The 52,636-nt window shown below is 28.0% G+C and carries 43 protein-coding genes, 1 tRNA gene and 1 riboswitch (1 of these 45 only partly in view); of the genes, 5 read left to right on the top strand and 39 right to left on the bottom strand.

Features of this window, described 5'->3' with window-relative positions:
* Positions 1 to 70 precede the first annotated feature (70 nt).
* The 4 genes from ACYUCG_RS12930 to rph form a co-directional block, all read right to left on the bottom strand.
* Positions 71 to 146, bottom strand: a tRNA-Pro gene (locus tag ACYUCG_RS12930).
* A gap of 209 nt (positions 147 to 355) precedes the next feature.
* On the bottom strand, positions 356 to 826 hold the full coding sequence (locus ACYUCG_RS12925; protein ID WP_003454314.1) for a metallophosphoesterase: 471 nt from the start codon (positions 824 to 826) through the stop codon (positions 356 to 358).
* An 11-nt stretch (positions 827 to 837) separates the two neighbouring features.
* Positions 838 to 1,452 carry an XTP/dITP diphosphatase gene (locus ACYUCG_RS12920; protein WP_003459440.1) on the bottom strand — a complete coding sequence of 205 codons (615 nt, stop codon included), beginning with the start codon at positions 1,450 to 1,452 and terminating at the stop codon, positions 838 to 840.
* A gap of 1 nt (position 1,453) precedes the next feature.
* Positions 1,454 to 2,200 carry a ribonuclease PH gene (rph, locus tag ACYUCG_RS12915; protein WP_110021121.1) on the bottom strand — a complete coding sequence of 249 codons (747 nt, stop codon included), beginning with the start codon at positions 2,198 to 2,200 and terminating at the stop codon, positions 1,454 to 1,456.
* A 221-nt stretch (positions 2,201 to 2,421) separates the two neighbouring features.
* Here rph and ACYUCG_RS12910 point away from each other — a divergent pair, with 221 nt between their 5' ends.
* Positions 2,422 to 4,125, top strand: a complete 1,704-nt coding sequence (locus tag ACYUCG_RS12910; RefSeq protein WP_347178442.1) for a hypothetical protein — start codon at positions 2,422 to 2,424, stop codon at positions 4,123 to 4,125.
* A gap of 267 nt (positions 4,126 to 4,392) precedes the next feature.
* Here the strand turns inward: ACYUCG_RS12910 and ACYUCG_RS12905 are convergent, their stop codons facing one another.
* Both ACYUCG_RS12905 and ACYUCG_RS12900 read right to left on the bottom strand, forming a co-directional pair.
* The gene (locus ACYUCG_RS12905; RefSeq protein ID WP_460268738.1) at positions 4,393 to 5,913 is read right to left on the bottom strand and encodes an ABC transporter substrate-binding protein; all 1,521 of its coding nucleotides are present in this window, start codon (positions 5,911 to 5,913) and stop codon (positions 4,393 to 4,395) included.
* A gap of 131 nt (positions 5,914 to 6,044) precedes the next feature.
* Positions 6,045 to 6,509: a hypothetical protein gene (locus ACYUCG_RS12900; RefSeq protein WP_460268737.1), complete on the bottom strand. Its 465-nt coding sequence runs from the start codon at positions 6,507 to 6,509 to the stop codon at positions 6,045 to 6,047.
* Positions 6,510 to 6,632: 123 nt separating this feature from the next.
* Here ACYUCG_RS12900 and ACYUCG_RS12895 point away from each other — a divergent pair, with 123 nt between their 5' ends.
* Positions 6,633 to 6,956, top strand: a complete 324-nt coding sequence (locus ACYUCG_RS12895; RefSeq protein ID WP_003459451.1) for a hypothetical protein — start codon at positions 6,633 to 6,635, stop codon at positions 6,954 to 6,956.
* Positions 6,957 to 6,991: 35 nt separating this feature from the next.
* On the opposite strand, the gene ligA is transcribed toward ACYUCG_RS12895, so the two are convergent.
* The 15 genes from ligA to ACYUCG_RS12820 all read right to left on the bottom strand — a co-directional run bounded on the left by ligA (position 6,992) and on the right by ACYUCG_RS12820 (position 25,522).
* Positions 6,992 to 8,980 carry an NAD-dependent DNA ligase LigA gene (ligA, locus tag ACYUCG_RS12890; protein ID WP_460268736.1) on the bottom strand — a complete coding sequence of 663 codons (1,989 nt, stop codon included), beginning with the start codon at positions 8,978 to 8,980 and terminating at the stop codon, positions 6,992 to 6,994.
* 37 nt (positions 8,981 to 9,017) lie between these two features.
* The gene (pcrA, locus tag ACYUCG_RS12885) at positions 9,018 to 11,273 is read right to left on the bottom strand and encodes a DNA helicase PcrA (RefSeq protein ID WP_460268735.1); all 2,256 of its coding nucleotides are present in this window, start codon (positions 11,271 to 11,273) and stop codon (positions 9,018 to 9,020) included.
* A 211-nt stretch (positions 11,274 to 11,484) separates the two neighbouring features.
* Positions 11,485 to 12,273 carry a hypothetical protein gene (locus tag ACYUCG_RS12880; protein WP_460268734.1) on the bottom strand — a complete coding sequence of 263 codons (789 nt, stop codon included), beginning with the start codon at positions 12,271 to 12,273 and terminating at the stop codon, positions 11,485 to 11,487.
* A gap of 16 nt (positions 12,274 to 12,289) precedes the next feature.
* Positions 12,290 to 12,838: a TasA family protein gene (locus tag ACYUCG_RS12875; protein ID WP_415342210.1), complete on the bottom strand. Its 549-nt coding sequence runs from the start codon at positions 12,836 to 12,838 to the stop codon at positions 12,290 to 12,292.
* A gap of 1 nt (position 12,839) precedes the next feature.
* Positions 12,840 to 13,511 (bottom strand): LPXTG cell wall anchor domain-containing protein, encoded by a 672-nt coding sequence (locus tag ACYUCG_RS12870; RefSeq protein ID WP_460268733.1) that lies wholly within the window; start codon positions 13,509 to 13,511, stop codon positions 12,840 to 12,842.
* 553 nt (positions 13,512 to 14,064) lie between these two features.
* A complete protein-coding gene (locus tag ACYUCG_RS12865) occupies positions 14,065 to 14,784 on the bottom strand; it encodes a pseudouridine synthase (protein ID WP_003462288.1) in 720 nt (239 codons plus the stop codon).
* Between the two features lie 227 nt (positions 14,785 to 15,011).
* Complete coding sequence (locus ACYUCG_RS12860; RefSeq protein WP_460268732.1) at positions 15,012 to 17,057, bottom strand: triple tyrosine motif-containing protein; 2,046 nt, start codon at positions 17,055 to 17,057, stop codon at positions 15,012 to 15,014.
* A gap of 356 nt (positions 17,058 to 17,413) precedes the next feature.
* Positions 17,414 to 17,863: a YaiI/YqxD family protein gene (locus ACYUCG_RS12855; protein WP_460268731.1), complete on the bottom strand. Its 450-nt coding sequence runs from the start codon at positions 17,861 to 17,863 to the stop codon at positions 17,414 to 17,416.
* 197 nt (positions 17,864 to 18,060) lie between these two features.
* On the bottom strand, positions 18,061 to 19,413 hold the full coding sequence (locus ACYUCG_RS12850; RefSeq protein ID WP_460268730.1) for a glucose-6-phosphate isomerase: 1,353 nt from the start codon (positions 19,411 to 19,413) through the stop codon (positions 18,061 to 18,063).
* A 29-nt stretch (positions 19,414 to 19,442) separates the two neighbouring features.
* A complete protein-coding gene (locus ACYUCG_RS12845; RefSeq protein ID WP_003454512.1) occupies positions 19,443 to 19,652 on the bottom strand; it encodes a hypothetical protein in 210 nt (69 codons plus the stop codon).
* Between the two features lie 201 nt (positions 19,653 to 19,853).
* On the bottom strand, positions 19,854 to 20,822 hold the full coding sequence (locus ACYUCG_RS12840; RefSeq protein WP_460268729.1) for an ABC transporter ATP-binding protein: 969 nt from the start codon (positions 20,820 to 20,822) through the stop codon (positions 19,854 to 19,856).
* Positions 20,823 to 21,800, bottom strand: coding sequence for an ABC transporter ATP-binding protein (locus tag ACYUCG_RS12835; RefSeq protein ID WP_060794855.1), 978 nt, complete (start codon positions 21,798 to 21,800; stop codon positions 20,823 to 20,825).
* A 13-nt stretch (positions 21,801 to 21,813) separates the two neighbouring features.
* Positions 21,814 to 22,728, bottom strand: coding sequence for an oligopeptide ABC transporter permease (opp4C, locus tag ACYUCG_RS12830; RefSeq protein ID WP_124045853.1), 915 nt, complete (start codon positions 22,726 to 22,728; stop codon positions 21,814 to 21,816).
* A gap of 14 nt (positions 22,729 to 22,742) precedes the next feature.
* Positions 22,743 to 23,708 (bottom strand): ABC transporter permease, encoded by a 966-nt coding sequence (locus ACYUCG_RS12825; protein WP_003454494.1) that lies wholly within the window; start codon positions 23,706 to 23,708, stop codon positions 22,743 to 22,745.
* A gap of 74 nt (positions 23,709 to 23,782) precedes the next feature.
* The gene (locus ACYUCG_RS12820) at positions 23,783 to 25,522 is read right to left on the bottom strand and encodes an ABC transporter substrate-binding protein (protein WP_460268728.1); all 1,740 of its coding nucleotides are present in this window, start codon (positions 25,520 to 25,522) and stop codon (positions 23,783 to 23,785) included.
* 629 nt (positions 25,523 to 26,151) lie between these two features.
* Between ACYUCG_RS12820 and ACYUCG_RS12815 the strand changes: the two genes are divergently transcribed.
* Positions 26,152 to 27,444: an MFS transporter gene (locus ACYUCG_RS12815; RefSeq protein ID WP_139934089.1), complete on the top strand. Its 1,293-nt coding sequence runs from the start codon at positions 26,152 to 26,154 to the stop codon at positions 27,442 to 27,444.
* 360 nt (positions 27,445 to 27,804) lie between these two features.
* On the opposite strand, the gene guaA is transcribed toward ACYUCG_RS12815, so the two are convergent.
* The 17 genes from guaA to groES all read right to left on the bottom strand — a co-directional run bounded on the left by guaA (position 27,805) and on the right by groES (position 50,934).
* The gene (guaA, locus tag ACYUCG_RS12810) at positions 27,805 to 29,334 is read right to left on the bottom strand and encodes a glutamine-hydrolyzing GMP synthase (RefSeq protein ID WP_003460104.1); all 1,530 of its coding nucleotides are present in this window, start codon (positions 29,332 to 29,334) and stop codon (positions 27,805 to 27,807) included.
* A 107-nt stretch (positions 29,335 to 29,441) separates the two neighbouring features.
* Positions 29,442 to 30,896 carry an IMP dehydrogenase gene (gene guaB, locus ACYUCG_RS12805; protein WP_003454518.1) on the bottom strand — a complete coding sequence of 485 codons (1,455 nt, stop codon included), beginning with the start codon at positions 30,894 to 30,896 and terminating at the stop codon, positions 29,442 to 29,444.
* Positions 30,897 to 31,083: 187 nt separating this feature from the next.
* Positions 31,084 to 31,181: riboswitch (purine riboswitch) on the bottom strand.
* Positions 31,182 to 31,607: 426 nt separating this feature from the next.
* On the bottom strand, positions 31,608 to 35,759 hold the full coding sequence (locus ACYUCG_RS12800) for a VWA domain-containing protein (protein WP_460268727.1): 4,152 nt from the start codon (positions 35,757 to 35,759) through the stop codon (positions 31,608 to 31,610).
* A gap of 21 nt (positions 35,760 to 35,780) precedes the next feature.
* On the bottom strand, positions 35,781 to 36,371 hold the full coding sequence (locus ACYUCG_RS12795) for a PilW family protein (RefSeq protein ID WP_460268726.1): 591 nt from the start codon (positions 36,369 to 36,371) through the stop codon (positions 35,781 to 35,783).
* Positions 36,372 to 36,397: 26 nt separating this feature from the next.
* The gene (locus ACYUCG_RS12790; RefSeq protein ID WP_460268725.1) at positions 36,398 to 38,659 is read right to left on the bottom strand and encodes a hypothetical protein; all 2,262 of its coding nucleotides are present in this window, start codon (positions 38,657 to 38,659) and stop codon (positions 36,398 to 36,400) included.
* Between the two features lie 4 nt (positions 38,660 to 38,663).
* Positions 38,664 to 39,695 (bottom strand): type IV pilus modification PilV family protein, encoded by a 1,032-nt coding sequence (locus ACYUCG_RS12785; RefSeq protein WP_460268724.1) that lies wholly within the window; start codon positions 39,693 to 39,695, stop codon positions 38,664 to 38,666.
* Between the two features lie 20 nt (positions 39,696 to 39,715).
* The gene (locus ACYUCG_RS12780; RefSeq protein WP_057232087.1) at positions 39,716 to 40,933 is read right to left on the bottom strand and encodes a hypothetical protein; all 1,218 of its coding nucleotides are present in this window, start codon (positions 40,931 to 40,933) and stop codon (positions 39,716 to 39,718) included.
* Positions 40,923 to 41,489 carry a PilN domain-containing protein gene (locus tag ACYUCG_RS12775; protein ID WP_460268723.1) on the bottom strand — a complete coding sequence of 189 codons (567 nt, stop codon included), beginning with the start codon at positions 41,487 to 41,489 and terminating at the stop codon, positions 40,923 to 40,925. Before ACYUCG_RS12775 ends, ACYUCG_RS12780 begins: the two co-directional genes overlap by 11 nt.
* 14 nt (positions 41,490 to 41,503) lie before the next feature.
* Complete coding sequence (gene pilM, locus ACYUCG_RS12770) at positions 41,504 to 42,658, bottom strand: type IV pilus assembly protein PilM (RefSeq protein WP_460268722.1); 1,155 nt, start codon at positions 42,656 to 42,658, stop codon at positions 41,504 to 41,506.
* Positions 42,659 to 42,775: 117 nt separating this feature from the next.
* Positions 42,776 to 43,321: a prepilin-type N-terminal cleavage/methylation domain-containing protein gene (locus ACYUCG_RS12765; protein ID WP_460268721.1), complete on the bottom strand. Its 546-nt coding sequence runs from the start codon at positions 43,319 to 43,321 to the stop codon at positions 42,776 to 42,778.
* A gap of 15 nt (positions 43,322 to 43,336) precedes the next feature.
* Positions 43,337 to 43,798 carry a prepilin-type N-terminal cleavage/methylation domain-containing protein gene (locus tag ACYUCG_RS12760; RefSeq protein WP_460268720.1) on the bottom strand — a complete coding sequence of 154 codons (462 nt, stop codon included), beginning with the start codon at positions 43,796 to 43,798 and terminating at the stop codon, positions 43,337 to 43,339.
* A 71-nt stretch (positions 43,799 to 43,869) separates the two neighbouring features.
* On the bottom strand, positions 43,870 to 45,075 hold the full coding sequence (locus tag ACYUCG_RS12755; protein ID WP_460268719.1) for a type II secretion system F family protein: 1,206 nt from the start codon (positions 45,073 to 45,075) through the stop codon (positions 43,870 to 43,872).
* Positions 45,076 to 45,101: 26 nt separating this feature from the next.
* On the bottom strand, positions 45,102 to 46,793 hold the full coding sequence (locus ACYUCG_RS12750) for a GspE/PulE family protein (protein ID WP_460268718.1): 1,692 nt from the start codon (positions 46,791 to 46,793) through the stop codon (positions 45,102 to 45,104).
* Positions 46,794 to 46,865: 72 nt separating this feature from the next.
* Complete coding sequence (locus tag ACYUCG_RS12745; RefSeq protein WP_057232101.1) at positions 46,866 to 47,609, bottom strand: prepilin peptidase; 744 nt, start codon at positions 47,607 to 47,609, stop codon at positions 46,866 to 46,868.
* 276 nt (positions 47,610 to 47,885) lie between these two features.
* Positions 47,886 to 48,305 (bottom strand): type II secretion system protein, encoded by a 420-nt coding sequence (locus ACYUCG_RS12740; protein WP_139934100.1) that lies wholly within the window; start codon positions 48,303 to 48,305, stop codon positions 47,886 to 47,888.
* A 670-nt stretch (positions 48,306 to 48,975) separates the two neighbouring features.
* Entirely contained in the window at positions 48,976 to 50,595 is a 1,620-nt protein-coding gene (gene groL, locus ACYUCG_RS12735; protein WP_060796827.1) for a chaperonin GroEL, read from the bottom strand.
* Positions 50,596 to 50,649: 54 nt separating this feature from the next.
* A complete protein-coding gene (gene groES / locus ACYUCG_RS12730) occupies positions 50,650 to 50,934 on the bottom strand; it encodes a co-chaperone GroES (protein ID WP_003454296.1) in 285 nt (94 codons plus the stop codon).
* A gap of 372 nt (positions 50,935 to 51,306) precedes the next feature.
* On the opposite strand from groES, the gene ACYUCG_RS12725 reads away from it, so the two are divergent.
* Complete coding sequence (locus ACYUCG_RS12725; protein WP_060796828.1) at positions 51,307 to 51,957, top strand: TIGR01906 family membrane protein; 651 nt, start codon at positions 51,307 to 51,309, stop codon at positions 51,955 to 51,957.
* Between the two features lie 148 nt (positions 51,958 to 52,105).
* Positions 52,106 to 52,411: an HNH endonuclease gene (locus ACYUCG_RS12720; RefSeq protein ID WP_060796829.1), complete on the top strand. Its 306-nt coding sequence runs from the start codon at positions 52,106 to 52,108 to the stop codon at positions 52,409 to 52,411.
* 122 nt (positions 52,412 to 52,533) lie between these two features.
* Here ACYUCG_RS12720 and ACYUCG_RS12715 read toward each other — a convergent pair whose 3' ends face one another.
* Positions 52,534 to 52,636: the final stretch of a DNA-3-methyladenine glycosylase family protein gene (locus ACYUCG_RS12715; RefSeq protein ID WP_415319527.1), read on the bottom strand. 836 nt of this gene lie beyond the right edge of the window; the window shows 103 of its 939 coding nt (coding positions 837-939); its start codon lies off the right edge, out of view; its stop codon occupies positions 52,534 to 52,536.

The raw sequence follows: 52,636 nt of genomic DNA, 5'->3' as shown, positions 1-52,636 counted from the left end.
GTACCGGGAATCGAACCCGGGTATCCAGCTTGGAAGGCTGGTGTTCTACCATTGAACTACACCCGCATAATGGTCGGGGTGACAGGGATCGAACCTGCGACCTCATGGTCCCAAACCACGCGCGCTCCCATCTGCGCCACACCCCGAAGGCTTTGTTTCACCGCCGCTCTCTCGCGACGACAATAGTTATTCTACAGTATAGTTATTATTATGTCAACACTTTTTTTAAAGTTTTTTTAGAAAAATTTATCGAATCCTCTGAAACCCTGATAAAATCTATGTTTTCTTTTTAAAAAAAGTGCTAATACATAGGCTTTTTTTATGTATTAGCACTTATTTTTTAATTTAATTCTAATTAAATAGAAAAAAATCTTACTTCTATATTTTCAGAATCTACATTCATAAAAGCTATACTTGCTTCTCCATCTTTAGGTATTGATGGACTACCAGGATTTATTATCCACATATTTCCCTCTTTTAAGGCTACTTTTCTATGAGTATGACCAAAAATCACTCCATCTACCCCTAATTCAAGTCCTCTATAGTAAATTTTATCTAATCCATATTTAACTGTATATTTATGACCATGAGTTATTAGAAATTTTTTACCTTCAATTTCAATAACTTGCTCAACTTGCCCATTTCTTTCATAGTCACAGTTTCCTACAACAGAATATACCTTTCCCTTAAAACCTTCACTTAATAACTTAACATCATTTATATTATCTCCTAAATGTATAAGAACATCTGAATCATTTAGTAAAGTTTTTATATATTCAATAACATGAGTAACTCCATGTGTATCACTGACTATAGCTACTTTCATTTCTTCTCCTCCTATTTAAGTATCCCTTTTAAATTATCCTTTAGTTTTTCTAAAGCTCTTCCCCTATGGCTAATAGCATTCTTTTCATCTGAAGTCATTTCTGCGAAAGTTTTTTTGTATTCTGGTACGAAAAATAAAGGATCATATCCAAAGCCTTCATTTCCACTTAAAGCTTCTAAAATTACTCCATAACTTTTTCCCTCTGCTACTATTTTTTCTCCTTTATCTGTAACTGCAACTATTACACATATAAAATTAGCTTTTCTTTCATCATCTTTAACATTTTTTAATTCCTCTAATAACTTTTCATTATTTTTAGAATCATTTCCATGTTCCCCTGCATATCTAGCAGAATATATACCTGGCGCTCCATTTAAATAATCTACTTCTAATCCTGAATCGTCAGCCATTACAATAAAATCACTTTCACCTTTACTAAGTAAATACTTTCTTATTTCATTAGCTTTCTTAAAAGAATTTTCTTCAAATGTTTTTCCGTCCTCTTCAACATCTATGTCTATTCCTGCTTCATTTAAAGATAATATGTTTAAATTAAAATCTTTTAATATTTCTTTTATTTCTTTTACCTTATGTGCATTATTACTTGCTAGTATAAATTTTTTCATTTTACTCTCTCCCTGTTCCAATCCATAAAGAATCTGTCTTTAAAGCATCTTTTTGTGCTTGTATCATTTGTTTTGCTCCTTTTTCAGCAAGATTTAATAATTCATCTAATTCTTTTCTTGAAAAAGGTCCAGCCTCTCCAGTTCCTTGAATTTCTATAAACTCTCCCTCTTCTGTCATTACAACATTCATATCTACTTTAGCTACATGGTCTTCTTCATAGCATAAGTCTAATACTTTCTCTTCCCCTACTATTCCAACACTTACTGCGCTGACAAAATGTCTTATAGGATAAACATTGAAAGGTTTCTTTTGATGAAGTTTATTTACAGCATCAACTAATGCCACAAATGAACCTGTAATAGAAGTCGTTCTAGTTCCCCCATCAGCTTGAAGAACATCACAGTCTATCCAAATAGTTTTTTCTCCTAAAGCTTTCATATCTACAGCTGACCTAAGAGCTCTTCCTATAAGTCTTTGTATTTCCATTGTTCTTCCATCTATTTTAAGTTTATTTATATCTCTTTGTTTTCTACTTTGAGTACTTCTTGGAAGCATGTTATATTCAGCAGTTATCCATCCTTCTCCAGAACCCTTTAAAAAAGGTGGAACTTTCTCTTCTATTGAAGCAGTACATAATACTTTAGTATCCCCAACTTCTATTAATACAGAGCCTTCTGCATATTTAGTAAAGTTTCTTGTTATTTTAACTGGTCTTATCTGTTCTTTTTTTCTTCCACTACTTCTCATTCAATATCTCCTTACCTTAATTTATTTTCAAAACACTAATTATAAGAATAGTATATTGGTTATTTTATCCTTTATCAACATGGATTATATATAAAAATTATACCTATAAAAAGCCCTCTAAACCTTTATTTCACCTAAAAGTATTATGTACTCACTAGGTAATATTTATAATAAAAATTCATATTAATATATATAAGAAATAATATCATGAGGTGAATTATTTGAAGTATATAGGTTCATTCTTCAAAGCTAATTCTCTTTCTAAAGAAGAGATAGCATCACAATTACTTTTTCTTTCAAAAGAATCAGTAAATCATATAGTACTTGAATCTAGGTGTGGAATATCTACAAATTACAAAAATCTTAAAGAAAATTTCAAAAAAGATGAGATATCATTCTTTAAAAATAATACTCCATTAATTTGTATATATAAAAAAGCAAAGCCTAATATTTATTCTTCTAAGTATTCAAAAACTTGGGATGATACCACCTTTAAAAAAGATATTCCAGTTTCATCTAATGCATTAATGACCCTTTCTCTTTTAAGACTTTGTTCTTACTATGAAAAATTTAAAAATATTAATAGTGCACTTTATAAAAGAGCTGCCTTTTATAAAAATTTAAGTAAGCTTCAACTGGAATTTTATTATACCTATTTAAGAAATCCAGAAGGTTTTTTTGTAAACAAAAAAAATGATGAGTCTTCTTCTAAGTCTGGCTTAAATATAAGTGAAAAAGAAGATGAAATGTCTTATTCAGATCAAGCTTTAATGATGTTAGCTTACTATATGTATAGTAAAGTAGCTCCTGAAGATTCTGATAGCAAAACCTATGAAGATTTTGCACTTCAAATATTAAACATGTTTGTTAATTTTAAAGAAGAATTATACTTACTTTCCTTAGATGAATGTTGCAAAATAGACTATTGCTTAAATAACATGCTTCTATATTCAAATAATGAAGATTGTAAATTATTAGTTTTAGATTTATCTGATTTCATATTAAACAAATATTATGAATCAAATAGCACATTTTCTAATCTTGAAACAACTTCTCTACTAGCCTTAAATATGTATTTAAGCTATAAGAATACAAACATACTTATATTTAAAGATGCTTACTTAGACTTAATTGAGCTTTTCTGTAATATGTTTAATGATGAAAAGGGAATAATCCTAAAAGGAACAGATAAAAAAGAGTATAAATATTCTAACATGGAAATATGCTTATATTTAACTAACCTTTTAATGTCCTTTGATTTAGATGAGGATTCCTCAGATAAAAGAGAAAATATAATATCTAAGGTCTATAAAAATTATATAGTTAACTCAGGAATAGTAACCAGTTTCCCTGATGCACCAAATTTAGATTCTCATGAAAGATATAAAAAATTCTCTTTAAAGCCTGATGATTTAATTGATGAATCAATGTTTAGAATGACTAATGCTAATAGCCCTGAACTTACAGGATTAGCACCTATATTTACAAAAAATCTAAAGTACTCTACAAAAAAATCAATTTTCACTTCAGATAAAACTACCTTTGATAGTACAAAAAATATGTTTATATTCTTTGTATTTATAAATAGCTTTATTGATAAATATATAGATTTTATTACTGATACTCCTCAAGAGAAAAAAAATGCTATGTTAATAGAACAAATAGGCTCTTTAAAGGATGTACAAAAAACAAATAAACTTCCTAAATTAAATAATTCTAATTCCAATACTCTTATAGTTCCACCTGATGCTGGAGAATCAGACTATAATTCTATAATTAATCAAGATCAAGTGCATGAAATTTCTCCACCACCAAAAAATCCAAACTTAACTAGAGAAATATCTGAATATATTGATTCTTCAATAGATAAAAAAGAGGATTTAGATGATAAAATGAAAAATATTCTTGATTCTACTGATTTATAATAATTTACACTCCATAAAACAATTAAAAACTTATAAATAGCTTTCTAGGAACTTATATACTCTTTACTTTCCTAATATGCTATTTATAAGTTTTTTTAGTAAATATGATTAAAACTTAGATCTACATGATAGAAGATATTTTTTAGTAGCTTAGATTTTGCTATTAAATACAATATATAATTTAGGGGAATTTATGTAAAAATAAATTCTCCTAAAGTTTTTAATACTTAGAGTTCAAATTTGCTTTAATATAAACTTATAAGTATTTTAACTGCTATATTTTAATATTAAATTTCCATTTCCATCAATAAATAAATAATTAACCTTTGGCGACTTACACCAAACATCATTTTTAAAATATAAACTAACTAGACTTAAATTAGGCTTTTCTGAAATAGTAGTCTCTTTTTCACTTTTTTCATTCTTATCCTCTGATTCATTCTCTTCTTTATCTATCTTTTCTTTTTTTAAGCTTTCTGAGTTTTTTTCATTGAAGTTAAATTCACCAAAAGCTATATTAAATTCTCCACTTTTTATTACTTCCTCTATACCCTCATCATGAATTTTTACTATACTCTTTATGGCTAGCTCCTTGTCTAAAAATTTTTTCAGTTCATTTGCTAAAGCTTTATCTTCCTCATTATCTCCTACAACTATTTTTAGTACCTCATTATTACCAAAAACCTTTTTCAAAGTATTTTTACCTGCTTCTTTAAGATTATTTTTTTCTGATTCACTAATCTTATAATCTCCTTTAACTCCATCCTCTTTAATTGAATGAATTTCTTCTTTGTTATTTATTACTTTTATATATGGTTCTCCTAAATTATTTTTTAATATATTACTATCACTAATTAAAACTTGCATAATATTAGATATTCCCTGAATCATCTCAGCTTTATCACTATTTACAACCATTAACTTTAAAGTATCATTATTATATTTACTCAAATCTTTATATAATCCTATATCTTCTGAATATATTATAGGAGGATTCTTTAAAATATCTACCTTTTCTAGATTAAAAGCTGCTAACTCAATTTCATCAGAGTCTTTCTCCTTAAAAGCTATATCTTTTATTTCTAATTCGCTACTATTATAAGGGTTGTCTTTTAATCTTATAAATCCATCCTCAGTTACATCATATATTGTATATGGCCCAGTATATGATATTTCATTAAAATCCTTCTTATAATTATCTAATGGTTCATTTAAATCTCTTAGTCTATATATAGGTTTAGCTAAATTTTTAAGTAAATCATCATCTTTATTGTTCATTCTTAAAACCAATGTATAATCATCAGGACTACTTATTGCTACTTCACTAAAATCAATTTTCCCTTCTCTATAATCCTTAACTCCGTAAATACTATATAACTCATTACTTGTATAATCTTCATTATCTGGACTTAATAAATCTCTAAAGAACATTTGAAAATCCTTTGCTGTTACCTCTTTACCATTACTCCACTTATTTTTTTCATTAATCTTAAATGTATATTCTAAGCCATCATCACTAACCTTCCATCCCATAGCAAGATCTGGAATTGGTTCTCCCTTTTCATTTACCTCAACTAATCCTGAAAATATATTACTTACTAAATCTTCTTCTCCTGTACTTAAAGATTCACTAGGACTTATGGTATCTGGTAAACTTTCAAGAGAATATATAAGTCCTTCATTATATTCAAAGTTCATATTAGAAACAGGGGTTACATCCACATAACTCCTTCCTACTCCAACTACTAATAAAATCATTAAACATATAAATAAAATTACTTTCTTCATGTAAATATCTCCTTCAATAATCTTTTCCCTTTAAATTATTGACAACTATATTAAAAGAAATACTCATACTTATCTAATTCAAGAAAGTAATTTAAGTTCATTAAAATTTATATAAAAACAATATTTTACCCTTAAAATAAGGATTTAAAACTTAACTTGTCGTATGAAATATGATGATGTTTCTTTCTCTTTATCCACCTTTGCTTAACAACAAAGTCTTTTCCATTTAGAAGTTTTATTCTATTTATAAATCTATCTGTTTCTGCCATGTTATAAACATCTTGTTGAAAAACTCCTGTGGTAATATATACGCCCTTGTCTATCTCTCTATCTTGTATTAAACGTATAAATTTATAGTAATCATAAATTGTTACAGCTAATACTTTATGAAATACTATTAAAGTCTTTTTTCGACTAGAACTTATTTCTACTATAAATTCATTATTATTTTTTTCTATGATTTCATAATTTAATTTTTCTTTAATACACTCTTTAATTACTATTTGACTTACTTTTTTTATTGATATCTTCCTAAATTTCATTAATGACTTTTCTATATTCTTTGAATTCATAAGAACATAAAAAGATTTCAGCATATACTTATCTCCTTATTTATCACTTACTAAAATTATATGTTTTAATGTAATAATTATTTAATACTATTTATAACTATTCTTATGGTATAATTTATTTATTATTTTATATGGAGGTAAAATTAAATGACCTTAGCAGTTCAAGTTGTTGCTATACTTTTCATGTTAATAATGATATTTTTAGGAATCTGGAGTTTTGTAATTGCAAATAAAGCTTACAGACAGATAAAGTATAAGAATTATTTACTTGAAAAAATAGCACACAATATATCTCTAATAAGAAATAAGGAAAAAATATTTGATAACTTAAATGCTATGGATGATTCAGTTTCATATTCTGAAATAAAAGAAAACCTTTTAGATAAAGATATTAAAACTGATACAGAATCAGAAGAGGATACAAATATATCAGAGGAAATAAAAGAAAACTCAAATATAGAGGAAAAATAAAAGCCATGTGAAATTACTCACATAGCTTTTACTTTTTATATCATATTTTCAAATTCTTCTTCACTTAATATAGTAACACCTAAAGATTTAGCTTTATCATATTTTGAACCAGCTGCTTCTCCTGCTATTACAAAATCAGTCTTTTTACTTACACTTCCTGAAACCTTTGCTCCTAAAGATTCTAATTTTTCTTTTATTGATGTTCTAGAATAGTTTTCTAAAGTACCAGTTACTACTACTGTTTTTCCCATAAATGGACTTTCTAACACTTCTTTTTTCTCATAATGAGGATTTACTCCAAGGGATAATAATTCATTTATTACTTTTAAAGTTCTTTCCTCTTTAAAGAATTCTATTATACTTCTAGCAACTATATCTCCAACATCTTGAACAGATACTAATTCCTCAAAAGTAGCATTCTCTAGGTTTTCTAAAGACTCAAATCTCTTTACTAAATCCTTAGCAGTTTTAACTCCTACATTAGGAATTCCTAAGGAATATAAAAATGCTTCTAAAGTACAATCTTTACTTTTTTCTATGGCATCTAAAAGATTTTGTGCTTTCTTTGGACCAAACTTATCTAAATCTAATAATTTTTCATATTCTAATTTATAAAGATCTGATATATCTCTTATATCAAGCTTTTCAAATAATTGCTCTGCTGTTCTTTCTGAAAAACCAGCTATGTTCATAGCTTCTCTACCCGCAAAGTGAACTATAGTTTTAACCATTTGAGGCTTACATCCTAAAGTATTTTCACAATAGATATGAACTCCTTCATGAACTAAATGTGCTCCACAAGCTGGACATACCTTTGGTTCTTCAATTTCCTTTGTACCTTCTAAACTTTCAGGAACTACTCCCATTATTTCTGGAATAACATCATTGCTTCTTCTTACAAATACTTCAGCTCCTAATCTTACTCCCTTTCTAGCTATATCATCCATATTGTTTAATGTAGCCCTCTTAACAGTAACTCCTGCTAACTCTACTGGCTCTAAGATAGCTGTGGGAGATACTCTTCCACTTCTACCTACATTCCATTCAACATCTAAAAGCTTAGTTGTAGCCTCCTGTGCTTCAAATTTATATGCAATAGCCCACTTAGGAAATTTAACTGTGTATCCTAAAAGTTCTCTAGTTCTTATATCATCTATAGCTATAACTAATCCATCTATATCATAATTTAAATCAAATCTTATATCTCTTATATAATCAATTTCTTTTTGAATTTCATCTAAAGTTGTGCATTCCCTAATATAATCATCCATTGGAAATCCCTTAATTTTTATGAAATTTAACATTTCCATATAAGTTTTAAAAGGAGCTCCTTCCTTATATCCAACATCATAGAAGAAAGCTGATAAATTTCTTTTAGCTGTCTCTGCTACATTTAAATTTCTTAAAGCTCCCGCTGCTCCATTTCTTAAATTCTTAAGAGGAGTGTCTGCTTCACTATTATATTTTTCAAAGGCTTCTGTAGTCATAATAGCCTCTCCATGAATTTCTAAGAAATCATGACAATCAATTTTTAATGGAATTGATTTTATAGTTTTAACCTGAGCTGTCACATCTTCACCAATAGCCCCAGTTCCTCTAGTTGCTCCAGTAACTAATACTCCATTTTCATCATAGGAAAGATTAATTGTTAATCCATCAAACTTTTTAGTTAAAATATATTTTAATGGTGGTAATTCTTCATCTGAAGTTCTATTATATTCTTCAACAAATTTAACATTTCTATTATGCCACTCTCCAATTTCCTCTAAAGTTTGAGCTTTGTCTAAACTCCAAAGTCTAGCTTTATGAGTGTATTTTTTAAACTCAGGAAGAATTACATCACCAACTCTTTGAGTAGGTGAATATGGTAATTTATATCCTGTTTCCTTTTCTAAATCTACTAATTCATAGTATTTTTTATCATAATCTTTATCTGTTACTGAAGAATTTCCTAAAACATAATATTCATAAGCATATTTATTTAACTCTTCAACTAACTCTTCTATTAATTTTTTCTTATCCATCTTACTCATCTACTCCTTATTAAAGTAAATTTCTATATTAAAGAAGTTCTAGTGGTGCAAAGCTAAACATTAAATGTTTAACTCCTTGACTATCAAAGGCAATTGTAAGCTTATAGTCATCTCCAACTTTACTCTTTGTTATTAATGTTCCCACACCAAACTTAGGATGCTTAACTTTTCTTCCCATAGTTAATTCATCTATTCCTGCATTACCTGAAGATTTTCCTGATAAAGTCTTATTTATGGATTCATTTGCTTTAGAAACACTCATTCCTCCTCTTATACTGTGAGGATTATAAGTTTTTCTTGGCTCTCCATAAGTTTGTGAACTATTTTTGAAAGAGTTACTTGAACTTTTACCATTGATATTTACATAGTCTTTTATGTTAGCTGGAATTTCTGATATAAAATCTGATTGTCCATAAGCCACTGTTTTACCAAATATCATTCTTGTTTCAGCTGATGTCATATATAACTTTTCCTCAGCTCTAGTTATTCCAACATAGCAAAGTCTTCTAGCCTCTTCCATTTGATTATCATGTTCAAAGCAAGCTGCATTTGGGAATATTCCGTTCTCCATACCAACTAAGAAAACTGTTGGGAATTCTAGTCCCTTTGAGCTGTGAACTGTCATTAGCATTACATAATTATCTTCTGCTTCTAAATCATCCATATCTTGAACAAGAGCAACCTTCTCTAAGTAAGCTGATAATGATTTATCTTCTTCATTACTCTTTTCAAATTCAACAGCATCAGAAACTAATTCTTCTAAGTTTTCTATTCTGCTTTGATCCTCTATAAGCTTTGAATCTTTAAGTGATTTTAAATAACCTGTTTTTTCTAAAACATATTCAATTAATTGAGATACACTTAGTTGCTCTGACATAACCATTATTTCTTCCATCATATCAGTAAACTTCTTAATAGGATTTATACTTCTAGCTGTTAATCCTGGTACATAATCTACATCTAATAAAACATTGTATAATGTATCATCTATTTCAGACGCATGATTTTGAAGTTTTTCTACAGTAGTATCTCCAATGCTTCTTTTAGGAACATTTATTATTCTTCTTAAACTTATAGAATCTTTAGGATTTACTATTATTTTTAAGTATGCAAGAATATCTTTTATCTCTTTTCTATCATAGAATTTTAGTCCTCCAAAAATTCTATATGGAATTCCTGCTCTTCTTAAGGCTTCCTCAAAATTACGAGACTGTGCATTTGTTCTGTAAAGAACAGCAAAATCCTTATATTTATATCCTTTATCACTTTTTAATTTTTCTATCTCTGAAACAACAAAAGCTGCTTCCATTTTATCTGAATAAGCTCTATGAATACTTATTTTTTCTCCCTCTACTTGTTCAGTTCTTAAAATTTTAAATTTTCTCTCTGCATTATTTTTTATAACTTTATTAGCAGCCTCTAAAATATTTCCTTTTGATCTATAGTTTTGTTCAAGTTTAACAACTTTAGCCTCTGGATAATCCTTTTCAAAATCTAATATATTTCTTATATCTGCCCCTCTCCAAGCATAAATACATTGGTCATCATCACCAACTACGCATATATTTTTGTGTTTTGCAGCTAAAAGCTTAGCAAATTCATATTGAGCTTTATTTGTATCTTGATACTCATCTATCATTATGTATTTAAACTTATTTTGATAAAACTCTAATACATCATTATGCTTTCTAAATAACTCAACAGTTTTTACTATTAAATCATCAAAATCTAGAGCATTATTTTCTTTTAATTTCTTTTGATATAAAAGATATGCATCTGCTATTTTATTTTTTCTAAAGTTATCTTCATTTTCTTTCTTAAAACTTTGTGCACTTTGGATATTATCCTTTGCTTTTCCTATAGTACCTAAAATCTCTAAATCAGTTATCTCTTTTTCATTAATATTAAGCTCTTTCATTACAAGTTTTATTAATGTTTTCTGATCTGATGAATCATATATTGTAAAGTCTTTACTATAACCTAATTTATCTATTTCTCTTCTTAAAATTCTCACGCAAGATGAATGAAATGTTGATATCCACATGTTGTTTGCTACTTCACCAACTAGAGATTTTACTCTCTCTCTCATTTCCCCTGCTGCTTTATTTGTAAATGTTATTGCTAATATATTATAAGGTTTTATATCATTTTCTATCATGTATGCTATTCTGTGTGTAAGTACTCTAGTTTTACCAGAACCTGCTCCTGCTAATATAAGTACTTGACCATCAATTGTGGTTGCTGCTTCATATTGTTCTTTATTAAGCAAGCTTTTTAAATCCATTAGATCACTCCTCTTCCTACAATAAAACTAAACTTTATTATACCATATAAATCTATATATTATATTCTATCAAACATATTATTCTTTTACATGATTAATAAAAAATAAATGGCCACATTATAAAATGTGACCATTTATTTCAAATATAATACTCTTACTTTAAATATAATCTTTTAAATTTACCTCTTTAATTTATTTCATATATTTTTTCTTAATTAATATTAGTAAGATTATTTGAAACTTCTCCCTCTCCTAAGGATTTATTCAGCTCATTTTCATGAATATTTTCTTGCTCTAAATTTTCTTCCTTAGGTAAATTCTCTCCTTCTACAGGTGTAGTATTTTCATCTCCACTTTTGGGAGTCTCAAGGTTTTCACCTTCATTATTAGAATTTTCTATTGAAGATTCTTCTTTAACTTCATTATTAGGTTGATTTACACCCTCATCTTTAACCTCGCTATTAGGTTTAACCCCTTCATCTCCCTTAATCTCATTATTAGATTGACTTTCTTTATTACCATTTTGATCATTAGTTAAACTCCATGTGATGTTTCCATTAGAATCTTCATATAAGTATAAAGTTATTTCTTCTAAATCCTTACCAAATCTATCTTCAAAATTACTATTTAATTTTATACTTGGCAAATTATTTTCTATTCCAACAGGAATTAAAAATTCTCCATCCTTTTTACTTATTATAATTTCCTTTCCCTCTATTGAAATTTCAACATTATCTAAAAAAGTTTCACTTCCAACAATATCACTATTTATATTCTCTCCACTGTAGAAGACTTTTTTAGAAAACTCTAATACAAGAGAGTTTTCTCTAGTGCTTATCTTTGAAATTTCAAAAGGACTTTCCTTAGGATCTAACTCAACTATTTTAACCGTATTTTTTACTGAATACTCTCCACTAAAATAAGCATAACTTCCATAAGTAGCACTTGAAGCAAGTGAAACTCCTAAAATTAATGCTATAATTTTATTCTTACTAATCACTTAAACTCCTCCTCTACTATTTACTATTTTCCTGAGTATACCCTATATTTAAATCAAATTTAAATTCTGCATTAGAATAATTCTCTGGCATATCTCTTTGCATATTTAATGTTAATGTAGCAGTTAAAACTTCACCATCATTTAAAACTACTTCATTCCCCTCTGCATCTAATAATTGAATATTTTTATTAAATAGTGAAAGTAATGTCTCTTCTCCATTTCCATATCCTTGTATATCTCTATTTTCGCTACTTTCAAAACTTAATGAATACTTTATTTTCTCTAGTCCATCATTTCCTATTGATGAATTTTTAAAATTTAATGTCATTCTTTGATTTAGAGTTCCATTATTAGTTATTATAAAAGTATCACTAACAGGAACTTCTATATCCATTTTCTCTATTTTAACTGTTTTTGTAGCCTCAGAACTTAAAGTTCCTAAAGTTAACTTTAAATCACCGTTTACGTTTTCTTTATCCGAAAAATAGGCTAAACTTCCTAAACCTCCTGTTATTCCTATAGCTAATACCAATGAAATTATTCTTCTCATCTTAACGGTTTTCATATTAAATCTCCTCCTTTTTTTGAGGTAACTTTAATATTGATGCTCCTATACCTAAAGCTAAAACTCCAAAAACCATAAAATTGTTATTGCTAAAGCCCCCTGTATTTGGTAAGTTTCCACTTCCATTATTTATTTCATCCTCATATTCATATTGAATACTTAGACTAAATGCATTTTGTATGCCTTGTCCTCTATTATCTAAGTCATTAGAAATCTTTACTTCTAAATCTATAAGTTTACTATTATTAGACTCTACATTTATTCCATCTTTTAATTTAATATTTCCTTCTGAAAAAACCTCTTCAAGAGTTCCTTGAAAAATCAGATCATCACTGTCTTTTACAGTAATAAATGCATTTTCCAAAAAATATTTATACCTTTCATCCACCTCATCAATATATGAAGAATTTACATAGTCTAAGAGTTTTTCATCATGAAAATTTAGAGTTTTTATAACTATATCTTCACTTAAATTATTAGATATTTTTATTGAGCTTTCTTCTAAATTTCCTGGTTCCCAAATAATTTTTTCATTAAACAAATTATTCTTTTCTTCCACTACATCAATAGTAACGCCGGCCTTTTCTTTAGCAAATACAATATTATCTTTAGCTGGCATAAAAGCTAATGTTGCTAAAAGTGCACATAAAAATACGCTTTTAGTTTTCCTCATACTGTTCCCCCCCTTTTTAATAGTCTTAACATAATAAATCTAATTTAACTTTATATTTATATTCATCAACTATAAAAAAAATAACTTAGTTCATATTTATTTTAGAAAAATATTACATAATATTAAGAATAAATCTAATTATATTTATGAAAAATATATTTTTAATTCTTAAATCAATAGTATTTTTATAATAAATATTAAAAAAATGCTTATATATGCTATATCTATATGTCAGTATTTATTTAGAACATATTATAAAGAAAAAGAGTTGATACTTTAAAGTATCAACTCTTTATAATTTGAATATATTATTTCAATAGTTTGTCTAAAATGCATTTTTTATTGCATTATTATAAAATAAAAAAACGCAACCCTTGGGGCTAGGTTGCGTTTCAGCAATAAGCAATAAATAAAAAGGGGGCTATTTATTCCTTTTATTTATCCTCGCACAACTATTATATTAGATGTTTACTTAAATTGCAAGTAATCTAATATTTTTTTTGCAAGTTTTCCTACATGAATTTTCCCTTTACAATCATTACTATTTAAATTTTTAAAAATTTTTGTAAAGTACCGCTAATTCACTTTCTGAAAGCTCTTTATATTCGCCTTCTTCTAAACTTTCATCAAGTGGAAGATTACCAAAAGAAGTTCTTTTTAAATAAACAACCTTTTTCCCTCTAGCCTCAAACATTCTTTTTACTTGATGATATTTACCCTCTTGAACTGTAACTTCTACTCTAGATGAATCCTCTAAATTTTCTATAACCTTAAGCTTTGCACTCATACACTTATATCCATCATCTAAAGTTACACCATTTTCGAAAGCTTTAATATCTTTTTCTGTTATAGGAGCATTTATTTCTGCATAATAAACCTTATCAACATGATATTTAGGTGAAATTAATTTATGATTTAAATCACCATCATTAGTTAATAGTAATAATCCTACTGTATCTTTATCAAGTCTTCCTACTGGAAATGGTTCAAAAACTTGATCTTCCATATATAATAAATCAATAACAGTTTCATCTCTCTTATCATAAGTTGCTGAAATTACTCCAGCTGGCTTATTCATCATTAAATATATGTACTTTTTATACTCTACTTTTTCCCCATTTATAACTATTGTATCTTTCTCAGGATCTATTTGAAGTCCGCTATCCTTAACTTTCTCATCATTAACTGTTACAAAACCTTTTTTAACAACTTGCTTTATTTCTTTTCTCGTTCCGTATCCTAAGTTTGATAAAACCTTATCCAATCTTTCCACTAACTAATCACTCCTTCGTAAAAAATCACATTTATATCTGTGGTTAGTATAAAGCAAAGTTTAACTAATTACAACTTATTAAAACTATAAAAATAAATAAGACTCTATTTTAAGTAAATATTAATTTTAAATAATTTAAAAACCAACTTAATATTAGTCTTAAAAGCTTATTTTCAAATCAATATTATATAAAATAAAGTCCTAATTATATATTAAACTTTAATATTTTATTCTACCTTAAACTCAAAAGTATCATAGTCCTCATAAGCACATTTTTTATAATAACTTTTAGTTAATACTAAAACCTTATACTTTCCTGGTACATATGGCCTAAAAGAATAATAACTCTTTCTACTATATTTTTGAACTAAAGACCAGTTTCCATTAATCATTATATAATATTCATAGCAAACTCTACTTCCACCTTCACATTTTGTAGAAAAATTTATTTCCTCATTAATTTTAAACACCTTATCAGAAGCACTTATTTTAGTATCTGTAATAGGTAAAGCTTCACTAACATAAAATCTTACTTCTCTTCTTGAATCAAATCCCTCTTTACATTTAATATTTCTAGCAAATATATCAATTGTGTATTTTCCTGGACATTTTGGTGTAACTTTAAACCTCTTATTTTTTACATAATCAGTTTCTTCTACTACTTGTCCATTTACTTTAGTAACATACTTAACCTTTACTTGTCTAGTATTTTGAACTATTACTTCAATATCAATATCATCTCCAACTAAAAAATATTCCTTAGCTGGAACTAATATATGATCAATTTTCCCTTCTGCATACTCCCTAACTTTAAAATTTAATACAGTATGCACATCATATTCTTTTGTTGAATATTTATCTTTTACTCTTACATCAAGCTGATAATTTCCTTTTTCATTTGGAATAAATTCTACCCAATTGTTACTTCCAAAATCAATACTTTCTATGGTTTTACCATCCTTAATTATTAAGAAGGAATACTTTAAGTCAGTACCACCCTCTGCACTAACCCTAAGTTTTATTACTTCATTAATTATAGGAGTCTTATCTCTATCAAATATTAATTCTGTTATTTTTATTGGCTTTTTAACCTTTTTTTCTATTTTATAATCTAATTTTGATTCTACTTCATAATCTCCAATAAATGATTCATCCTTAGCCCAAAGAGTTATTCTATAATTTCCTTCTTTTTTAGCATTCCATTTTAAAGTGCTATTTCTTGTATAGCCTGTATCTTCAGATATTTCTCCATCTATTTTAAATCTATAAAGGATATCACTTCCTCCATCAATAACAGCTTTTACCTCTATTACCTCTCCTTTTTCTTGAGGTGAACTTAAATCTGTAGTAAAACTTCTTAATTGTAATGGTTCATATGGTTTTATATCATATACCATAACGGCTCTATCATCAAATTCCTTATTAGAATACATATCTCTTATTAAACATAAAAGTTTATATCTTCCCTCTTTAAATTCTTTAAAAGTTACTATACGATTTGATGAAAAATCTTGAATGCAAGTTCTACTTCCATCAGGTGAAATTTTTACAAACTTATATAGTGCTGTTCTTTCATCTTCAAAATTTGCTTCCACTTCAAAAGTAAGCTCTGAGTTTACTATTAATTTTTCACTTAAATTGATAAAATTAATTATTTCAGGCTTCACGAATTCTTTTGATGTAAATATAACTGTGGCATAATCATCTGCTGTATTAGTTGAACTTGTTTTTTTACATTCAATTAAAAACTCAAATTGACCACTTTCATTAATAGTATAATTTAATTTATTTTCTAGTGTATAATCTTTTATAAGTTGCCATCCGTTCTTTCCACTTATAAAGTATCTATACATAATATTTTCATTGTTACTGTCAACCTTTAATTCTGCCTTCTCTCCAACATTAAATACATCTTTATTGAGATAGATTCCTTTTATTAATTTTTCTTCTTTAATTTCATCTTTATTTATTTCATTTTGAAGCCCATCAACTCTTCTTTTCACATTAACACTCTGAGTAACTTTATAATCAAAAGGCTTAGTTGAATTCTCTTTTCTTCCTTGAACCATAATCATATACTCTCCATCTTCTTTAGGATTCCAGATAAATTCATTTCCTTTTTCAAATTCCCTTAAAGTTTCCCAAATTCCATCCTTTCCTGTTAAGATTTTATACCTTAAATTATCATGAGTATTATTTACTATTTTTATGTTAACCGGACTATTATCTTCTATTATATCTCTCGTATCTAACTCTAAAAGTAATTCTCCCATAATCACTCCCCCTAAAACCCGAAACACTATAGATAAATAAATTATATTATACTTCTGTTTTTATGTAAATATTTTCTATTTTTCTTGCCATAAAACACTCTATTTCTACATTTTTTCTGCTTTTATAAAATGTATAAAAAGTTTAAAACTGTCTATAATATAGGTAGTGTTACTTAACACTGTAAATCTCCTAATTTTATTATATCCATATAATCAAACCATTAAAGAAATCTCAGCCACTCTGAGATTTCTTTTTTTAATATACCTTAATTAATAGTATATATATTATTTTTTAAATTTATTTTCTAATTCTACAAAGTTTATTTTCTAATTTTCCAAACCTTGTTTTATTATATCTAATTTAAAATAGTCTTTACCTTTTCTATCAAAACTTCTAAATTATAATAAAGTCTATCATCATCTTCTTTATTTCTTTTATGATTTCCTTTTGATTTTCCACCAGCTCTTCTATTTTTTTGACTTAAATGTCTTTCAAAAAGTAATCTATCAACATTATCATTATCATAAATATACCCTCTAGGGCTTATGGCTAACGCTCCTTTTCCTAAAGCCATAGCTGCTACTCCATAATCTTGAGTTATTACAATATCATTTTTATCAGTATTATTAGCCACATACATATCTACGCTTTGAAATCCACCATCAACCATTCTCACCTCAGAGTAATCTGAATTTATCATATGATTTATTGTGCAATAAATTAATATTTTTACTGAATGCTTTTTAGCAACTTTTTCAATTATATCTCTTCCTGCACATCCATCACCATCAATAATTATTTTCACCTTTATAATCCTCCCATAATATATTCTCTATTATCTTTTTTTGAATATTAAATAATTATCCATTAATAAAATTATACACATTTTCATTAATTTACTAATATTCTTACAATAATAAATAATTTATATATTAATAAAATTATACTCTTAAAACAAAAAAGAAGCTCTAAAAAGAGCTCCTTTTTATAATTAAATTTATATTATTTTAATCTTTCTTCTAACTCAGCTTTTAAATCTTCAAAGCCTGGTTTTCCAAGTAAAGCAAACATGTTTTTCTTGTAAGCTTCAACACCTGGTTGGTCAAATGGATTTATTCCTAAAACATATCCACTGATTCCACAAGCTTTTTCGAAGAAGTAAACTAATCTTCCGAAGTAGTATGGAGTTAATTCTGGAACATTAACAACTACGTTTGGAACTTCTCCATCATTGTGAGCAAGTAAAGTTCCTCTGAATGCTTGTTTGTTAACATAGTCCATAGTTTTTCCAGCTAAGAAGTTTAATCCATCTATGTTTTCATCGTTAGCTTCGATTACTATTTCTTCTCTTGGAGATCCTACATTAATAACTGTTTCGAAGATATCTCTTCTACCTTCTTGGATGTATTGTCCCATTGAGTGTAAATCAGTTGAGAAATCAACAGCAGCTGGGAATAATCCTTTGTTGTCTTTTCCTTCTGATTCTCCATATAATTGTTTCCACCATTCATTGAAGTAATGAACTGATGGCTCATAGTTAACTAATATTTCTATAGCTTTACCTTTATTGTATAAAGCATTTCTAGCAGCTGCATATTTGTAACATTCGTTATCAGCTAATGAAGGATTAGCATATTCTTCTCTAGCATCAGCAGCTCCTTCCATCATTTCATCTATGTTTATTCCAGCTGCAGCTATTGGTAATAATCCAACTGCTGTTAATACTGAGAATCTTCCTCCAACATCATCTGGTATTACGAAAGTTTCATATCCTTCAGCATCAGCTAAAGTTTTTAAAGCACCTTTCTTAGCATCTGTTGTAGCATATATTCTCTTCTTAGCTTCTTCTTTTCCGTATTTCTTTTCCATGTAATCTTTTAAGATTCTGAAAGCTATAGCAGGTTCTGTAGTAGTACCTGATTTTGATATAACATTTAAGCTTACATCTAATCCATCAATAGCTTTTAATAAATCAGCCATGTAGCTTGAGCTTATGTTATTTCCTGCGTAGAATATAGCTGGAGTTTTTCTCTTATCTTTTGATACATAATTATAGAAGTTATTAGTTAACATTTCTATAGCAGCTCTTGCTCCTAAGTAAGAACCACCTATTCCTATAACAACTAATACATCTGAATCACTTTGTATTTTCTTAGCAGCTTCTTTTATTCTAGCAAACTCATCTTTATCATAATTAACTGGTAGGTCAACCCATCCTAAGAAGTCATTTCCTGCACCTGTTCCATTATGTAATTTATTGTGTGCTTGGTTTATAGTTTCTTGCATGTAAGCAACTTCGTGAGATTTTAAATATGGAGCTGCTTTTGATAAATCAACAACTAATCCTTTTTTCATTATTACTACCTCCATTAGCGTTTATAAATTTATTTTAACCACGCCATTAATATATATAATATAATCGCAAAAATAATTAAGCCTCCAAAAACCATTGGAAGTATTATTGCGTATTGCGCTAACATTATAGCAACCAAATCCTTAAAAGTTGGCTTTTCTTTATTTTTAACTTCTTCCATTAATTTCTCATATTCTTCTTTTTCTTTTCTTCTAGTTATTTCATCTTTAAACCAAAACAAACTTAATTCCCCCTGTTTACCACACGTTAATATTTTATCATTTATTATTTATGGATTACAATACAATATAGAACTTTTTATATATTTAATGAAATTTTATTATATATAGTTATAGTGTAGGAGAATTTAATCCCCTACACTACATAAAATTTAATTTTTTAATTCAATTTTTACATTTTAATAAATAAAACTCAATTTTAATTAAACTAAGTGACATGCTACAAAGTGATCTTTTCCAACACACTTATATTCTGGAGCTTCCTTCTTGCATTTATCCATAGCATATGGACATCTAGTATGGAACTTACATCCACTTGGTGGATTAGCTGGTGAAGGAATATCACCCTTTAATATTATTCTCTCCCTCTTAATTGTAGGATCTGGTATTGGAACTGCTGATAATAATGCCTTTGTATATGGATGTAATGGATTATCATAAAGTTCATTTTTAGGAGCTAATTCAACTAAGCTACCTAAGTACATTACACCTATTTTATGACAAATATGCTTTACTATACTTAAATCATGAGATATGAAAAGATATGAAAATCCCATCTCTTCTTGTAAATCCATCATTAAGTTTACAATCTGTGATTGTATAGAAACATCAAGTGCTGAAACTGGTTCATCTGCAACTATAAAACTTGGATTTAAAATTAAGGCTCTTGCTATACCTATTCTTTGTCTTTGTCCACCTGAGAATTCATGTGGATATCTTTTCATATGATATCTAGCAAGTCCACATCTTTCTATAGTTTGAGCTACTCTTTCAGGTAATTCTTCTTTACTACATAATTTATGACTTAAAAGAGCCTCTCCTACTAAAGAGTCTACTGATAATCTAGGGTTTAATGATGAATATGGATCTTGGAATATCATTTGCATTTTTGGTCTTAAATCTCTAAGTTCTTTCTTTTTAAGAGCAAAAATATCTTTTCCTTCAAAATATACATTTCCATCTGTTTTTTCAAATAATCTTAAAATTGCTCTTCCTGTTGTTGATTTTCCACAACCTGATTCTCCAACTAGTCCTAAAGTTTCACCCTTATCTATAGTAAAACTTACTCCATCAACAGCTTTTACATTGCCAACTGTCTTAGAAAAAACTCCTGCTTTAATCGGAAAGTATTTTTTCAAATTTTCAACTTTTAAAACTGTATTATCTGCCATCTACTTTCCCTCCTTATATAACCAGCATGAAACTTTGTGTCTATTTCCTACATCAATAAGAGTAGGTTGAACATCCTTACATTTTTCCATACATCTATCACATCTCTCATTGAAGTAACAATTATCAGGCATACCTACTGGATTAGGAACTTGTCCTGGTATTGAATAAAGTCTAGTTTCATTTCCATTAACTGATGGCTTAGATTTAAGTAACCCTTGTGTATATGGATGAAGAGGGTTTTTAAATAACTCTAAAACTGGAGCTTCCTCAATAACCTTACCAGCATACATTACAACAACATAGTCCGCCATCTCAGCAACTACTCCTAAGTCATGTGTTATTAATAATATTGATGTATTTAATTTCTCTTTAATATCTCTCATAAGATCTAGAATTTGTGCTTGAATTGTAACATCAAGGGCAGTTGTAGGCTCGTCAGCTATTAAAAGCTTAGGATTACAACAAACTGCCATAGCAATCATAATTCTTTGTCTCATTCCCCCTGATAATTCGTGAGGATAAGATTTCATTATTTCTTCTGCTCTAGCTATACCAATTATTTTTAAAACTTCTATCGCTTTCTTTTCTGCTTCTTCTTTTGATAAATGCTGATGAAGAATTATTGCTTCACAAATTTGATCTCCTATTTTAAATACTGGGTTTAATGATGTCATAGGCTCTTGGAAGATAACTGATATATCATTTCCTCTCATATCCATAAGTTCTTGCTCTGTGAACTTTAAAACATCTTTTCCCTCAAAAAGAATTTCTCCTCCAACTATTTTTCCAGGAGGACTAGGTATTAATCTCATAAGAGACATGGCAGTAACAGATTTTCCACATCCAGATTCTCCAACTACACAAACTGTCTCTCCTTCTTTTATTTTAAAACTAACGTTATTTACAGCTTTAACAATTCCCTCACCTGTATGAAAGTGAGTTTCAAGATTTTTAAATTCTACTAATGTTTTTCCCATTACACTCGCCCCCTTAGACCTTTAGCTTAGGATCTAGAGCATCTCTTAATCCATCTCCAAAAATATTTATAGATATAACAGTTAAGAATATACATACTCCTGGAGGTATCCATAACCACCATCTATTTGTTAATGTATAATAATCTTGAGCTGTCTGTATCATATTACCCCAAGTTGGTGTAGGAGGTGTAACTCCAAGACCTAAGAAACTTAAAGATGATTCTGTTAATATAGCTCCACCAATTCCTAATGTAGCTGAAACTATAATAACTGCCAATGTATTAGGTAATAAGTGTAAAAACATTTTTCTAGCATCTGATAGTCCTAAGGCTTCTGCCGCTTGCATAAATTCTTGTTCTCTTAAAGATAAGACCATACCTCTAACCATACGACAGGTACCAGTCCAACTCAATGCCCCGATAATAAACATAACTACGAAAATTCTATACTCTGGTGGTATTTTTAAATCTGACATTATAGCAGATACCATTATTAATAATGATAAGAATGGGAAACACATAAATACGTCAACAATTCTCATTATTAAACTATCTACAAAGCCACCATAATATCCTGCTAATATACCTAAAGTTGTTCCTATAATTATAGAAATTCCTACCGCAACTATACCTATTGAAAGTGAATATCTTCCCCCGTACATAAGTCTAGCTAAAACATCTCTTCCTGATTCATCAGTTCCTAGCCAATGCTGAGCTGATGGAGGTTGATTAGTTCTTACTAGATCTATTGTTAAATGATCATGTGGATATAACATTGGTCCTAATATTGAAATTAAAACTAAGACCAACAATATAAATAAGCCACCTAAAGCTAGCTTGTTTTTTTTCAGTCTTTTAAAAGCTACAGTCCAAGGGCTTTCTATTTTCTCTTTTTTCACTTTAACTTCTTTATTTAATTCTGTTTGCATATAAAAAGCACCTCCTACTTAAGCCTTATTCTTGGATCTACTAATGCATATATAATATCAGCAAGTAAGTTTCCTATTAAAACCAATATAGCTAAAGTAAGGTTTATACCCATAAGTAGATAATAATCTCTGTTATTAACTGCACTTAACTGTACTGGACCTATTCCTGGCCAGTTAAAGATTTTTTCTGTTAATGTAGCACCTGAGAATAATCCTGGAATTGACATTCCTAATAGTGTTACAACTGGTATAAGTGCATTTCTTAAAGCATGTTTATATATAACTACCTTCTCTTTTAATCCTTTTGCTCTTGCAGTTCTTATATAATCTTGTCTAACTACCTCAAGCATACTTGATCTTGTGTATCTCATCCATCCACCTACACTTCCAAGAGTTAAAACTATAAGTGGTAAAATCATATGTTTTAATACGTCTAGAACATATTGCATTCCTGTATATGCACTTCCTGGAGTAGTCATACCCGATATTGGAAATAAATTAAGTTGAACTCCTAAATATTTAATTAATATAAGTCCAAAGAAAAATGATGGCATTGATATTCCCATAAGGGCAAATACCGTAAAAAATTTATCAAAGAATGAATATTGCTTTGTTGCTGAAACTATACCTATTGGCACCGCAATTATAAGCCCCAAAATTAGTGATGCCGCTCCTAAAATAAAGGAATTTGGTATAAAATCTTTCATTACTTCTGAAACTGGTCTTTTATAGTAAAAAGATTCTCCTAAAGACCCTTCTGTTACAACGCCTTTTAACCAATACATGTACTGCGTTGTTTTTGGCTCATCTAAATGATATTTCTCTCTTATTGCTTGTTTTGTTTCTACACTCATATTTGGATCCATATTTGCTGTAATAGCATCTCCTGGAGCCATAGCAAATATGAAGAAAAGTACTAATGATACACCAACAATAGTCGGTATTATTAATAGTATTCTTCTAGTGATATACTGTAGCATATTGCTGTTCCCCCCATTTTTCAAAATTAGCCTGGATTTTTTGTCCAGGCTAATTTCTTAATTTATTTTAAATTTTATTTATTGTTATCTAATTCAAGTTTATAAACATCGTGAGTCCAATCTATATAAGTTGAAGGGTTGTATCCTTTAACTCTTGAATTTGATGCAAACATTTCTTGTGCATTTCCAAGAAGAATATAAGGTACATCTTCAGAGAATTTTAATTGCCATTCAGCATAAGCTTTCTTTCTCTCCTCTTGATTTGTTGTTCCTTTACCTTCTTTTAATAACTTATCTGCTTCTTCATTTCTCCATCCAATATTATTAAATCCGCCTGGTACATCTTGAGAGATTGCAAATATTCCTGATGGATCTGGATCTATTGAAAGATTCCAAGCACCATTGAATATATCATATTCTCTGTTATTAACTTTATCCATCATTGTTCCAAATTCCATTAATTCTGGAGTAACCTTAACACCAATTTGTTCCCAAGATTGTTGAACTATTGGGATTAAAGCATCAACATATTTAGAACCAGTATAAGTTAACCATTGAAGTTCTAATTCAACTCCATCCTTATCTCTAACTCCATTTCCATTTGTATCTTTCCAACCTGCTTCATCAAGTAATTGATTAGCTTTTTCTGGATTATATTCATACTTAGGAACATCTGGGTTATATGCCCATGAAGTAGGAAGAATATGTGAATTATAAACTTGACCATATCCTTGGTAATAAGATTGCATGAATCCTTCTCTATTTAATCCATAAAGTAACGCTTGTCTTACTTTAGGATCCTTAACTTTATCACTTCCATAGTTAAGCCCTATATATCCATAACCATTTTGCATATATAAATCTAAATTTAAGAATCCAGCTTGTTTTAATGGATCTATATTTTCTGGTTTAGCACCAACTCTATCTATATCAACTGTTCCAGCCATTAATTCTTGTAGTAATGTTTGTGCATTTGTAACTTTCATTACTATATAAGGAATCTTCGGCTCCCCTTTCCAGTAATCAGCATTTTTTTCAAACTTAACTTCTTGTCCTGGTTTAAAGTGAACAAATTTATAAGCACCTGAACCTACTGGCTCTAATAATTTATCCTTAACAGCTTGGAAGTTTCCTTTTTCAAATTTATAAACACTTTCAGGCATAATTCCATATTCAAAATTCCATATACCAGCTGCATCAGTATTCTTGTTAGTGAATGATATTGTATAATCATCAATAACCTTTATACCTTCAACACTACTAGCATCACCCTTATTGTACTCTTCATATCCAACTAAATTATTTACAGCATCCATTCTTGGTCCATCATATCCTGGATCACAAATAGAAGTAAATGTAAATGCTACATCCTTTGCTGTTAATTCTTGACCATTAGTAAATTTAATACCCTTATTTAATTTAAATGTATAAGTTTTTCCATCTTCAGAAACTTCATAACTTTCTGCTACATTTGGAATTGGTTCTCCCTTTTCATTATTAGTAATCAATCCATCAAATACTAACTTGTTAACCCATGAATCATAAAGAGTAGAAGAATATATTGGTACAAATTCACCCTTTGGATCTGTAGTCCCTACTATTAAAGTATCAGTTCTATTTTTTGCAGCATCTGGAAGTGCACTAGGATTTGACGCCTCTATTCTCTCTGGCTTTGATAAATCCTTAGTAGTTCCTCCTGATTCTGAACTATTACCATTTCCTTGAGCTGTATTGTTAGCTCCGCCTCCACATGCTACAAATAACATTGAAGCCGCTAACCCCGCTGTTAATAATACAACTAATTTTCTTTTCATTTAATCTGCCCCCTTTTAATATATTTATTGCTGTTACGTAACAAATTTAAAATGCCCCATATGAAAAATCTTGCTACAATAACATACATTTACTGTGATTTTTAAAATAAAATTTTATTACGTATTTTTCTTTGTTTTCATGTTAACACTTATATAACTTATAATTTACTTGTAAGTAAATATTTTAATTAATAAATTATCAAAATAAACCTTAATATATAATTACTTTATCAAAAATTCAAGTGTATATCATAGAAAAACACACGTCTTTTAAAATTATATTATTTGTATTTTAAATTATTTCCAATAATTTTGCAATATTGTAAAATTATTTTTTCATTATAAATATTTTCTCAAAAAGATTATTAATTACAATCAATAAATCTTAACTATAAATAATAAGTTATTTTAAATATATGCCTAATATGTATTAAATTATTAATTTTAAAGATAATAATATATATAATATGCAATTTTAATAATTTGTTCCTATAAAAATATTTTTACTTTCGTGATAAAAGTTACAGTTTATTCTCTTGTTTGATGATATACTTGCAAAGTATTTATTAGATAATTATAAATTTTAGAGTTAAAAAATTAACAATCAAAGAAAAAACGGAGTGAATGAGATGAAAAACTTAAATCTTAAAGGTAATCCAAATCGTGGATTAACAGGAGCTACTTTAGGTTTCTTCATAGGTTTTGCAGCAGTTTCTCTTTACGGACCAACTTCTGCAGTATTTAAAGAAGCCTTCGTAAACCTTAATCCAGTATTACTAGCATTACTTATTGCAGCCCCTAACCTGTCAGGTTCTTTACTTAGAATACCTTTTTCAGCATGGGTTGATACAACTGGTGGGAGAAAGCCCCTTATAGTTTTACTACTTTTATCAATAATAGGTATGGGTGGTTTATACGTAGTATTAGCTTTCTTTAGCAATAATTTAAATCAATATTATTATTTATTATTTGCACTTGGACTATTATCTGGATGTGGTATAGCAACATTCTCTGTTGGTGTCAGCCAAGCATCATATTGGTTCCCAAAAAGCAAACAAGGTGTAGCTTTAGGAATATATGGTGGTGTTGGTAACTTAGCACCTGGAATATTTGCATTATTAATTCCAAACTTAGCACTTCCTCTATTAGGATTACCTGGTTCTTACTTAGCTTGGTTAATATTCTTAATAGTTGGTACTGTAATTTACATAAAAATAGGTCAAAATGCTTGGTACTTCCAACTTGTTGACAAAGGAATAAATAAAGATGAAGCTAAGGAAATAGCATCAAAAGAGTATGGTCAAGAATTATTCCCTAAGGGAAAAGCAAGTGAAACACTTTTAATATCAGCTAAGTCATGGAAAACTTGGGCTTTAGTATTTATCTATTTCACAACTTTTGGTGGATTCTTAGCATTAACAGGTTGGTTCCCTAACTACTGGATGACTTATTTCGGATTAAATATGAAAGTTGCAGGTCTTTTAACAGCTTTATATTCTATATTAACTTCATTAACTAGAATATATGGTGGAAAAGTTGCTGATAAAAATGGTGGAGAAATAACTACTATAGTTTCTCTAGGAATAGCACTTATAGGTGCAATTTGTATGACTTTTGCTTCAACTATGACTTTAGCAATAATAGGTATAATCTTACTTGCTATTGGTATGGGAGTTGCAAACGCAGCAGTATTTAAAATAGTTCCTAATGCAGTTCCAGAGGCAATGGGTGGAGCTTCAGGATGGATTGGTGGATTAGGTGCTTTAGGTGGATTCTTAATACCTCCTGTAATGGCATCATTCCTAAACAGATCAGGATTTGCTGGATATTCACAAGGATTTTCAGTATTTATAGTTTTAATAATTGTAGCAATTGGAGTAATAGCTTTATTCCAAGCTTTACAAAAGAAATCAGCAAAATAAAACATTTATATAAAACAAAAGTAGCTATGAAATTTCATAGCTACTTTTTTATTTTAAATTATAAGTAATTTATAAATATAAAATTATCCACCAAAATTAAAACTCTAAATTATCCACAAAATATTATTAAAGCCCCTTTATAATCTAATAAAAAAGCATATATTTTTATTGATTATAACAAGATAAATAGACAATCATACTAAAATGACTGCCTATTTATCCGTAATAAAAATTTATATATCTTTTGATTAGTTTGGATACTTAAATTTTATCTGATTTAGACCTATTAAGAATTTTTAACCAGATAAATTATATTAAAATTCAGATAGGATTAATACCTATCTGAATTAATTATTTATATTATTCCCACTCGATAGTTGCTGGTGGTTTTGAAGTTACATCATAAACAATTCTGTTAACTCCCTTAACTTCATTTACAATCCTTCTTGATACTTTATCTATAACTTCATATGGTATATGAGCCCAGTTTGAAGTCATTCCGTCTGATGATGTAACTGCTCTTAATCCTACAGTGTGGCAGTAAGTTCTTTCGTCTCCCATAACACCAACTGATTGAATGTTAGGTAATACTGCGAAGTATTGCCATATTTCACTTTCAAGACCTGCTAAAGCTATTTCTTCTCTGAATATAGCGTCAGCTTCTCTAACAACTTCTAATTTATCTTCAGTTACTTCTCCTAGAACTCTTATAGCTAAGCCTGGTCCTGGGAATGGCTGTCTCCATACTAAGTGGTGAGGAATTCCTAATTCTTCTCCTACAGCTCTTACTTCATCTTTGAATAATTCTCTTAATGGCTCTATTAATGAGAATTCCATATCTTCTGGAAGTCCTCCAACATTGTGGTGACTCTTAATTACTGCTGAAGTATCTGTTCCACTTTCAACAACGTCTGGATAAATTGTTCCTTGAACTAAGAATTTAATATCTCCTAATTTTCCAGCTTCTTCTTCAAATACTCTTATGAATTCTTCTCCGATTATCTTTCTCTTAGTTTCTGGATCTGAAACTCCTTTTAATTTACCTAAGAATCTATCTTGAGCGTTAACTCTGATAAGGTTCATATCAAAACCTTCTTTGAAGATTTTTTCTACTTGATCTCCCTCATCTTTTCTTAATAGACCGTGGTCAACAAAGATACAAGTTAACTGCTTACCTACAGCCTTATGAACCATAACAGCTGCAACTGATGAATCAACTCCACCTGATAATGCACATATTAATTTTTTATCTCCAACTATTTTCTTGATTTCAGCTATTTTTTCTTCTGCGAAAGAAGCCATTGACCAAGAATTTTCTAATCCACATATATTGTAAAGGAAATTTCTCATCATGTTTTGACCAAATGGAGTGTGCTCAACTTCTGGATGGAATTGAACTCCATAAAGTCTTCTTTCTTCGTTTTCCATAGCCGCTACTGGACAAACATCTGTATGAGCTATGATTTTGAATCCTTCTGGTGCTTCTGCTATGTAATCAGTGTGACTCATCCAACAAGTTTCATCTGCTTCTATTCCAGCAAATAATTTTGATGAATTATCTAAAGTTACATTAGTTTTTCCATATTCTCTTACTGGAGCAGTATCAACTTTTCCACCTAAAAGATGTGCCATTAATTGATCTCCATAGCATATTCCTAATACAGGAACATTTAAGTTAAATATTTCTTTGTCTAATGTAGGAGTGTTTTCTCCATAAACTGAGTTTGGTCCACCAGTGAATATTATTCCCTTTGGATTCTTTTCTTTTATTTTTTCTATACTATATGTGTAAGGTATTATTTCGCAATAAACTCCACATTCTCTAACTCTTCTAGCTATTAATTGATTATATTGTCCACCAAAGTCGACAACTAAAACTAAATCTCTCATTTGCTTTCCTCCACAATTTCATTTTCCGTTTATGTATAAAGTATACTCAACAAAATGTTAAAACTTATAAGATATATTTCAACATTTTGCTGAAGCTTTTAATCTAATTATTGGTTAACACTGTAGTTTGGTGCTTCCTTAGTTATGTTTATATCATGAGGGTGACTTTCTCTAAATCCTGCTGAAGTTTGAACAACAAAATTAGCATTTTCATATAAATTTTCTAAAGTTGGTGCTCCTAAGTAACCCATTCCTGATTTTATTCCACCTATTAGTTGGTAGATAGTATCTGCTAAATGTCCTTTGTAAGCAATTCTTCCTTCTACACCTTCTGGAACGAATTTCTTAGTACCATTTTGGAAATATCTATCACTTGATCCTTTAGCCATAGCTCCAAGTGAACCCATTCCTCTGTAAACTTTGTAGCTTCTACCTTGATATATTTCTATAGCTCCTGGTGCTTCTTCACATCCTGCAAAGATTGATCCCATCATAGCTGCACATGCTCCAGCTGCTAAAGCCTTAACTATATCTCCTGAATATTTTAATCCACCGTCAGCTATTACTGGTATTCCTAGCTTTTTACCTTCTTCAGCACAATCCATAACTGCTGTTAATTGAGGAACCCCAACACCTGCAACTATTCTTGTAGTACATATTGATCCAGGTCCTATACCTACTTTAACACAATCTGCACCTGCTTCTGCTAAATCTCTTACAGCCTCTGGTGTAGCTATGTTACCAGCTATTACTTGAAGTTCAGGATATTTAGCTTTTATTCTCTTAACTCCTTCAATAACTCCTTTTGAATGACCATGAGCTGTATCTAAAACAATAACGTCAACCTTTGCTTTAACTACTGCATCTACTCTTTCCATCATGTCATTAGTTACACCGATTGAAGCTCCACATAAAAGTCTTCCTTTTTCATCTTTAGCTGCATTTGGGAAAGCTTTAGCTTTTTCTATATCTTTTATAGTTATAAGTCCTTTTAGATTATTTTCATCATCAACTAAAGGAAGCTTTTCTATTTTATGTTGCTTTAATATTTCTAATGCTTCAGTTAATGTAGTTCCTTCCTTCGCAGTAACTAATGGACTTTTTGTCATAACTTCTGAAACTTTTTTATCGTAGTTTGTTTCAAATACTATGTCTCTGTTTGTTATGATTCCAACTAGTTTTCCTTCTCTTGTTACAGGAACTCCTGAAATTCTGTATTGAGCCATTAAATCTAAAGCTTCTCTTACTGTGTGATCTTCTGATAAGAATATTGGATCTGTTATTACTCCATTTTCTTGTCTTTTTACTCTATCAACTTCTCTTGCTTGATCTTCTATTGTCATGTTTTTATGGATTATTCCTATTCCACCTTCTCTAGCCATAGCTATTGCCATTTTAGATTCAGTAACTGTATCCATACTTGCACTCATTAATGGAATGTTTAATTGAATTTTTTTAGTTAATTGAGTTTTTAAAGAAACCTCATTAGGTAGGACCTCTGATTTGTTTGGTACTAGTAATACATCATCAAATGTATATGCTGTTTTTAATATTCTTGCCATACTATCGCCTCCACACACTATCTTTAAGTTATTTACGTACAATTAAATGTTTTTCCGTATTTCCACCTTTTTAAATCCCGCTCATTTTTGAAAGTAAACTTGCAAATATACATAGAAAACGAAATTTTGTTTTCAAAAAAAAGCATAATAACTCCCAAGTGAAGTTAATATGCTTATAGTACACCTATAGTATATCAAATTCACTCATAGACGGAAATTTAAGGTTTCCGGTAGAAACGCCTTGCCTTATTCAAAGCTTATACGAGTTTATTTATATTCCGTTTTGTTTAATTTTTATTAATTATAATCTATGAAAGAAAGCTTGTCAATAAAATGCAGAAAATTAATTTCAAAAGTTCATAATTGATTTTTTTCTTGCATTATTTATAATAATTGAATAAAATAATTCATAATCTCATTCATAATGTACTATATTCTTATTAGTAGTACTTTTAATATTAATACATACATTTTTTATTTTATTATATATATCTTACATATTATTTATAATCCTAGTCTTTTGTAGTAAGATATTTAGCCATTCTTCATACTTATAAATAAAATTTACTTGATTAAACAATACTAAAGGCACTTCTCTCTTAATTTTCTTTTTAAGTTTTTAATAATTAAATATATTATGCTCTAAAATTTATTAATAAATACAAAAATAAGACCACAAATTAAGTTATGTGATCTTATTTTTCTTTTAGTTTAAAATACATCTGGCATTTCTCCAGAAATAAATTCTTTATTCTTAGTGCTATTTGGATTATTTTCAATGCTCGCAGTTACATTTAAACTCTGTGGATTCTCTTTAGTTTCTACTTTTGGAGTAGTTATTTCAGAAACAATAACATACTTTTTCTCAACAAAATTATTTTTATTAAGAATATTATTTAAATTAATCTTAATTGACTTTCCATCATCATCTGTTTTAATATTATTTTCTCCTATATCAATTTTTGTACTAATAATATTATTATTTTCATCTACCTCATATAATTTTAATGTTTTATCGTTTATTGTTCCTTTATCAATCTTTAATATTACTGAAGTTTCTGGAGATTTTGCATCAACTTCTACTGCTACTTTACTAGGTATTCCCCCAGCAATATTATTAGCAGTTTCATTTATAATTGATTTATTTGTTTTATTGTCATAATCTAATAGTCCTATACTTTCTATTGTTGAAGGATTATTTTTAATATCTAATTTACCATTAAAATATTGAGTAATTAACTCATCGCTATCTCCACATTTATAACTTAATATATTTTCAGCTGGATTTATATTAATACCATCTTTATTAGGTCTTATATTATAACTCGTCTTAACCTTAATAGGTATTGATATTTTTTTATCTCTTCCATCAAATACATATTTTGAACCATTATGTTTAAAATTCATAGGTTTTTTAAATGATATTGTAAACTTAGAATCTTCGTTCTTATATATTTTATATTCACTATTTTCTACATCATCAGTTACTAATTTAATATCATCTGGTAGTTTTCCTGTTATATTTATAGAATTAACAGATATACTTTCCTTATCTCCCTCATTAAAAGGTATTTCTTTTGGAGTTATATTATAATTCAATGTAAATTCCTTTCCAGGATAAATATTTTCATCACTACTTATAGTAGCTTCAAATATTTCATTATTTTTAAAATACCCATACTCTCCTTTTAAAACACTTTTTTCATTATTATTTGATTTTTCTATAACTTCATAAGTGATTTTATAAGGTTTTTTACTAAATGGTAGCATTAAGTTATGCTCTCCAGAAAATGTTGCACTTGCAATTTCTCCAGGAGTAGTATTTTTTGAAGGATAAAATTTAAATCCACTTCCATTTTCCATAAATTTTATATTTTCTTTAAACTTACCTAACTGATTATTATAATCTTCAAGCTTATATTTCAACATATAATCATTATTATAATTTTTAATAATATAATTAATTTGCTCATTAGTTTTTCTTATATCTTTAGGTTCAGTATCACCATAATAGTTGTAATTCAACTCAAAAGCTCCACTCCCACCATAGTTATAATACTCAACATATATAGGATAATACATATTTTTATCTAAATACACTGGTTCAAAGCTACTATAATAAGTTGGTCTATGTGGAGAGAAATTAGATTTTAAATATACAATTCCCTTATCAAATCCTTGATCACTACCTGGATATCCAGCTAAATCTATTCCCCACTCATTATTAGTAAAGTCTATTTTTTTATTATCAGTTGTTATCCATGCTCTTACACCATCATCTGCATAAGCTCCTAATATATACCAACCACTCTCTTCAGGCTGTATATATCCCCAATATTTATTTATTTCTACATAATTGGAGCCTAAAGGAATACCCATATGATTATATGAATCAAAAAATATGCTATTTAAGTTCCTATCTCTTGAAATAGTAGCTGGTAAAATTTCAGATTTTCCTTTTGACTTTTGAAATAACTTATTTCTATCAGTCCATGTCTTTTCTGTTTTATCAGTGTCTGAAATTAAGTTCTCATAAAACATAGCGTTTAGATTTCCTTCTTTACCTATATCTACATCACTAGTATTTATTATGTTACCGTCTGAATGTAAAGGTAGCGTTCCACTTTTAATTGAATTATTATCTTCATCAACAAAATTATATTTAAAATAATATTCTTTTTTCTTATCACCTATTCCCTTAACTTTTATATCAGCATAACCTTGTCCAAATATCTCTGTTGCTTCTGTAGACTTTCCAACATTAATATTATTCTTAGAAGAGTTATATGTATTTCCAACCTTTCCTCTAGAATCATTTATATCAATAGTTGTTACTCTTTGCCCTATATTAAAAGTTATCTTTGGAAATTTAGCTATTTCATTATTATTTTCACTATTTATAATCTTTGCCTCTACATCCTGCTTTATAATATTTCCCGTATCATTAAGAGCTTTATATGTAACTTCAATATTAAAGTTATTAGCATTAAAATCATTATTTTTGCCTTTTTTATAGGTTATTGTTAATTGATATTTTCCATTGCCTATATTCTTAATGCTAACTTTATCTCCTCCAACTACTTTTATATCATCAATACTTACTCCTTTTGGCAGCTTATTAAAATCTAGTATTGTTTTTACTGTAACTTCTGATTCTACCATATTTAAAGCTTCATTAAACTTCTTTTCAAGGGATTCTGAACTATTATTTCCTATTAATATGTTTTTAGTTGCATCACCAAATTCAGCTAATTGATATACAGTACCATATCTAGAGTATCCTTTATTTGTATTCTTTCCTAATTTAAATTCTCCGTCAGATTTTATCAAAATTCCTGAATCTGAACTTATATCTCCACATTTTTGTACTTTTTCTTTGTGCCCATTTAACTCTAATTCTTTTACTTGTCCATCTTTTAATCCTATTAAATCCTTATTTTTTATTTCATTAACACCACCAAAAAACATAGGGTACATTGTTATTCCAGAATCAGCAACTTCCTTTGCCATATAACATGAATATATTTGTCCTAAAATATTATTAAAGTATTGAGTTCCTGTAAAGGTTGCATTTCCAAGCTCTTTATAATTTTTTAAATTATTATTACTTTTTACATTACGTGCATTTATATAAAATTCCTCTGATTTATTTATATAATTTAAAAATTTCTCTAAACTATTTATCTTATAATTTAAATTATCTATTGAATAATAATTATGGTAATCGTAATAGTACTTTGTATTTGCTATTTTTAATTTATTTATATTTTCCGAAAATAAATTATTTAACTTATCTAAATCTCTATTAATCTTTTTAATTTTTTCATTTAATATATATATATTATAATCATTCAAACTTAAAATATAATTATCTTCAATTATATTATTAATATCCTGTATATAAGAATTCATACTTTTAAAAATTTTTCCCAAATATCTCTGTTCATAATAATTAGACATAATTAACTTATTCCAATTACCTAGACTAGTATTAAAATTTGCATTTTTATCCTTTTGACTAAACCACATTCTATTATTTATTTCATCATCACCTAAATAAAAATATCTTTCAGATAAATAAGTATTAACACCATCATACTGTATTCCGGTATTATCAAAAACTATATCCCCATGGTAATAACTACTTCCAAAACTACTAATAATATTATCTTTATTAATATCATGGTTTTCTATATCTTTATTATTATTATAGTTACTCATCCAAAAATCTTCTTTATTTTTAATATTACTGTAATCTTCTTCACTTCTGAAAAATCTTCCTGTATATGCATTGGCAAATCCATTTGTCATAATTATAATAACCTTTTTGTTATTATTTTTCTCTTTGGTTAACATTGACTTAGCTAACCTTAAAGCATCACCAGTATTAGTTCCCAGATGATTTGCATCTTTTTCATACTCTTCAATAACATTAGTGTATTTGCTACTATTTAATTCTCTAACAATACTTGCAGAACCATTATATTCTACTATACCCAATCTTCTGTTAGGTCCAGTAATAAAATCATTTGCAAATTTTGTTACAGCAGCTTTTACAGTAGGGATATTATTACCGTTAGTTTGAGATGTATCGACTATAACAACAGCATCAATTGGCTTTTCTTCAATAGAAAGTTTTTGTGGTTCTATATTATAACTAACATTAACACTATCTCCATCATTTATATTAACTGTTCCTGTACCATTTTCAGAAACAATAACATCCTCAGATTTATTTATCTTAATATTAAATTTAGGATCATTAAACACAATTCCATATGCAACCATTCCAGCCATACTAAAAACTAATAATAAACTTATAATAGCAAAATTTACTCTTCTTTTATTTTTTAATAAATTCATTTCACTCACCTCCATCCAAACTTAATTTTTATTTCTAAAGGTTAATATATTGCTTACCTTATATGGTGTATTCTTTCTAGTATCAAATGTAATTTCAATTTTAATAGCATTAGCATTTTTAAAATTATTGATTTCTTCTTTACCTTGTGTTGATTCTTCTGTTAAAGAGGTTAATTCAATGCTACTAACTAAATCTCCTATTTTAACCTCTTCTGAATCTTTCTTCTTCATATATAATGATCTATCTTTTAGTATAAATGTTATATGTTCATTTTTATTTTCACTATTATTAAAAGTTAGTTTAAGGTAGCCATCTTTTGATTTCAAAGAGTTCTTTTTTAAACTCTCAGTATAATTATTATTTGAAAGAACCTCATTTTTAACATTAGTTAAGCTTTCTATATTAGATGCTTCCATAGCTGAATCAGTAAAATAATTCATTATGGCCTTAGCTTCCCTTTGAAAATCTATTTGATTGCTTGTCTTATCTAAAGTTACATAATTTGAAATAAAGAAAGGTGCAACTATCATTAATATTATTGCTATTAAGGATAGTGCCACAACTAATTCTATAAGAGAAAGCCCTCTTCTTTTTAATTTTAAATTTTTCATTTAATCACCAACCTTCTCTTAATAGCTTAATTTACTTCCCAATTACTTGTTTTAACTAAATTTAAAGTATTATCACTCATGTTGGTTTGTGATTTTATTGTAATAAAATTATTACAAACCTGTCCTCTAAATAAATTTTTAAAATAATTGTAATTTTGAGATATTATTTTTTTTATAATATTGTCATCATATACTAAGTCAATTTTTTTACTTTCTTTAACATCTAGATTATCAGCTGTTATAATAGTTCCATTAAACTTTAAACTTTTATCTTTAGAATCTAATATTACATTTTTCTTTGTAACTATTATTCCTGCACCAATTCCATTTCCTAGATTTATTTCATTATCAGTTACATCTGTTGAATTCCCATATTTAATTGTAAGATTTCCACCCTTATCATTTTTAGAATCTATATAGATTATTGCCTTAGTTAACTTTCCATCACTCTCTTTAATATTTACAATTTTTCTTACTTCCTTATCAGGAAATTCAATTTCTGAATTATCATTATTTGTTGTATTAATTAAGCTTCCTATATAATTAATTGCCTTTTCATATTGATTAACTTGATTTATTCTAACGCCAGTGGTCTTGTCTAAGTTATCATTATTTTGCCTTACTTCATTATTGCTTATTGTAGCTCCAATACTAGTTGTATTATTAGGTAAACTTATTCCATCTAAATGTTTAGTTCCCTTTGCATTTTTAACATTATCCTTAAAATATTTTGCCTTTTCACCAACAGAATCTAGCTTTACAAGTTGTAGTGGATTATAATATTTAAATTCCACATTTCCATTATCAACTGTATAGGCTATATAATTTCCTTTAACAGAAACAGACTCTCCAGTTTGATATGCTTCAGGCTTTGTATTTATGTAAGCTGTTCCCATTATAATAGCTTCTTGTCCTATTTTTATACTTGATCCATTTCCTATATCATCTGTGTTTACTATAATTGCGCTAGAATTATTTATTTTACCTGTTAATTTATCTTCAGTTCTATTACTATTTAGCCCATAAAAACCATCATTTAAATTTATTGATGATTTTTTTCCATTTAATATTAAATCGTTCATTGCATAAACAGGATAATTAGAAGTAATATTTCCTTTACTAACATCTTTGTCAAAACCAATCTTATCTCCATTTATTCCTATATTTCCTGTGTATACACCTAAGTTGTTATTTAAATTACTATCAGATTTTTTTGATTCATCATTTAAATTACTCTTATTATTTTTACTATTTTCTGTTTCACAACCAACTTTTAAATTACTTCCTTCTCCACCAAGTCTTATATCATTCTTACTTACCAAAGAGCCATTATTAACACTAAGTGTTCCTCCGTTAATAACAACCCCATCTCCATCTTTTTTATTAACTATATTTCCACTTGTTAAATCTTCTTTATCCTTAACAACATTTGCTGATACAAAAATTCCACCATCCACATTTAATGTAGATCCTGTACCAATATTTAAGTTTTCTCCAACAACTAAACCATTTGAGCATACATTATATAAAGGAAACTCTTCAATTTTATAAGCTCCATTATAATCTGGAACCTCAATATTAAAAGTTAAAGATACATCTTTATAGTTCTTATTACCATCTGATTCTTTAACATTAAACTTAGAATCTAATCTTAAACTTACTTCTTCCTTTTTATCCTTGTCAGATGTGGTTTTAAAATTTAAAATTCCACTTAAACCACTTCCATTAGATACTTTTTTATTATTTATATCAATAAGAGTAATATCATAATTACCCTCTTCATTTTTTTCTTTATTTTTATCTTCTTCAGCCATTTTAATTAAATTGTTATTAAACTTAACTTTATTATTTTCTAATAAAAATACTTTTTCATTTTTACTAACTTCACTATTAGGATTTAATTCCTTTATAATATATTCCTTATAAGCTTTCTTGAATATTTTATTCTGACTTTCTTCCTTTTCAGATGATATTTTTTTATAACCATCATCTGTTTTATTACCACCTGATTTTAAATCTTCCTCTGATGATAATGATGCATCTTCTTTCGCAACAGCATCATTTCCATAAGTTATAGCCTTAGCAGTAAGAATATCTAAGGCTTTTTGAACTTTATCAAGTCCTGATTCTGACATATATAAATTTTGAGTTTTCTTCCCATGGACAATCATTGCCTTATAGTTTGTTAAAGAAAGTGAAACTATAGCAGTACCTATTACAGCAATTATTGCTAATACCACTATTACATAAGCAAGAGTTGCCCCTTTTCTTTTTTTCCTACAAAACATGCTATCATCCTCCTATAAACTCTGTTGTATTAAGGTTATAAAGAACCTCATCTTTTTCCTTAACCTTTAAATTAATATTAAATAATTGACCTCTTAAATCTTCACTATTTCCCTCTATATAATTCTTAAATACACTTACATCACCATGAGGATTTTCAGTTGAAGTATAAATGTTATACCTTACTCCACTCCCTTTATTCTTGTATGTATAAACATTCAATTGACTTCCTATGCATTTATTTGCTATTTTTAAGTTTATTTCCTTATTTATAGAATCTTCATAAAAGCGTACTTTTATATTGTTTATATTTCTATCAACACTGTTTTTATCTAATAAATTTTTATTGTTATTACTAGACTGATCGTTATTAACTGGTTGGCCCTCATTATCACATCTAATATCTATCTTTCCATCTTCATTTTTAGTTATATTAAGATTTAGTATTCTTTTTTTATTGATTCCATCCTTATTTATATTATTATATTTAATTACATACCAACCAGGTTTAACTATTGGATTGTAGTTATCATCCCCTTCTTTAATTAACCTATGTACTGTTATAGTGCTATTTCCTATATACACCATATAATCAATTCCTAGACTAGTGTCATTAAAAGCATGTTCCTTGTCATTTTCTCCATTATCCTCAAGCTTACCCTGCGTTATGTCTCCATCTATGTTAAATTTCTTCTTATTATTAGGATCTACATATTCACCTTCAACTTTATAAATTGGATTGTCCTTTGTCTTTATAACATTTAAATTTCCAATCTTCAATGTAGCTTTATGACTCTCACTATAATTAGCATCTGAATCTATTTTATTTAGCTGATTTAACTTAATTGTTTTTAATTGTTCTAAGGCACCTTGTCCAGCATTTATAGCCTGCTCCTTTGTAGCACTTTTTACTGATGTTTTAACTGCTGTTAAAGTAAAGCTACCTAGGGGTATCATTATTAAAGTAAACAAAACCAAACTAATTATAGCTTCTATTACTGTAAACCCTTTTTTACTTTTTCTTTTTTTGATACCCATAGCTTCACACACCTTTTCTATTAGTTTTTAATCACTTTAACTTTACCATCTGTGGTTACATTAACTCTTGGACTTTTTTCGTCATCTTTATTTATTATTAAATTAACTTCTTTATCTGAACTATTCACTATTTTTATGTTAGCTCCAGATTTATCATCTTTATTTACTCTCTTCTCTGAGAATATTTCAAAGTTTATGTCATTTCCATTTGGTTTAAATTCTTCTCCATTACCTTCAAATTTTGTTGGGTAACTCTTTCCTTCAACCTTGTATTTATAATAGTACTTTCCATTATCACCTGAAATGTACATCTCAATATTACTTACTGAGTTTTCATCATTATTTAAATATGTTTTTTTATCTTTATCATCTGCTTTACCTAAAACTATTGTTGGCAAATCTGAATTTATAGGTCTAACAGTCATTAAGAAATCATTCTTAACCTTTGAATTTTCTAATTCATTTTCTATTGTTCCTGTTCCAACCGCACTTGCTCCTGAAAATGGATTTTCCTTACCATACTTCTCATCAGCTGTTGTAAACTCTTCTTTTGAAGCATCTATCTTTGGAATTGCAACAAGTTGTATATTCATATTTGCTGATACATTTCCATCAGTTTGTGCACTTAAATTAAAATTAAGTATATTTATGTGCTTTGGATTCTCTTCAATAGACTTCATAAATTTCATAACATTATCATAAGTACCATTTACACTTAATGAAACTGTCATTTGGTTTAAGTTATAAATTTCCTCTGGTTTTTTATCTTTTTTATCTTCATTTTTCTTCTTATCGGTTATATTATTATAATCATTAACTATTCCCTGTATTTGGTTTTTATTTTCATCATCCTCACTTTTACTAGATGAATCTCCCTCTTGCTTTTCAATAACAGGCATAGTTTTTATTTCAGAAAAACTCATAGTTCCTTTAACATTTGCATCATTCATAAGATTATTTAATTCTAATATTATATTAGGCTGTGATATGTTTGAATAAAAGCCTGATGTTAAGTTTTGAATTTCTGAATTAAAAATATTTATTTCTTCCTTATTAGGTTCTATGGAATTAACCATTTTCACATCATCATTATATTCTTGCTTTACTTTTAGTTCTTTTGATTTTAAATCCTTTAATTTGTTATATTGATAGTCCCAAACCACTTTATAGTATCCAAAACCAACAACCCCTAGAGCTAGGACAAATAATAAAGTTTTTTCTCTTTTATTAATTTTCATTATTTCCTACCTCCTTTAAAGTACAACTTATGGAGAATGAATAGTCTCCCTGTGCATTTCTTTCTCCAATTCCACTTATATATGTATTTTCTATAAAACCTAAATTATTTAAGTTATATTGAAGATCACTTATAGCACTTCTTGTTTTTGATAATGCTTGTATAGTTAATGTTTTGTTGTCTATACTTATTTGAGTAAATACTAAATCCTTAGGAACAGTACTATTTATTATTTTAATTCTTTGAGTAGTTACATAGTTATTATCATAAACTTGTCCTGTAGCAACTTTCACATTATTATAATACTTTTCTAAATCATCATGTTCCTTTTCCACCTTCATTGCTATACCTAACTTTTCTTGCATATCTGGATTATCTATTTCTCCTTGATAATAACTTATGTTTTTACCTAAAACATGTTCTTTTATCATATTTACTGAAAAGTTAACTGCAAATATAAAGGCTAAGGCTCCAACTATTCCAAATCCTATATACTTTCTTTTTGAATCACTTTTTCTTTCCTCAGCTATATGGGAGAAAAAGTTAAAATCTCTCATTATTTATCACCAACCTAAAGTCTTATTAAGGCTCCAATAGCGTTTATGTATTCTGAAATATTCACTTCTTCTACACCTTTTTTAAATTCTATATTGCTATTTCCTTGAACTATCTTTACTTTCATATTTAGTTTAGTTGATACATATCTTTCTAGTCCTTTTATGTTTGAACTTCCTCCACAAAGATATATCTTGTCTATATTATTTTGAGTACTTTTACTTTTATAATATTTAATTATTCTATTTGCTTCATCAAACCAAGAATCTACAACCTCTCTAACAACATGCTCTAAAGGCCCTTCTTCTCTGTTCATCAAATTGCAATTTTCTCTCTTTTGCATCTCTGCATTTTCCGATGAAATTTCTAATACTTTTGATATTTTACTGTTTAAATAATTCCCACCAGATTTTGTAGTTTTTATCAGTATTAACTCATTATCTTTCATTATTGTTAATCCTATATTTTCTGCTCCCATATCAATACTTAAAACAGATTCCTTTATTTCAGGATTCATTACATAATAAGCTTTTCTTTTAGAATTATAATTTAAATCTAAAGCATATGGTTTTCCACCAATTTTATTAACAAGTTCTGCATAGGAATAAACCATTCTATTTGGATAAACCACAATTAAAACCTCTAGCTTTTCATTCCCATCAATAACCTTTTCTCCTAAAACATTATATTGAATCATATGATCCTCTAAATTTATAGGCAGATATTGCTGAACTTCGTACTTAATAACTGATTCTATTTCATCCTCATCCACCTTTGGAATAATAATTGTTCTATTTATAATAGAAGTACTATTTGTAGTAAAAATTACATTATCATTCTTAACATTATTAGAATCCAAAGCATCATTAATAGCCATAGCCAAACTATCTATATCCTTAATATGACCATCCTCTATACTTCCTTCAGGAGTCTTAAAAGAAAAAGCTTTGTCTATACTAACCTTGTTTCTATGATATCTCCCAACCACAACCTTGGTATTCTCACTTCCAACATCAATAGAAATAGCTTTTTTACATATAACAATCTTAGATTTTTTCTTACTACCTTTTTTATCATTCTTTTTCCCTGAATTTTTCTTCTTAATAGCTTTGATTATATCCGAAACATCCATCTGCAATATACTCTTTTTCTCTTTATTTCCTATTGCCAAAACTTTCCCTCCTTTACCTTTATAGTTTAAAAGTGCAAGGAAAAATTCCTTACACTTTTTTCATTATAATTAAAAAATCACCTTATTATTTCACTAATATTAAAACTTTTAATACTATTAATTATTTTTTTCATTAGTTGCTGATGCTGATGTATTTGAAGGTGCTGGTGTTGTATTTGAAGATTTAGTTTCTTCTTTTGGTGTACCAGTTCCATCACCATTTAAATCATATGGTTCTTTTCCATCTGGATAAACTAAATAATCTTTACCATTTGCTTGAATGTAAACCTTAATAACTGGTGAATCTTCTTTGCCTGAAACTTCTACTGCAAATACACCACCATCAATTGATTTTGGTTTAGGTATAGTTTGAAGATACCCTTGTATATCTGTAACGTCGTCTTTAGCATTTGGATTAGTTTCAATTTCAGTTACAGTATTTAATTCTGTTCCTGGTATTATCTTACCTTCGGCAACCAAAGCTGATGTTGCATCATATATTGTTTTTGCACTTGCTATATCTGCTTTAACTCTTGATTTTCTTTGTATTGACAAGAAGTTTGGAATTGCTATTGCTGCTAATATTGCTATTATTGCTATTACTATAATAAGTTCAATTAGCGTAAAACCTTTTTTCTTTTTATTTTGTTTTCTTAAAGACATTACTAGCCCTCCTTATTATTTATTTAAATCATATTCACTATTTTGAGTTTCAGGATACAATTCAATTGCATTTCCTGCTTTTGGTTTTATATAAACTTTAATCTCAGGTTTAGATTCAGACTTAGTTATTGAAATTGCAAATGTTGAGTTATCTACTGACTTAGGAGTAGGTATAGTTTGTAAATATCCTTGTAAATCTAAAACATCTTTATTAGTTTTATCATTTATTGGAGTAACAGAATCCAATTTCCCAAAATCAGTTGATCCTGGTACTATCTTACCTTCTGCAATTAAAGCTGATGTTGCATCATATATTGTTTTTGCACTTGCTATATCTGCTTTAACTTTTGATTTTCTTTGTATTGATAAGAAATTTGGTATAGCTATTGCTGCTAATATTGCTATTATTGCTATTACTATAATAAGTTCAATTAGCGTAAAACCTTTTTTCTTCTTGTTTTGTTTTTTTGTATTCATTGGTTTTCCTCCTTAAAATAATATGTAATTTATATTAAAAGCTAAACTTTTAATTCTTATTAATTATCCTTTTAACCTATACTGTTATACATTTTAAACATAGGTGTTAATATTGAAATTAGTAGGAATCCTATAATTACTCCCATAAGAACTATCATTGCTGGTTCTATTAATGCTGTTGCTGTTTGTATTTCTCTTTCTAGTTCATCATCATAAAAGTCTGCTGTTTTATCTAGTATGCTATCTAGTGAACCTGCTTCTTCTCCAATCTTAACCATTGAAGCAAGCATTGGTGGAAAGATTTTCATTTTCATTATTGAATCTCCTAGTCCTTCACCTTTTAAGACCTTTTCTTTTACTTTTAGTAATTCCTTCTCTGCAATTTTATTTCCAACTACAGAGGCAACTATTTCTAGTGAAGTTACTAAGGACATTCCACTTGATGATACTATTCCCATTGTTCTTGTAAATCTAGAAACTATTATTTTTTGAGTTAATTTCTTTATTACTGGGATCTTTAAATTTATTACACTTAACTTATATTGACCCTCTTCACTCTTTAAATATTTGCCAAGCAATATAATTGCTGTTACTAAAATTAAAAAAATTATTATTCCATACTTTCCCAACATTTTGCTTGTCCCAAGAACCATCTTAGTTGATGTTGGAAGATCTACATTGTTTTCTTCAAACATCTGTACAAAGGTTGGCATTACAAAGGTAAGAATAAATGTAATAGCAATAATAGCCACTACTCCAAGAACTATTGGATAAATCATAGCACTTTTTATCTTTCCTCTTATCTTTGTCTCTTTTTCATAGTACTCAGCCATTCTTTTTAAGATTATATCTAAGTTACCACTTCTCTCACCAGCATCAATCATGCTAGTAAGTAAGTTGGGAAAAACATCCTTTCTTTTTCTCATGGAATTTGCTAGGGTTTCCCCTCTTTTTATATCAGAATTTACTCCAATCAAGGCTTCCCTAAGCTTTGGCTTCTCACCTTGCTCTATTAATATATTTAAAGTTTTACCAATAGACAATCCAGAATCTAACATAACATAAAACTGTCTACAAAATACTGCTATATCCTTAAGCTTCACCTTACGATTAAAAGAAAGACTGCTTTTACTTTTACTATTTTCCTTTTCTATACTTAGAGGATAATATTGATTTGATAAAAGCATTTCCCTAACTTGGCTTTCAGAATCAGCACTTTGAGAACCTTCTATTCTTTGCCCTTCTGAATTAATAGCTTTATATTTAAAATTTGCCATAATTCCTCTCCTTTTCTTTCACCAAATTACATATCGTAAGTTATATTTAACATTTCTTCAACTGTGGTATTTCCTTCTAAGACTAAACTTCTACACGCTTGTCCAAGAGTTCTCATACCATGTTTAATTGAAATTTCCTTAAGAATATCTGCACTTTTATTTTCTAAAATAGCATCTCTATGTTCCTTAGTTACTTCCATAATTTCATAAATACCCATTCTACCTACATAGCCAGTATTATTACAATAAGCACACCCTTTTCCTCTACGAAGTATAATTTCTTCATTTTTATCTATATTTAATATTTCTTTTTCATATGGTGTAGCTTCATATGTTTGTCCACAATTTGGACAAATTCTTCTTACAAGTCTTTGAGCTATAACTCCTTTAATAGCATTTGCAATCAAATATCTTTGAACTCCCATATCTTCTAATCTTAAAACACTAGATGGAGCATCACTAGTATGTAAAGTTGATAAAACTAAGTGACCTGTAATAGCTGATCTTATCGCTATTTGAGCTGTTTCAGTATCTCTTATTTCCCCAACCATTATGGTATCAGGGTCTTGTCTTAATATAGATCTTAATCCTGTAGCAAATGTTAAGCCAACTTTAGTATTAACATTAACTTGGTTAATTCCTTCAATTGATACTTCAACAGGATCCTCTACAGTAATAATATTTTTACTTTCTGTGTTTAGCTCATTTAAAATAGTATAAAGTGTTGTGGTTTTACCACTTCCTGTAGGCCCTGTAACAAGAATTATTCCATTAGAATGCTTTGTTATTTTGTCTAACAGAGCAAGCTCAAAATTATTTAGTCCAAGTCCTTCCTTAGAAATTATGAAGTTTTCTTTATTTATTATTCTTATAACTATCTTTTCCCCTGTTATCATAGGAAGAATAGATACTCTTAAATCAATTTGCTTATCTCCAACCTTAGTAAGAATTCTTCCATCTTGAGGAAGTCTTTTCTCTGATATATCTAAGTTAGCTAGGATCTTAACACGAGTAACTAAAGGAGCTAGAGTATCTACTGGCAAAGTAGATATTGTATGTAACTTACCATCTATTCTATATCTAATTCTTAATATATTTTCATAAGTTTCAATATGTATATCACTAGCCCTTTCCTCAACTGCATTTTTAATAACATACTCTATCATTTTTACAATAGGAGCATTATCTAAATTATCTATTTCCTCAATTTTGTCTAAATTAAGTTCATTGTTTTCTTCATCAGAAGCTTTTGATAATTCTTCTGCAACTGATAAAACCTTTTGGTTTGAATAATATATGTCTATAGCTCTTTGAATAGATTGTTTTACAGCTATATAAGGGCGCACATTTAAACCTGTAGAAATCTCAACATCATCTATTGCAACTATGTCTAAGGGATCTGCCATTGCAACTTTTATGGTATTATCATCCACTTCATAAGGAAATATCAAATGTTTTCTACAAACATTTTCTGAAATCATCTTTATAGCTCTTCTATCTATTCTTATAATTTCAAGATTTACTCTTTCAATATTTAATTGTTTTTCTAAAACTTCTATTATATCCTCTTCAGTAACAAAATTTTGTTCAACTAAGATTTCTCCAAGCCTCTTTCCAACTTGCTTCTGAATTAATAACGCTTCTTTAAGCTTATCCTCTGTAAGCTTTCCTGATTCAATTAGTATATCTCCTAAACGCTTTTTCTGATAACTAATCAAAGAAAATGCCTCCTTTTTAAGCAAAAAATTTAACTATAAAACTATATAACTTCAACTAATATATTAAACTTTTTAAAATCCAAAATATATTGGTATTATTATGTTTCCAAAAAATATTAAAATAATAGTAGATATTCCTATAGCTGGTCCAAAGGCTATATAATCACCTTTTTTCTTTTGTTTAAATAAAATAGCTAATACTGCTATTACTCCACCAATAATAAATGATAAAAATATATTTATTATTGCTAATTTCCACCCTAAAAAAATTCCTGCTATGGCATGTATCTCTATATCTCCACTCCCCATAGCTCCAGTTAACTTACTAATTAAAAATATTACTAAGGCAGATATTAATAATCCTATAAAGTAATTTAAAATATTTTCTCCAAAATAAAACTTTTCTATTAGCGCAAAAATAATCCCAAGTATTATAGCTGGATAAGTAGTAACCACGTAAACATCTTGGGTATCGTAATCTATAAATGAAATTACTATGAGAAATGTAATTAAGACTATATACTTAACTGTCAAAAAAGATATACCATAATATTTATACACACAAAAATACAGAAAACCTGTAAGTAATTCTGTTAGTGGATACCTTATAGATATTTTACTTTTACAATATCTACACTTTCCACCTAAAAATAAATAACTAAAAACAGGTACTAAATCTATAGGCTTTAATTGTTTTTTGCATGTACCACAATGTGAAGGCGGAAATGCTATAGACTCCCCTGCAGGAATTCTAAAAATACACACATTCAAAAAACTTCCAATTATTAATCCAAATAAAAAAAATATTATAGACACATTTCCTCCAAAATTATTCAAAAATGAATTATTTATTAATATTTCATAACCATTATAAACATCTTGAAATTTTTTGTAAATATTTTTGATTAAGCTTTTTTAATCATTATACTAATAATTTAATTTTTTTAATTATTTAATATTATTCTTAAATAGTACTTAATAAATGATTAAATTATATCTTTTGAAATCCTAAAAAATAAGGGCGTGTAGCAAAATAATTTTTATTATTATATTTTATACAGCCCCTATAAAATTACTTTAATTAAAGTATATTTATACTATAGACACTGTAACTTTTCTTCCATTTTCTATATTTACATTATAAGAGTTTCCATTTTGAGGCTTATCTAAATCTTCAAGTAAATCCTTTAACTTATTTTCACTTTCACCACTTATCCCCTTAAATTCTATCTTTCCATCATCTAAGGTTATATTTATATTTTTTACATTACTTGAAATTACATCTTCCGCTAACAACATTTCCACAGATCTTTCAATAGCAGCACAATTTTGTTGATCTACTTTTGTCTTAGCACTATCTTTAACAGATGAGAAATTTGGAGCTATAACTGTTAAAATTATAGCCATAATAGCTAAAACAACAGTTAATTCTATTAATGTGAATCCACCTTTCTTATTTCTTTTACGTTCATTTCTTTTTCTAAGCATTAAACTTATTTTTATTAATGACATTTATAGTCCTCCCTTTATATTTTTTAAAGTTAAAAAATCTTTAACTTTAGATTTATATTAGGATTATGGACATTTTTACCATTTATATGCACAAAAAAAGAGATTCTTTAAAAGAATCTCTTTTTATATATCATTTGTATATTTAATTTCTTATGTTATTTAAAGTCTTAAGTTATCTTAAAATCTTTGGTTTTTTTAAATCTTTTGTTTATTCTAACTTACTTAAGTACTCTATAAATTCTTTCGTATTTCTCTAATGTCTTTTGTTTTAATAGCAAAAGCTATCTTCAAACTTCACTCATATGTAACTTTAATATCTTTCGTTCTATGAATTCATTTGTTAGTCATTATCTTATCTTTAGTGTTTATAATTCTTTTGTTCTTCAAAGATCATTTGTAATTTATGTATTTATAATAACACATTTTTTCCCAGTTGTCTACAAAATAATACAATGTTTTTTATTTTTTTTAATATATATTTTTTATACCAATTAAAAACTTAAAATTAATACTTTTAATTACAATTAATTTCTAAATACCCTATTTTCATAAACTTTTCAATCACTTTTTCGACATTTAAACCAAATTAATCATCTTATGTAATTATTTTCAATATAAAAGTAAATAAAAAAAGGATGACAGTTAAGTCATCCTTTTTATCCTTCTTTTATTAATACATTCCGTCCATTCCCATACCTGCACCTTGAGGCATTTCTTTTTCTGGAATATCTGCTACAGCTGCTTCTGTTGTTAAGAATGTTGATGCTACTGATGCTGCATTTTGAAGAGCTGATCTTGTAACCTTAGTTGGATCAACTATTCCTGCTTTAATCATGTCTTTATATTCTCCTCTTAAAGCGTCAAAGCCTACTCCTGCATCACTATTTTTAACTTTTTCTATTATAACTGAACCTTCTAGTCCTGCGTTATGAGCTATTTGTCTCATAGGCTCTTCTAAAGATCTTACAATTATATTTATACCAACTTGTTCATCTTGTATATCAGAAGTTAATTTTGCAACTTCATTTATTACATTTACGTAAGCTGTTCCACCACCTGGAACTATTCCTTCTTCAACAGCTGCCTTTGTAGCTGCTAAAGCATCCTCTATTCTTAGCTTACTTTCCTTAAGCTCTGTTTCTGTGGCAGCTCCAACCTTAACCACTGCAACTCCACCTGCTAATTTTGCTAATCTTTCTTGTAATTTTTCTTTGTCAAATTCAGAAGTAGTAGCTTCTAATTGCATTTTTATTTGGTTAATTCTATTTTTAATCTCTTCTGAGTTTCCTCTTCCATTAACTATTGTAGTACTTTCTTTAGTTACCTTAACACTTTCAGCTTCTCCAAGCATATCTAATGTAGCTTCTTTTAAATCTCCACCTACTTCATCAGATATAACAACTCCTCCTGTTAAAGTAGCTATATCTTGTAACATTTCTTTTCTTCTATCACCAAATCCAGGTGCTTTAACTGCAACACAAGTAAATGTTCCTCTTAATTTATTAACAACTAATGTTGTCATAGCTTCGCCTTCTATGTCATCAGCTATTATTAAAAGTTTTTTACCCGCTTGAACTATTTGCTCAAGTAATGGTAATAAATCTTGGATATTGCTTATTTTCTTATCTGTTATTAATACTAATGGATTATCTAAGACAGCTTCCATTTTTTCAGTATCAGTAACCATATAAGCTGATACATATCCTCTATCAAATTGCATACCTTCAACAACATCTAACTCAGTTCCCATTGATTTAGATTCTTCTACAGTTATAACGCCTTCATTTCCTACCTTTTCCATAGCATCTGCAATTAACTTACCAATTTTTTCATCAGCTGCTGAAATTGCAGCAACTCTAGCTATGTCTTCTTTTCCATTTACAGGCTTAGAAATTTTTTGTATTTCATCTACAGCTTTTTCAACCGCAGTCTTAATTCCATTTCTTATTAATATAGGATTTGCCCCTGCTGTTACATTTTTTAATCCTTCTCTTATAATGGCTTGTGCTAATAATGTAGCTGTAGTAGTTCCATCTCCCGCCACATCATTAGTCTTTGTAGCTACTTCTTTTACAAGTTGAGCTCCCATATTTTCATAAGCATCTTCAAGTTCAATTTCTCTTGCTATTGTAACCCCATCATTTGTTATTAATGGTGATCCAAATTTTTTATCTAAAATAACATTTCTTCCTTTTGGTCCTAATGTAACCTTAACAGTGTTAGCTAATTTATCTACACCAGCTTGCATAGATCTTCTTGCTTCTTCACCGAATAATAATGTTTTAGCCATATTAACTTACCTCCCAAATCTATTATGAATATCTAAATCACTTATAGTTTTAAATTATTCAACTATTGCTAGTATATCGTCTTGTCTTAAGATAGTATATTCTTCCCCCTCGAACTTAACTTCTGTTCCTGCATATTTAGAATATAATACTTTATCTCCTATTTTAACTTCCATCTCAGTTCTTTTTCCATCAACTATTGCTCCTGGTCCCACTGCAACAACCTCTGCTTCTTGTGGTCTTTCCTTAGCAGTTCCAGTAACTATTATACCGCTTTTAGTAGTTTCTTCTGCTTCTAATCTTTTAATAACAACCCTGTCTCCAAGTGGTTTAATACTCATTAAAAAACCCTCCTTAAAAATGCTAATTATTTTTTATTTAGCACTCACCAATATAGAGTGCTAATTCTTACTATTATCATATAATTTACCAGTTGTAAATTCAATAACTAAATTTATTTATTTAGAATATATTATTATTATTTTCTATGTTTAAGATAATTTATCTTAAGTTTTCTGCTATTCTTTTGAAATTTCTTTAATTTGCTTTTTTTAGTATACATCTCTATTTATTACTTATTTCCATATTATTATTTCTTAATACACTACATACTATAAATTAATACTAAAATTTTTCTTAAAATATGTATTTTTGTTTAATATTTAATAAAAAAGTCTAGAATAAATAAAAATAATTATTTTAAGGAGTAAATAATGATTAAGATTTTAAAAGATATATTGTTTTCATTTTATTTACTAATAAGCTCAGTAGTATTTTCTGTTATTGTAACATTAAATATTTCTCCTGTAATCTATTCCCTATTTATTAAACTTAATAGAATCCCTAAGTATAACAACCTTAGCAAGGAAGAAATTTTAAATGACTATAATAATATAATTCATTATTTAAATTCTCCCCAAGAAGAAGTCCTTAAGTTTAAAAATTTTAAAATAAGCCCTACTGGAGAATTTCACTTTTTAGAAGTTAAAGAAATTTTTTCTTTAATATATTTAATAGGATTAGCTTGCTTAGTTTTAGGAATAATTTTATTTATACTTTCAAAAAAATTCAAACTAAAAATATCAGTAAAAGCTTTAAATATTTTCTTCTATGAAGTTTTATTTATATTTCTTAGTTTAATCTTAAGTTTTTACTTAAACTTCTCGAAAGTCTTTACCATATTCCATAAAATATTTTTCAATAATGATTACTGGATATTTGATCCTAAAAAAGATCCAATAATAAATGTTTTGCCTGAATCTTATTTTTTATTTTTAGCAATTTTCATTTTATTTCTAGTAATGATACTTTCAATAATATCTAAAATATTTTATACTCTAGAAAAACATAAACATTTAAAATAAAAATAATATTTAAAATAAAATAGATTAATTTAAAAATTTAGCATAAATCCTCTTAAATTTTCAAAATATTAAAGTAACGGCTTTTTTAATTTTAAATACATATATTATAATATTTATAAGTATTCTAATTATTTAAGGTGTGATGAATATGAATAAAGAAACTCATATATGTGCTCTTTGTGAAAGAAAAGTTCCTAAAGTCACAGAACATCATCTCATTCCTCGCGAAAAAGGTGGAAGATTTGATGAAACAACTTGGCTTTGTGTACCTTGTCATAAACAAGTACATGCTTTATATAGTAACTATGAATTGGCTGTTAGACTTAATTCTCTTCCAAGACTTAAAAATGATGAAAAAATTAAGCGTTACTTAAAATTCATAAAAAAGCAACCTGGTGATGCTAATGTTACTATAAAAAAATCCAAAGCTATTCGTAAAAAAGGCCGTTATTAATAAAATGTATTACATCAAAATAAAACTTACAAACAATATAAAGAGAATATCTAAATAAGCTTTAGAAATTAAATTCTTAGCTAAATTTAGTAATTCTCTGAATATGTTTGTAAGTTTTTTTGTTAAATTTTTATTCCATTTTCTCTAGCATAATAGAATAGATATTGTTGAGCAAATCCAGAATATTCTCCAAATCTCTCTCTTGCAAAAATTCTTATTTTATTT

It is taken from the genome of Clostridium sp. CTA-17, assembly GCF_054767895.1.
Note: the sequence above shows the minus strand (reverse complement) of the source record. Positions and strands in the feature narration are given on the sequence as shown.

Excerpts from the sequence above, each read along its gene's own strand:
- ACYUCG_RS12875 (WP_415342210.1), bottom strand. The coding sequence starts at position 12,838 with ATGAAAACCGTTAAGATGAGAAGAATAATTTCATTGGTATTAGCTATA.
- ACYUCG_RS12840 (WP_460268729.1), bottom strand. The coding sequence starts at position 20,822 with ATGGCAGATAATACAGTTTTAAAAGTTGAAAATTTGAAAAAATACTTT.
- opp4C (WP_124045853.1), bottom strand. The coding sequence starts at position 22,728 with ATGCAAACAGAATTAAATAAAGAAGTTAAAGTGAAAAAAGAGAAAATA.
- ACYUCG_RS12870 (WP_460268733.1), bottom strand. The coding sequence starts at position 13,511 with ATGAGGAAAACTAAAAGCGTATTTTTATGTGCACTTTTAGCAACATTA.
- ACYUCG_RS12785 (WP_460268724.1), bottom strand. The coding sequence starts at position 39,695 with ATGGGTATCAAAAAAAGAAAAAGTAAAAAAGGGTTTACAGTAATAGAA.
- ACYUCG_RS12900 (WP_460268737.1), bottom strand. The coding sequence starts at position 6,509 with ATGCTGAAATCTTTTTATGTTCTTATGAATTCAAAGAATATAGAAAAG.
- ACYUCG_RS12825 (WP_003454494.1), bottom strand. The coding sequence starts at position 23,708 with ATGCTACAGTATATCACTAGAAGAATACTATTAATAATACCGACTATT.
- ligA (WP_460268736.1), bottom strand. The coding sequence starts at position 8,980 with ATGGATAAGAAAAAATTAATAGAAGAGTTAGTTGAAGAGTTAAATAAA.
- ACYUCG_RS12740 (WP_139934100.1), bottom strand. The coding sequence starts at position 48,305 with ATGTCATTAATAAAAATAAGTTTAATGCTTAGAAAAAGAAATGAACGT.
- ACYUCG_RS12895 (WP_003459451.1), top strand. The coding sequence starts at position 6,633 with ATGACCTTAGCAGTTCAAGTTGTTGCTATACTTTTCATGTTAATAATG.
- ACYUCG_RS12760 (WP_460268720.1), bottom strand. The coding sequence starts at position 43,798 with ATGAATACAAAAAAACAAAACAAGAAGAAAAAAGGTTTTACGCTAATT.
- rph (WP_110021121.1), bottom strand. The coding sequence starts at position 2,200 with ATGAGAAGTAGTGGAAGAAAAAAAGAACAGATAAGACCAGTTAAAATA.
- ACYUCG_RS12815 (WP_139934089.1), top strand. The coding sequence starts at position 26,152 with ATGAAAAACTTAAATCTTAAAGGTAATCCAAATCGTGGATTAACAGGA.
- guaB (WP_003454518.1), bottom strand. The coding sequence starts at position 30,896 with ATGGCAAGAATATTAAAAACAGCATATACATTTGATGATGTATTACTA.
- ACYUCG_RS12905 (WP_460268738.1), bottom strand. The coding sequence starts at position 5,913 with ATGAAGAAAGTAATTTTATTTATATGTTTAATGATTTTATTAGTAGTT.
- ACYUCG_RS12820 (WP_460268728.1), bottom strand. The coding sequence starts at position 25,522 with ATGAAAAGAAAATTAGTTGTATTATTAACAGCGGGGTTAGCGGCTTCA.
- pcrA (WP_460268735.1), bottom strand. The coding sequence starts at position 11,273 with ATGGATTTAAAAAGCTTGCTTAATAAAGAACAATATGAAGCAGCAACC.
- ACYUCG_RS12800 (WP_460268727.1), bottom strand. The coding sequence starts at position 35,759 with ATGAATTTATTAAAAAATAAAAGAAGAGTAAATTTTGCTATTATAAGT.
- ACYUCG_RS12790 (WP_460268725.1), bottom strand. The coding sequence starts at position 38,659 with ATGTTTTGTAGGAAAAAAAGAAAAGGGGCAACTCTTGCTTATGTAATA.
- ACYUCG_RS12920 (WP_003459440.1), bottom strand. The coding sequence starts at position 1,452 with ATGAAAAAATTTATACTAGCAAGTAATAATGCACATAAGGTAAAAGAA.
- ACYUCG_RS12725 (WP_060796828.1), top strand. The coding sequence starts at position 51,307 with ATGATTAAGATTTTAAAAGATATATTGTTTTCATTTTATTTACTAATA.
- ACYUCG_RS12850 (WP_460268730.1), bottom strand. The coding sequence starts at position 19,413 with ATGAAAAAAGGATTAGTTGTTGATTTATCAAAAGCAGCTCCATATTTA.
- ACYUCG_RS12765 (WP_460268721.1), bottom strand. The coding sequence starts at position 43,321 with ATGTCTTTAAGAAAACAAAATAAAAAGAAAAAAGGTTTTACGCTAATT.
- ACYUCG_RS12775 (WP_460268723.1), bottom strand. The coding sequence starts at position 41,489 with ATGAGAGATTTTAACTTTTTCTCCCATATAGCTGAGGAAAGAAAAAGT.
- ACYUCG_RS12835 (WP_060794855.1), bottom strand. The coding sequence starts at position 21,800 with ATGGGAAAAACATTAGTAGAATTTAAAAATCTTGAAACTCACTTTCAT.
- guaA (WP_003460104.1), bottom strand. The coding sequence starts at position 29,334 with ATGAGAGATTTAGTTTTAGTTGTCGACTTTGGTGGACAATATAATCAA.
- ACYUCG_RS12925 (WP_003454314.1), bottom strand. The coding sequence starts at position 826 with ATGAAAGTAGCTATAGTCAGTGATACACATGGAGTTACTCATGTTATT.
- ACYUCG_RS12720 (WP_060796829.1), top strand. The coding sequence starts at position 52,106 with ATGAATAAAGAAACTCATATATGTGCTCTTTGTGAAAGAAAAGTTCCT.
- ACYUCG_RS12795 (WP_460268726.1), bottom strand. The coding sequence starts at position 36,371 with ATGAAAAATTTAAAATTAAAAAGAAGAGGGCTTTCTCTTATAGAATTA.
- groL (WP_060796827.1), bottom strand. The coding sequence starts at position 50,595 with ATGGCTAAAACATTATTATTCGGTGAAGAAGCAAGAAGATCTATGCAA.
- ACYUCG_RS12780 (WP_057232087.1), bottom strand. The coding sequence starts at position 40,933 with ATGAAAATTAATAAAAGAGAAAAAACTTTATTATTTGTCCTAGCTCTA.
- groES (WP_003454296.1), bottom strand. The coding sequence starts at position 50,934 with ATGAGTATTAAACCACTTGGAGACAGGGTTGTTATTAAAAGATTAGAA.
- ACYUCG_RS12860 (WP_460268732.1), bottom strand. The coding sequence starts at position 17,057 with ATGGGAGAATTACTTTTAGAGTTAGATACGAGAGATATAATAGAAGAT.
- ACYUCG_RS12755 (WP_460268719.1), bottom strand. The coding sequence starts at position 45,075 with ATGGCAAATTTTAAATATAAAGCTATTAATTCAGAAGGGCAAAGAATA.